The following is a 56,673-nucleotide window of genomic DNA, read 5'->3' on the forward strand; positions in this document are numbered from 1 at the left end:
CACTTAGAAGAGCTGATGCTAGAAAAGTTGATTACATGACAAGAGTAAATATCTTCTAATAAAAGACTTTATTAGGAAACTTCTTTAGATAATTTATTGATATGGGCAAGCATCATTTCACGAGTCTTGTCCATGAGCTCTCCAATATCATCCATTGTTAAACCCTGTGTCGAAATAGGCTCAAGTGCTTCAATGATAACCTTTCCAGGTTTGAGTTTTCTAAGATCAAATGACTTATCATATTCAGAAAATACAACAGGGTAAATTGGAAGTTGGCCTTGGATAGCAACAACGAATGGGCCTTTTTTAAATGGCAGTAATCCTCGTCCTTTTGAGCGAGTTCCTTCTGGCATAATCCAGACATTACAATTGTCTTCTTTAATTGTTCGAGCAACTTCGGCCATGGCCTTCCAGGCCTTAGTTCTATTTGTTCGATTAATCAGAATATTTCCAGCAAGGTAGTACATTTGACCAAAAATAGGGATCCAGACAAGAGACTGCTTCCCAAGAGAGACTGTTCTTTTTGGCAGGGCCGGCCCTACAAAGAAAATATCGAGATTTGATTGGTGATTAGAAATGATAACAGAATTTCTAATATCCTTGTGACTCTTCTTAACTCTTGCTTCAATTTTTATATTTAAAAAAAGGTGAGTTAGCCACGAGTAGTACTTAGCAATCATGTATGTGTTGCCACGATTTGCAGGACGAAACATGCATATTGGAATCCAAATTAGTGTTCCAATAACTAAGAATAATCCAGCAATGAATAGACGAAAATACATTAAAAGCATTTTTACTTTATAGCATAGGATTTATAGGTGTCAGACTATAAAATTAAAGTGTTTTTAACGCTATTTAAGAGTAACTGTTAAAATAGTGTAATTAAAATTACTGAGCCAATTGCCATTAAGATTCCAAGACCTTTTGGCACAGTAAGAGAGATATTCTCTACGAATACATCCCATAGAACACTTGTCACCATCTGTGCAGCGATTAGTCCGACAGTTGTTTTTACGGCACCAACTTCATAAATACCAAGCGGAAGACCCACAACAAATAAGAAGCCGAAGAACCCAGGAATGACATACCACCACTTAAATTGGAAGTCCTTTAAGCGAACGAATTCAGGAAAGAACTCTGGGTTATATTTAACAAAGAAGAAGAAACCAATACAAACAACTAGAGTAACAAAGTTACCAAGAAGGGCCATCCATGTAAGACCGATATCATTTGTCATTAATCGGTTTATGGCACCTTGAAGGATTCCGATACAACCAATAAATAGGGGAACAATTATGGCCAGGTTATTTGTCATTTATTTTTTCCTTTATTTCTTTAAAAGAGTTAGTCCTTTAAGGTAGTCGCCTTCAATAAAGCCTTTAAGTGACGGACAGTCACCAGTAAGTTTTAGTGATCCAGTGATACTAATCTTGCGGGTACCAATGTACTCTTTAATTTTATTTTCAAATTTCTTGCGTGTAATTGAATGTGTATTTAAAAAGATATGTGCTTTTCCACCTTTATTTAGAATCATATCAAATAGAGGAATCATATCTTTATATGCATCAATAGCTTTCGAAACTTTCTTTCCATCACTTGATGCACTTGGTGGATCGCAAATAATTAAATCAAACTTACGACCTTCTGCCTTAAACTTTTCTAGTGCCTTGATTGTTGGCATACAAAGTGATTCATGATTTTCACTCATTTTATTAAGAACAAGGTTCTCTTGTAGCCAATCAAGATACTTTTGAGAAAGATCCACACTTGTTACATCTGTTGCCCCCTGTTTCAGTCCAAACAGAGAATAAGCTCCAGTGTAGCTATATAGATTTAAAACACTCTTTCCTTCAAAGTCTTCTTTCACGCGGTCCCTAATTGCCGCCATATCTGTGTAGATTCCAATATCATAGAATTGGTTAAGCTTAATTTGATACTTAACTCCATATTCTTCAACGATAAAGTTATCTTCTTTTAGTTGCTTATTTGTCGCGCAATAAAATTCTTTCTTACGCTTTAGATTTCTTTTTTGAACCCAAAGAGTATCTTTAGGAAAAAAGTCTTTTACTATTTTTAGAACGTCATTTTCAAAGTGGTTCCAGAAGTTTGCATAAAATTGAATAAGAATTCTATCTTTTAAGCGAATAATAAAAAGACCTGGCAGATAATCAGACTCGCCAAAAGCAAGGTAGTAGTTTTCACGAGTATCAATATTCCCACGTGCTTCAAAACTTGCTTGCATGCGCTCTCTAAGTTCAAAGTAGAACTCTTTTGGGCCAATGTGAGATGAACCTTCACCAATACGCCAGATTCGTGCTAGCACACTATCGTGAGTCGGATCATTTAGCATAACAACAAACTTCGCATCGTCGTTCTTAACTTCATCAAGCTTTGCCGTAATAAAAGGAGAGCCCTTAGGAAACTTAAGAGAGTACTTATCTTTAGTAATCCAAGGATGACCTTTGAAGAGATATTTGATACTGGCAGGGTGTAGTTCTACCCTAGGTGTACGAATGCGTGGACGACCTGCGGTTTTCTTGTTCATTGTTACTTTTCTTTTTCTAACTTAATACGATATTGAAGGTTGTTCTCTAGTAAGAGAAGAAGTTTATTTGTTATCTCAAAAGGGTTTGAGAGTTCGAGAACACCAAATTCTTGTAAACGAAACTTTGTTTCAAGGTCCATGTCACGATATGGATCAAAATTTTGGCAAAAGAGTTTTAACTCTTCTAATAGTTCATCATTGAGATAGAAATCAGGGTGATTAATATCCTCTGATTGCTTATCAAAAGCGTGGTTTTCATTTCGAATGTGAAATAACTCTTCTTTATTTTCCATGGAGTATTGTTATTTCAGATACATAGCGTTACGTCAAGATAGGAGGTCTATTTTGGCAATAATATCTTTTTTATCAATCACTCTCTTAGCATTACTTATTCCTGCTGAAACCTTAATTGAAAGGTTTAACTCATTGAAATTTCGAATTCGATCTGAATATCAAAGAGGCAAGGACTTGTTAATAGAAGTATCCCTGCTCAATTTGATGGGGGACTTAACGCAACTTTCAAATTACAAGTTTTACGACTCATTAATTTGTGAGATTGCTCAGATTGCAAAAGAATTTGGCGCTGCAACAAGTCGAACTCTTGCAAAAATGCGCCACGCTCTCTCCAATGATCTTCAAATTGAGAAGAAGGCCGCAGGCACAATTAATGAAACACTCTTTCAATTTCTTATGGCAATGGGACTTACATTTGCCCTAAATATCTTTGCAACAAATATCCTTGGCCTCGCAACCGACTATACCTTCCTCTTTTTGGCCCTAATCTATAATCTTGTAGGTATTCTTAGTTTCATCATGCTTATTAAGAAACTAAAGCGAAAATTTCTGGCCCCTATTAGTAAGATTCTAAATTCATATCTCATATTTAAGCTTATGTACGATGTTGGAACTCCCATCAATCAACTCATTCATCGTTCATCAATCAACTCAATTGTAGATTTAGATCAGGCCCTGGCCAAGGATCTCTTTCGAAGGCTCGCTGCACTAATTGAAGTAAAGAAACACCAAGGTGTGGATATTTGTGAAGACCTTGAATCCATTGAGATTAATCTTTGGGATGATTACCGAAGTGAAAATGAAGTTTTTTTACAACGATTAAAAATCTTCAAATTTATATGGCTTGTAGTCTTCTTCTTTGTGCCTTATGTCGCAAACTTTTTTCGTCTAATAAGTCACCTAAATCTTTAAGTTTGCAGGCACTCTGTAATTGATATTCTATCGTTTTATAGGTACTTTATTTGAGTAATTTTAAAACAAATGGAGTCAATCGATGGCCTATCAAAATGATAAGCAAATTATTTATTCAATGAACCGTGTTGGAAAAGTTTATAAGCAAAAGCACGTTTTAAAAGACATCTCTCTTTCATATTTTTATGGAGCAAAGATTGGTGTTCTTGGTCTTAACGGTGCTGGTAAGTCGACACTTCTTAAGATTATGGCAGGTCTTGATCAAGACCATCTAGGTGAAACACACTTAGCTAAAAATTATTCGGTTGGTTACCTTGAGCAGGAACCAAAACTTGATCCTGAATTAACAGTTAGAGAAGTTGTTCAGCAAGGTTGCCAAGAGACAGTTGATCTTCTTGCTCAATTTGATGAAATCTCTGCAAAATTTGCAGAGCCAATGTCTGATGACGAAATGAATAATCTTCTTGATAAACAAGCTAAGCTTCAAGATAAACTTGATGCTGCAGATGCTTGGACTCTTGATAGTCAACTAGACCTTGCAATGGAAGCACTAAATTGTCCTCCATCTGAAGCAAAGTGTGGAAACCTATCTGGTGGGGAAAAGAGAAGGGTTGCACTATGCCGTCTTCTACTTCAAAAACCTGATATTCTTCTTCTAGATGAGCCGACAAACCACCTTGATGCTGAAACAGTATGGTGGCTTGAAAGACACCTACAACAATATAAAGGAACAGTAATTGCAGTAACACACGATCGTTACTTCCTAGACAATGTTGCTGGTTGGATTCTAGAGCTTGACCGTGGACAAGGGATTCCATTCGAAGGAAACTACACTGGTTGGCTAGAGACAAAAGCAAAGCGTCTAGCTCAAGAAGAAAAGACTGAGTCGAAAAGACAAAAAGCAATGAAAGAAGAGCTTGAGTGGATTCGCTCAAACCCTAAAGCACGTCAGGCGAAGTCAAAAGCTCGTATTAAGGATTACGAAGAAAGAGCAAAAATCTCTAGTGAAAAGAGAAATGAAACAAATGACCTTTTCATTCCTGCAGGTCCTCGTCTAGGAAATAAAGTTATCGAAGCTCACGGCGTTTCAAAAGCATTCGACGACAGACTTCTATATGAAAATCTTGAGTTCTCACTTCCTCCTGGTGGAATCGTTGGGATTATCGGTCCAAACGGTGCTGGTAAAACAACTCTATTCAAAATGATTACTGGTCAAGAGAAGCCAACTTCTGGAACTTTCGATGTAGGTGATACTGTTAAGCTTGCTTACGTTGACCAGGGACGTGATTTAGATCCTGAAAAAACAATCTATGATGTTGTTGCTGATGGAACTGAGTTTATCAATGTTGGTGGCCAAGAAGTTAACTCTCGTGCCTATATTGCAAAATTCAACTTCTCTGGAGAAGACCAGAAGAAGAAAGTTTCTGAGCTTTCAGGTGGTGAGAGAAATCGCGTACACCTTGCAAAAGTTTTAAAAGAAGGTGGAAATGTTCTTCTACTGGATGAGCCAACAAACGATCTTGATGTAAATACTCTACAAGCTCTTGAAAAAGCACTTGTTGATTATGCTGGTTGTGCTGTTATCATTTCCCACGACCGTTTCTTCTTAGACCGTTTAGCAACACATATCCTTGCATTCGAAGGCGAGGGGAAAGTTGTATGGTTTGAAGGAAACTTTAACGAGTACGAAGAAGATAAGAGAAGACGTCTAGGAGATGCAGCAATGAATCCTAAGCGCTACACTTATAAGAAACTTACTAGAGATTAGAAAAGAGATTATAAGCTTGAGAAGTGTATATAAATTTGGTGGCAGTTCGATAAAAAGCGCTGCTGCCATTAAGCAGATTGCAGATTTAATTTTAGCGTGTCCAAATGATGCTCTTGTTGTTTTATCTGCGACGTATAATTCAACTAATGAGCTGGAGTCTATATACTTTAGTGAAGACTCTAATTTATTAGTTGAAGACTTTTTCACAAAGCATAGAGTGATCATTGAAGAGTTAAACCTTCAAGTTGATCTCTCCAATTTTAAAGAAGAGTTGCTAAGCTATCTTACACTTCCCAAGTCTAGTTCGACTCTCGATTCTATCTACAGTATTGGAGAGCGTATCTCTACATCAATCCTTGCTAGTTATATTCAACAACAAGGAAGAGAACTTTTTCACGCAGATGCCCGTGACTATATTCTCACGAATCGCAATTTTAATGAGGCCAAGGTTCTCTTTAAGAATACAAAGGCAAATTGCAAAGATTTAAATAAGCACTCGCTAATTATCACACAAGGCTTTATCGCACGAACAACCGATGGCCAAACTTCAACTCTAGGCCGAGAGGGCTCAGATTATTCCGCTGCTATCTTTGCTTGGGCATTAGATGATGTACAAGAGCTTGTGATTTGGAAGGACGTTAAAGGTGTTTACGGCCATGATCCAAAGGTTCTTACAAATGCACCTTTAATTCACAACCTAAGCTACCGACAGACAAAACTTTTGACTAATAAAGGTGCTAAAATTCTTTTTCATCGAACGATGAACCCTTTAATCGAAGCAAATCTACCCCTTATTGTTAAAAGTGTATTCTACCCGAATGAAGCTGGAAGCTGTATTAGTGATGCTAAGGAAGATCATTTCTGTGCTATTTCAACAGAAAGAGATGAAGCCTCACGCAATTTTATTACGGTATTTGGCCTTCCTCTTGAAAATGCAAAGTTGTTGGAAAGGTCATTTGAAGTCGATGAAAATAACGATGATTACTTCACGCTAGAAGTTGATGGCCAAGATCTTCGTGAGTGGATAGACCTCTTTGGTGATCAGTTATTTTCTTAGCCTTTGAATAAAGTGTTGAGTAAATCGGACGATCTGCTTCACTACCGTGAACCTCTATAATTTCTTTTACTTCTTTATTTTCAACAAAGATCACGTTATCAACACTTTGACAGATCAGTCGTAAGATTTGATCGAAATCAATTCCGTTTTTACTCTCTGAGAAGATTGAAAATAATGTAGTAAGTCTGAGTAGTGTATCCTTGGCACTGTTAGCATGAATTGTACTCATCATACCTTTGTGCCCAGTATTCATTGCTAATAAAAATGGGATAACCTCACTTGATCTAATCTCTCCAAGAAGAATTCTCTTTGGAGACATCCTTAAAGCATAACTACAATAGTCTTTTAGACTCTTTCCCTCACTAGGATGTGATAAGAGGTGAGTTGAATTGGAAATATCTCCGTCGATCTCTGCAACATCTTCAATAATAACGTGATGTTCATTTTCAAAGCATAGCGCCTTACAAACTCTTAAAAAGCTAGTCTTTCCACTTGCCGTAGAGCCCGCAATAACAATATTCTTATAATCACTAACCAACTTTTCCACGATCTCATGTGTTTCTTTGTCTTTTGAAAAATCGGATATTTTGAAATTCTCTTTTGCATGAACTCTCAAAAATGCTTTTGCTTGTGCTTTAGGGGAAAGACATGGATGTGTGATACTCACTCGCAAGTCAATCTCATTTCCGTCAACTAATCGAGTATTCTTAAATGATGCAAATGGATTATTGAAGTTCCAATCAATTCCTAGTTTTTGAGTTAGAAAAACTAAGCTTAAGACAAAGTCTTCATTACTTAGAAATTCAACCTTTAAATTAAGATGATCCTTCTTTTGTACTTCGATATCACTAGGAGAGTGAATGATAAACTCATTGGCATCATACATTTTTAGAAGATCATCAATGTAACTTTGATGATAGACCTTGTTAAACCAGTCTTTGATTTCGTTTAGATTATCTAAGTCACTTTCTTGAAGATTATTTCTTTCGAGTGTTTCTAGAATAATTTCTTTAAAGTTCAGATGAATTGTTTTCTTTGCTTTCTCACTAAGTAGCATTTTAAATTCATTGAAAAAATACTGATTGATTTGTGACATTTTATTTCCTATTTAAGTTTCGCAATTGCAATGATTCTTTTATATGTTTTAAACTTTGTTGAAGATGAAAAGAGCTTTCCTAGAATAGGTACTTGGCCAAGGATAGGAAGTCTTCTTCCTGCGTTATCATCAGTTGTTAAGTCAATTTCAAACATTTGAATTGGAATTCCCTTTTCAATGAGAAAACTTGATTCTTGTGCACTCCCATTGATATACGTATCCCCATTCATTTGTCCCATTGGCCTAGTAAGTTTTGTAGCGTATTTCACTTTATAGCGATTATTTATTTTCTCTAAAAGTATCTCAATCTTAAGCCCTGCAAATCTCCACTGTGTATTATTTCCGTTGTTATTAGTCGTTGTCGTAAAGGGGATATCAGAGCCCATTTGCACTGTTGTTTTATTACTTGTACGAAGTAGAATTTTTTGTGTCGCAAGTGTTGAGACATTATAATCTGTATCTCTAAGTACAATACTTTGACTCTTTGCAAGTGCTGAAGCTCCTTCGTCAAGAAGGTCTGCAAGGCCTACGTCAACTTGATCTAGTCCGAAATTTATTTCTTTTCCGTCCATTCTTTCAATTTGGATGATTCTCATTTCTAGTTTATGGTTCAAAATATTCTCAAATCTTTGAGATAGAAAAAACTTAACCATAAGTTTATTTTGAAGTGGTTTAAGAAATTTTATATCTTTCAATATCTCTTCGTTGGTGAAACAGTGAATATCGATCTTGTTCTTTTGGCAGCGTATATCGTCATAGTAGTTTTGAAAAAAGTGGTGATGAATCTCTGCGATGATTTTCTTTGCTACTTGATCTTTTAGTTCACCTTTGAAGATAATACTCTTATTTTTACTCAACAGCGGTCGTAGGACTAGGTACTGATCAAGTGTTGTAATATCTTGGGTAATAATTAATTTATCTCCCTTGATTTCACCATTGATGTCGAAATGACGTAGATTATTTAGAGCTTCGAGCACCTTAAATTGACCAGACTTTGAAAGTACATAGAATTCGAAGGTCTTCTTGTTGCCAGAGTTTAACCATAGTGTGACAATTGAGTGACCTTGCATTTTACCTTTAATAATGAGTTTTGATTGGGCCTGTAGCGATTTGCTCGATAAAACTTCTTTATTAGATATACTGTAGTTTAAAACATTGTTTAATGAGATTTCAGTTACTTGGCCTATGCCTAGGGTAATTTGCTTCAGGCCTGTAGCGTAAATATTGAAATTTACGACTGATACTAGGCCAATGACTTTGACAAAAGGCAAGAAACTTAGTAAAAACCTATACTCGAAAACTGTTTTTAATTTAGATTTAAATATATTGAGGAGATTTATCATGGTATCAAGAACTCGTATTACAAGAAACAAGCGTAATGCTAAAAAAACAAAAATGGGTGCTAAAAGAAAAGCGCATAACAGAAACAAGGGAACTACTCCTAAGTTTAAAATTCATCTAGATTAATATTTAATTATTTTTCAGATATAGAAAGAGGGCCAAGACGTTGGCCCTTTTTTATTGTCCAAAGGTATTCTGAAGAACTCTTTTGTCTTGTCTAACAATAAATGGTTCAGCTTCCTCGCCTTTAAAACATACGTGAAGTAGGGCACTCTTATAGATGTCTTCACATGGATTCTTCTTTTTAATAAATCGGAAGTCTTCTTTTTTCACTCCATTTTTTGCCATTAACTCGTTTAAAACTTCAAACATGTGGTTCTTTTCAGAGTCATATGTATAAACAATTACTTCACGTGCTTGAATACTTGTAACTAGTAGGATTGTAATAAGGCTAAATTTCAATTTCATAAGCTCCTCCTTTGGATTTAGGTAGATCAGTAACTGGATAGGAATCTAGCTCTAAAGTCTTGTATGGAGCAATTCTATTCAAATCTGAAATAGAAATTTTTACGAGATAGATAGGTATCTCCTCATCGTTGAGTTTTTTTACGATCTTTGCCTTATTGGTGATGTGTGTTGCGCCTGCATATAGGGACACGTATTCTTCACTACCTACAAGATTAGTCATTTCATTGATTTTAAGTTTTAGAAGTCTTTCATCTTTAGCTACTGAAATATGCTTTTCTGGAACTTCCTGTACCGATGGCATTGAAAGAATGTATGTAAATATATTAGTTAGAACTAGCGCAACCCAGAATCTTAGATAAAGCGCCTTTTTCATCTTCTCTTCTTTTTCTTTGTTAAAAAGCAGAGGTGAGGAAGTTGGCTCATTATTTGATTGAGTTCCAGGTTTTGATGAAGTTTTGGATTTCTCGTTGTTTAGAATTTTCAATTTTTATCTCCAGGTTAATCATAAGAATTAATGTACTTACAAAAATTGAAGTCCATAATAGTCCTTCAATTGTTGAATACCCTTTGGTGCCATGTGCTTTGACGAGAGAGTGAAATCGTCTAAAAGTCTTCCCTCTTCTAGTTTGAATTTTAGGGTAATCACGAAAGAATGATTTTCTGATAGGTTGCTCCCAGTATAGTGAAAGGGCATAAAAGCCTTCCATTTCTTTTCAAAGACTGCTGATGTATCGAGTCTTCTCCTGATCTTCCAGAGCTTGCTTCCTAGCGGATCTGTTCTTAGAAGAGCTAAAATATTTGTTGCCTCACATTCATCTATCGTTAAGAGTTTGAAGCGTAGAAAGTATCGAAGAGCGCTTTGCATATACTGCAAGCCTTTTGCTCCATATTTCATGAATGGCTTAAGCCATGCGGCTAAAGGGAAGAACTGTGCATAAAAGATACTCTTAAGCCCTACGTTTATATAAGAAATTCTTTTATAAAATGACTTATATTCAACAATGACTTTTTTTGAGCAGATATATGACTTATTGTAATATTTTATAATTTGTAGCTCTTCATAAGAACGGGCCATATTAGAGAATATGATGGCAATAAAGGCCATAAAAAATAATATAGCGACTAAGGAAGTACTTCCTCTTTCATTTAAGTCCATTTGAAAATCCTAAGCTATGCTTCTCTCTTCGATACTTCAGGTATTTTCCATTTTTATTTTTTACAAACTTAATCCGTGTTTTTGAATCAAGCCACCTCTCAAGAGAGAGGAGACTTTTACAAGAGAATGTTTTTACTGATTTTTTATCATCATGTGATTTTATTAATGAATGTACATACGCTTGAAAAACAATACTATTTTTGCAACGATACTTTTCACTAACTGCACTGCTCACAAGAAAGACAAAAACAATTAGAGTAACGCTAAGAGCGTAAGATAGTATTTTCATGATTGTTTATTAATTTACTTTGATACTCTTTGTGATTTTATCGGATGCGTCTTCAAGTCTTTTTTGAACTCTAGTTCCGAGTGTTTTAACAGCAGTAATACAAATAATTCCAACTAGGCTTGTGATGATCATATATTCCATTACGCCTTGGCCTTTATTATTCTTTAAAATCTTCTTCATAATTTTTCTCCCTGTTAAACCTAGTTCATAAGATTTTTGGGTTTATAAAATAGAAAAAGTGCAGAGTCTTTAAGTTGAGTTAGAATGTCGGGATATATTTCACATATGAAATAAAGGATTATTTTTCCTAGTATTTTCAGCAAGTTGCTAATAATTGTGGAGAGATTAAAATATCCTTATGAACGATAAAAGTAACTTCTACGTATTTGAGAAAAAAGAAATCTTATTGGTTGTCATCTTTGTCATCCTGGTTGCCATTACTTCATTCTTCTTTGGCCTAAAGATTGGATCTAATTATGCTTTTGAAAAAGCTGGCCTTAGCAATAAGGAAGAGAAGGCGATTGTTGAGCCATTGGATGAAAAACAGAAGATTGAGCTAACATCTCCAGAAGAGGAGAAGGTTAAAGAAATAGTTCAAGATAAAGAGACCAAGAAAGTTTCTAAAGAAGAATTAAATAAGAGAATTGAAGAATCTTTAAAGCAGAAGATGGTTAATGAGTTTTCAAGTGAAAATAAAGATTTCAATGATGTTGGTGTTCAAGATACACAAGTACAAGAGGTTGTAGAAGAGAAGGTTGTAGAGCCTGTTCAGCAACCAGCTGTTGAAAGTGAGACTGTTCAAGAGTCAGCTTCTAAGACAGATGAATATACTGGAAAATACACAATTGTAGTTGGTTCATTTGAGTCAATTGATGACGCAAAGGAATTTGCAGAAGGTTTTCGAGTTCTTGGTTTTAGCCCAATTGTTAATGAAAAAGAAGTACCTGGTAAGGGAAATCGTTTTCGCGTAAGCCTTGGGGCATTTGAGAGAAGTATTGAAGCGAAGCAATATGTTAAGAAGCATCCTTCTCTTTTTGCAGGGCGTGATTATTTCTTTACAAAATTCGACTAACTCATCATTTAGAACATTTACATTTTTTATGATACGATGCCCTTATACAAATTAAGGGCATTTTTTTATGAATATTTACACACTAATTATGGCCGGTGGGAAGGGAACACGCCTTTGGCCTGAATCAACAGAATCAAAACCAAAACAGTATCTTTCACTGGTTGGAAATGAAACTTTACTTGCACAGACGCTTGAGCGTTTTGAGGAAAGTGTAGATTTGAAAAATCGCTTTATTATCACAACGCGTGATCAAGCTGAGCTAGCTATCTCTTGCTCAAAAAATCAAATTTTAGAAGAACATATAATCTATGAACCTGCGGGGCGAAATACTGCCCCTTGTATTCTCTTATCTCTTGCGGCCATTGAGGCAGCTGGGGCAAAAGATGAAGACATTATTGCAGTTATGCCTTCTGATCATGTGATCTTAAATAAGAGTGGCTTTAAATCCAGCTTTGATAAGGCCGTTAAACTATCAAGTGATACGCAAACAATTACAACAATCGGAATACCACCACATTTTCCTCACACTGGTTATGGCTATATTAAAACAAGTGAAGCTGTAGGTGATGGCTTTAAGGTTGATGAATTTGTTGAAAAACCAAATTTTGAAAAGGCTAAAGAGTATTTATCGACTGGAAAGTATGTTTGGAATGCGGGAATGTTTATGGCACCACTTGGTGTTTTTAAAGAAGAGTTCGCGGCCCACTCTGCTGAAATGTTTTCTTTCTATGAAGAATTAAAGGCATCTCTTGACGAGGAGGCCAAGCTTGAAGAAGTATATAATAAGATTCCAAAAGATTCGATTGACTATGCCATTATGGAAAAATCAAGCCGAATCAGTTTAGTAAAAGCTGAGTTTGATTGGAATGACCTTGGATCATGGGAAGCACTTGAACAAGTAGTTGACCGTGTCGAAGGAAACACTATAATTGATAGTAACGGAACTTTCTTAAAGGATGCGACAGGAAATATTATTTATGCTCCTAATAAGCATGTTTCTTTAATTAATGTTCAAGACTTAGTTGTGGTTTCAAATGATAGGGCCGTAATGATTGTGCCAAAAGATGATTCACAACGAGTAAAAGAAATTGTTCAACACTTAAAAGATAACAAACGCAAAGAATTATTATAGGAGAATTCATGGAAGTTGTTAAAAAAGTAGGCGAGTACACAATTGTAAAAAAAAGATCGGGACGTTTTGCTGTTAAAGCTGCAAATGGAAAGTTTGTAAACAAAGAAGAAAAAGTTAAAATTCTTCTAGATGCTGGTCTTATTACAGCTCCAGCTGTTAAGGTTGAAGAGCCTGCTGTAGAAGAAACTCAAGAAGAAGCAGTACAAGAATAGTATAAATAAAAAAGGCTCCTTATCGGAGCCTTTTTTATAAGTAATTTGGTCTTTGATCATACTCAATCGGATCTTCAATTCCTGCCTTCTGAAAGCCTCTAAGCCTTAGAGCGCATGAATCACAAACTCCGCAAGCTTTATCTCCTCGAGCATAACAAGAATAAGAAAACTTAAGTGGTGCACCTAGGTCGACCGCTTTTTGCACAATCTCATTCTTTGCCATATCAATTACAGGAGTGATGATCTCAATATCACCATCTTTAGTTCCTTGCTTGATTAGCTCGTTATATGCAGCGTAGTAGCTTGGGCGACAGTCTGGGTATCCAGATGAGTCTTCGTTAACTGCACCAATATAAATATTCTTTGCACCAACAACTTCTGACCAAGAAACGGCCATTGCAATGATGTGAGTATTTCTAAAAGGTACATAGCTATCAGGGATTTCTTCTGAATCACCTTTATATTGTTTTACATCAATTCCATCATCAGTTAGCGAGCTTCCACCAATCTGCTTTAGAAATGAGACATCAATTACTTTACGTAGAGATTTATCGACTCCGTAAAAGTCAGCGATTTTTTGGAAACAATCCAATTCACGTTCTTCTGTTTTTTGTCCGTAGTTAAGGTGAAGAAACGCAAGGTTTTCATGTTTCTCATTTGCAATTGCAGCACAAACTAACGAATCCATACCACCACTAACTAATACAACTGCAAGTTTATCACTTTTCAAAATATAACTCCTAATCTACTGACTTATAGTCCTTCGGCCGTTTCGTTAATAAATGCCAGAATTTCGTCAGTAACTTTTTTTGCCTTTGCTTTTTTCTCAGCTAGACTTCCTTCTTTTTCTTGAATCATAATATAGAACTTAATTTTCGGCTCAGTTCCTGAAGGACGAAGGTAGAGGCGGTTTCCATTTTTGAAGTGGTAACCAATTACGTTACTTACTGGATAATCCAGTTTCGACTCTTCATTAGACTCAAGGTTTTTCACAATACCTGTTTGATAATCTTCTATAGCTTGAATCTCTTGTCCGCACAAGCTTGTAGGAGCTAAGTCTCTAAAATGACTCATGATTCGTGTAATTTTTTCGGCCCCTTCTTTACCCTGATAAACAAGATTTAGGAGAGTTTCCTCACTAAAGCCAAATTCTTCGTAAATTTTATCGAGGGCCTGAATAAGGTTTAGCCCCTGTTTTTTGAAGTATAGAGTTACTTCAGACATAAAAGTAATTGAAGCAACACCATCTTTGTCGCGAACAAAATTATGCGGAAGATATCCAAAAGACTCTTCTGTTCCAAATAGGAAGTTTGCCGATGGATCTTCTTTTTCTATTTTATTCATTAGTCCACAAATCCACTTAAATCCTGTTAGTGTCGAGTAAGATTTTACTCCGTACTTATCAGCGATTAATTCTTGGAGTGGAGTTGTTACAACTGTTTTCACAAAATATGGGTTTGCTGGCATTGTGCCATTTTCTTTTAGATTGTGAAGCATGTAGTACAGCATTAGGATTCCGATTTGGTTTCCGTTGATATACTGAATCTCTCCTTCATGCTCAAAAGCAACTCCAAGTCTATCTGTGTCTGGATCAGAGCCAAATGCAATATCTGCACCAGTCTCTTTCATAAGATCGACTGCCATCTTCATTGCCGAAGCATTTTCTGGGTTAGGTGAGCTTACTGTTGGAAAAGCTGAGTCTGGTTGTGCTTGCTCTTTAACAACTTCAACATTAGTAAAGCCAAGCTGTGCCAGAGCTGTTGTACAAGGAATTAATCCTGTTCCGTGAATAGGTGTGTAAACGATCTTTAATTCGTTACCGAATTCTTTACACATTTCAGGGTTAACTGTTTTTGAGAGGATGTCGTTATAGAAGCTTTGTTCAACGTCTTCTCCAACCCATGTGATAAATCCTTCTGATTCAGCTTGAGAAAATTCCATGAATTTCACAGCATCGTATGAAGTAATATCATAGTAGCGATTGATAATATTTTTATCGTTTGGAGGAGTAACTTGCGCTCCATCATTCCAATAAACTTTGTAACCATTGTATTCTGGAGGGTTGTGAGAAGCTGTTACCATAACTCCTGCTTGACACTTATGGTATCTAACAGAGTATGAAAGCATTGGAACAGGATTTAGTCTTTTATAGATATAAGACTTAATTCCATTGGCCGCCATAACGCTACAAACTTCTTTGGCAAATTCAAAAGAGAATTTACGTGAGTCATAGCTTACAGCAATTGATGGATTTGTGATCCCAGTTTTAGAGCTGTGATCTAGTACTTCTCCAGCAAGGGCCTGCGTTGCACGGCGAACTGTATATTTATTAATACGATTATTTCCGGCACCAAGAATTGAGCGAAGCCCACCTGTTCCGAATTCGATATCTTTATAAAATCTTTCTTCGATCTCTTTCATATCATCAGCGTCAATTAGCTTTTGAATCTCTTGACGTGATTCCTCATCAAAGTATGAGTTATTTGCCCATTGAGCTGCTTTTTCAAGGCTCGTTGTCATTTCAGTATTCTCCTGTGAAATTTATATTTGAGTATCTTGTGCTATATTCTCAAATCTAGTAGACTTAGGCAAAATATAATCAATGAAATATTGTGTTGTGTGTTAATAAAATCAAGGAGTTAACATGGCAAATAAAGAAATGAAACATAAAGAAAATGTTGCTGGAAAGTGGTATTGCACAGATCCAGATGATGATAACGGCGAAGGATGCATTGCATGTAACGTATGTTACACAGGTGCTCCAGACTTTTTTGCTGAAGATGAAGATGGAAATGCATACGTTGTTAAGCAACCATCAACACCTGAAGAAGAAGAGCTATGCCAAGAGCAAATGGATGCTTGTCCAGTTGCTTCAATTGGTAATGATGGCTAATTAATTTAATTAGAATTTCATATCAAAAGAAATATAGGCAGAGGTGCGGTTGTAATCGATACCTCTGTCTTGCGTTGAGTGATTTAACTCCATAGTCACAGTAGCATTCTCAAATACCCCAAATGACCTTTTTGCACTGAAGTCAACTTCACCTTGAGCATTGATAACAGTTCCAGTTTTAATTATCGTTTTTCCTTGGAATCTGAAATCATTTGCAATCGTTGCCGTCTGATTAGTGTCGTAACTCATATCAGTTTCAATATCAAAATTTCTAAACTCTGGAGAAGCAACAGTTACTCCTGCTAGAAGGTAGCCGTCAGCTTTGGCCAAGGCCCTTGCTGTCGACTTCCCTTGATGTTTTAAGTCTAGGTTGATTTGTTGGCTATCTGAAGAGATATCGGCATTTCCATCAATTGTAATATCATCACTGTAGCGATTAGAAAGATTAAGGTTTAATTGCTGCTTGTTAGGCTTGATATTAATTTCACCGTTTAGCGTTGTGTCTTCAGTTAGCTTACTGTTGAGGTTAACGTTTATTCTTTGCTTTTGGTCATTAATCTCGACCTTGCTTGTAAGTTTAGTTTCTTCTCCAAGCTTACTCTCTGTCTCCATCTCAATTAATGTTAATGAAGTAGGAACATAATAACTCTGCTCAAGTAGCAGTGCTTTATTAATCTTAACTTTTCCAATGAAGGTATCGTATTCTTGATCCTTAACTAGACTCATTTCAGAATCATAATTTGTCTCAAGAGTTACACCTTCAGGAATATTTCTTTCAACATCTGTAGGCTTTGTTGGATCAACAAAAGTGTCATGTGGGTAGTAGATTTGAAAGTATGGTTCTTGATCTTTTATAAAGACTACTTTGATAAAAATATCTTCGCCAACTTCGTCTTGAGATCGAAACCAAGTTATTCTAGTTAGTGTTCCTGAACGAGGAGCAATTGATAGGGAAGAGAATTCACTAAGAGCAATATCTGAAGTAAAAACTAGTTCGAAGTCATCAAAATCTCTTGTGTTATAGCGCTCTTTTCCGCTGTCAAAATCACTTTTAAGACAGCTAATTTCTCCAACCTTATCAACAGTTTCGATATAAGTTGCGATGGCCTTAAGTTTTAGTGCTTTTTGTTTGACCTTAATACTCGGTTCTTGAGAATTTTCATTGGCCTTGGCCACGATATCTGAAATATTAGAAGCGAGCTCGGCGATATCTCTACACTCGATACACAACTCTGAGGCCCCACTGTTATGCCTCGGAATATCGTCAGAAACAGCATCTTCATGCCTAACTGGAATATATTTAGGTGACTTTGATTTTGAAATTCTTACGATATCTTTGACAAGATCCTTGGCCTTGATTTGCTTGCCATTAACTTCTATCTCTTCCTTAAAAAAACTAGGCTCTATGGCCAAAGCATTGACTACGACAGAGAAAGTGAGAATAGAGATAGCAAATCTATATAAAAACACAAATTCTTATCGGTGGCAGTTTAGAAAAAGTTTACGAAAATGGTAAATTATTTTAAGTGTCTTAAAATTTCAGTACTTGCGCACCTTTGCCGACAGGAATAAAATAAGGTAGATCACATTTACAAAGGAAGTTTCATGAATCCAACAAATCTACAGCTCGTAGGGACGATTCTATTTGCATGTGCAATTTTGCACACATTCTTAGTTTCTAAAATTCAACATTTAGCTCACAAGTATCCAGAAGGATCAATGATGGAGAACCTTCTTCACTTCTTAGGTGAAGTAGAAGCGGTATTCGGAATGTGGGCAGCTGCATTTATTGTGTACTATAGTGCTACACAAGGATTTGCAGTTTATGATAGCGCACACCAAGTTGTTGGTGGAGCACTTAAATATCTTGAGAAAGATGTTAACTACACAGAGGCCGCATTCGTATTCGTTATTATGTGTATGGCGGGGACGAGACCAATTATTATGCTTGCAGAAAAAATCATTGGGATGATTGCAAAACTTATCCCAATGCCTGGTAAAATGGCATTCTACGTTTCAGCTCTTATTATCGGGCCGATTCTAGGATCTTTCATTACTGAACCTGCTGCAATGACAGTTACTGCTCTTATCCTTTTAGACTACTTCTTCTCAGACGAGAAAATGAGTTTAAAATTTAAGTATGCAACGATTGGCCTACTTTTTGTAAACGTTTCAATCGGTGGAACTCTTTCTCACTTTGCTGCACCTCCTGTTCTAATGGTTGCTTCAAAATGGCACTGGGGATTTGTTCACATGATTACAAACTTTGGTTACAAAGCAACAATTTCGATCATTATTGGAACTCTTATAATTGCTTTCATGTTTAAAGATGAACTACAAGGTAAACTTGAAATTAAACAAAAGCATGAGAATTGGATGGCACCAACTTGGTGGATGACTTTAATTCATATCATCTTCATGGGATTAGTTGTTTTCTCTGCTCACCATATGGTTTTCTTCCTAGGTTTATTCCTATTCTTCCTAGGTTTCACAACTGTTACAAAAGAGTACCAAGACGAAATCAAGTTAAAAGAATCACTTCTTGTAGGTTTCTTCTTAGCTGGTCTTGTTACACTTGGTGGACAACAAGGTTGGTGGCTACAACCAATTCTATCTAAACTTGGTGACTTTGTTCTTTTCGTAGGTGCAACTTCACTTACTGCTATTACTGATAACGCTGCTCTTACATATCTAGGAACACTTGTTGATCTAACTGATTCTGCAAAGTATAACCTAGTTGCAGGTGCTGTTGCCGGTGGTGGTTTAACTGTTATTGCTAACGCTCCAAACCCAGCTGGTTTTGGTATCCTTAAAGGTACTTTTGGAAAAGATGGGATTAACCCAGGTAAGCTTCTTCTTGGAGCACTTTTCCCAACAATCCTTGCAATGGTTATGTTTCAAATTCTTCCAAATTTAGCGAAGTAGAAATACAAAGGGCCTCATCTGAGGCCCTTTTTATAGATCAACTACCCAGTTAAATGGGTCTTCAATTGTTTTTTCTTGGATACCTAGAAGTGTTTCACGAAGCTCTTTTGACACTGGTCCAAACTCTTCTTGAATATTATAAAATTCACCAGACTCTTCATGTAAAGAGCAGATTGGGGTGATGATTGCGGCCGTTCCGCAAGAGAAGCACTCAGTACATTTCTTAGACTTAATATCTTCAATTAATTCATCAATGCTAATCTTTCTCTCGACAACTTTGTAACCCTTGTGACGTGCAATATCGATGAGTGAACGACGAGTAATTCCATCTAGGATTGTCTCAGTCAATTCTGGAGTGTGAATTTCACCATCAATTACAGCAAAGAAATTCATTCCACTTAATTCTTCAATCGATTTACGATCAGTTGCTGATAACCATAGTGTTTGGTGTAGTCCAAGTTTTAGTGTTCTTACACCTGCGTTAAGAGCACCGGCGTAGTTACCACCAGTCTTTGCCGTTCCCATTCCTCCTTGGCACGCACGAATCATATTTCTTTCAATTAAAAGCTTATAGCTTCCTCCTGAAAAGTAAGACTCAACAGGTGAGGCGATTACCATGAAAAGAAATTCTTCACTTGGCTTAATTCCTAGATTGTTTTCTGTGGCAATCATGAATGGCCTAATATAAAGAGATTCACCACCACGTTTCGGAATATAGTTTTCACCCATCTTTGTGACTGTATTTACAGCTGCAGTAAAGATATCTTTTGGTACTTCTGGCATGGCCATACGTCTTGCTGAGTGATTAAAGCGTTTGAAGTTTTCTAGTGGCCTAAAAAGGTTTGGGCCATTGCCCTTAAAATTATAGGCCTTCATTCCTTCAAAAATTTCTTGTCCATAGTGAAGAACTTTACAAGTTGGATCGAGTTCTAATTTACCATAAGGCTTGATCTCAAGCTCTCCCCATTCTCCACGTTTATACTCACAAGTCGCCATAATCGGTAGTAGGACCTTTCCAAATCCCACGTGATCAGGCATTGAAAAATTCTCAATTGCTTTCTTTGCGCTATCTAAAATAATCATTCGAATTCCTTACTCTTATTTGCAGTGGTAACCAAGTCCGTAAACTTTCCAAGTGTTTCCTTCGTTTACAGATTCTTTGATCCAGATAGTGTCTCCACCCTCATCAGCAACTAAGTTGACGGCATGGTTAACAGCAAGATCCTTGATACCATTTTCATTTTCACCAACGACATTTGTAAAAGGCTTACAGCTTTTATGACGTGGCTTTTGATATGTTACTTTTACTTTCTCTCCAGCTGGAGTTAGTTTTGTTTTTGAAACAGCACAACTAGATAGAATTAATATCATAATAATATTTTTCATTATTCCTCCATGATTTTTAGTTATACTAGCAAAATTGCAACGATGTTGCTTAGGTTTGTGCGTCAATTTTATCTTTTGACGAGTTTGGTGAATTAGAATATTATTTTTCTACTTTAAGACACTTGTAGGACTATAGCTCAGTTGGTTAGAGCGCTACCTTGACATGGTAGAGGTCTGCAGTTCGAATCTGCATAGTCCTACCATCTTTGATTCTTTCAATTACATTGCTTGATGATTTAGTTTGCTGATACCGATATCAACTCAGCGCCAAAACATGCCTTTGGGCATCTTTTGATCGCAGGTTGTAAAGTTCGAATCTGCATAGTCCTACCATCTTTGATACTTTCAATTACATTGCTTGATGATTTAGTTTGCTGATACCGATATCAACTCAGCGCCAAAACATGCCTTTGGGCATCTTTTGATCGCAGGTTGTAAAGTTCGAATCTGCATAGTCCTACCATCTTTTTCTCAATCTATTTATTGATTCGCTTCTCTTAAAGGCCTTCTCTTAGGCTTAGACTCTGTTTTTTCAATTGTATCCTGATTGCTCGTTGATGCGTTAACGAATGTCATTGTAAACGTTGATCCAATACCATCAATATTATTAAAGGCCTTTATATTTCCTCCGTAGAATTTCATATATTTTTTTACAACTGGAAGGCCAAAACCTGACCCTTCTTCGCCATGAGTTCCTTCGCGGTGAGTTTCATTAGTGAATGAGAAGAGGCTTTTTATCATTGACTCTGGGATTCCTATTCCTTGGTCTGTTATATCCACACGGATAACTGAGTTTTGATGAGTTACCCTGACAACAACTTCAGATCCTTCTGGTGAAAACTTTGATGCATTAGTTAGAAGGTTACTAAAGACGCTGTGGCATAGTGACGAAGGCTCTGCCATGGCCTGGATACTGTGGTCATCAAATTCAACACGGATATGTTGACTCTTTTTTTCTAATCTTTTTCGGATAAGCTGAATTGAATTTTCAATAGATTCTTTTAATGGAACAGGTTCTAACTTTATATTTGATTTGCCTGACTCAATGGATTGTATTTTTCGAATATGTTGAATCAGTTCTGCCATATTTTCGATAACTCCGCTGACACGTCCTAGGTTTTGCAAGATTCCGTCTTTGTCTTTCATGGCAAGTAGGGAAGAGTCGCTTAGTAGAGAAAGGAGAGTTGTTGAGTTCGATAGATCGTGAAATAAAACGGAGAGTAAATGTTGTTTTTCTTCGAGCCTTCGCGAAAGGTCGCGACCTTCAACTTCAAGCTGTTTAATCTTAATGGCCTGATGAGTAATAACCATAATAGAACAGAGAATTAATATCATCAGCAGACTTACGAGATAGATCACTTTCTTTCCTTAAAAAACGTTTTTCTTAAAACTTCGTATTTTATGAAACCAATTAATTTTGTAGGATTTTAGCTAGCTTTATTCTCATAACCAAGTTTGAGAAGGTAAATTTAACTTAAATTAAGAATGTTTTTTCACATTTCACTGGGCCTTCCTTTAAACAGAAACGTGACTGATGATTGGAATTCAAGTAGACTTGCTGGAATGAAAGACTATCTTAATAAAAAGTTAACATCGCTGGTAATGACGCAGTTTGTTCACTACTGGTACTACTATATTGGGGCATTCATTTGTCTCTATCTAACTCACAAGATTCAAAGTGAACTTCCTTTTATTGCAAAAGATTTAGCGGAGAAAATTTCAAAAGGAATTTCTATTCCAGTGGGACATCTTTTCTTATTGGCCTTAGGAATTATTGTTTTTAGAACATCTTCGCGACTTCTCTTTTTCTATCCGGCCCGTGTCTTACAAAAGATCTTACGCTTTGATCTCATGAAGAAATTAGAAAAAGTAAGTCCTTCTCGTTATAAAGAATACCCGAAAGGTCAAATCTTTCAAATTATTGGTGGAGATCTTGAGCACGTAAGAGCATTAATTGGTTTCGCTCTTTTACAAATTGCTAATATCATCATTGCTCTTTCGATCCTTGTTCCAAAGCTATTAAGTTTCAATAAAGAGCTGTTTATTGCGCTACTACCGATGCTTGTGGCGTTTGTTCTCTTCAGTGCAATTGTTTCAACGAACCGTAAATTCTATCGCCAAACACAAGACCTTCAGGGTGATGTTCAAAATATCATTATTGAAACTTACGCAGGTAAAAAGACAATTAAAAACTTCCATGCGGAAAAAGCATTTATTGATCTCTTTGCTAAGAAGTCAATGGAAGAGCTTGAGAATTTTTATGAGGCAGGCAAGCGTGTTGGCATCTCTATCCCACTTATGCCAACTGGAGTTGGTCTTTCATTAATTTGGGGTGCCTATATCATTTTTACGCAACAGCTTGGTGCATCTTCACTGATTTTATTCTCAGGTTTTGTTTATCTATTTTTAGAACCAATTATGTTCCTCGCTTGGATTGGAGTTGTCTTCACTCGCTCTGCTGGAGCGTGGGCAAGAGTAAGAGAGCTTGTTGCTGTACTTGATAAAGAGAGTGAACTTGAGACAATGCTTAAAAGAGAATTTTCTTTTAAAGAAAAAGAAGAGTCTTTTGAATTACAGCTTCCATTTTGGGACAACGATATCAATTTAAAAATTTGGAAAAATACAAAGAATGCAATTGTCGGAAAAACTGGATGTGGAAAGTCTGAGTTACTCGTTAAAATTTCTGAGGTTTTAAAGATCCAAGAAAGAAGTACGAGTTATGTCGCTCAAGATCCGTATCTTTATAATGGAACAATTCTAGAAAACTTATCCCTGGGTAGAGACTTCAATGAAGAACAACTAGCGAAAGCTTATGATCTACTGAAGATCTTTGGACTCGATTACTTAGCTTCAGATCGCAAGAGTTTGTTTAACCTTGTTGTTGGAGAAAACGGAAAGAGATTATCTGGTGGACAAATCAAGCGAGTCTCTTTGATTAAGTCATTACTTTTTGAAAGTGAGTTTATTATTTGGGATGACCCTTTCTCATCAGTTGATGTCGTGCTTGAAAGAGAAATTTTGAATCAGCTCAATGCTATGAATATTTTTGAAGGTCGCACGCTCATTATGTCGACACACAGGTACACGACAGCGGTTCAATGTGATCACTTAAGTTTAATCTGTGAAAGTGAAGGCTTAAGAGAAGAGTCAAGTGTTATCGATTTTACACAAAAACAAGAAGGAGGAATTTATGAGCACTTTAGAAAACAACTCATCTAAATTCCTAGTATATAAAGGAAGTGGTAAGTATTTATTAAGCATGGTTGTATGTCTTATTATCTCAAGTGCTCTTGGTGCAGCACTACCACAATTAATCGCAAAACTTACTGCAAATTATGAAGTCGAAGAGGTTTATCGTCAGACTCTTGGAATTATGACATTTATCTTTTTGGCAACGGCCTTAAACCGTGCTGTTTATAACCTGATTATTAATCGTTATGTTGTAGGCCTTGTTCAATTCGTCCGCACTCATTGCTATGGTAAGTGGCTTTCAAGTGTGGAGCTTCAAACATCGAAAGAAAACCGCAATGATCGCTACCCTCAAGGAGAGGTCTTAGCGCGTATTATGAGCGATACGGAAAGCTTAAGGGAGCTTGTTACTTCTGGAACTTTTGGAATTGTCATTGATATCTTCTTCGTAGTTGCTTCTCTGATCAGTTTTGTAAGCTTAAATGCAATTGCCGGAGTGTATCTTGCAGTAATCCAATTTGGAGCCTGCTTTATTTTAATTTGGTGTTCTAAGTATATGCGTGCAGTTTTCTTAAGCGTGAGAAATTCACGTGCAAAACTTTACCGCGTTGTTGCGGATCTTATTGGCGGTGTTCGTGAGAATTACTACAACCCTGCAGATCAGTATACATCGAAGAAATCCTTATTTGTCTTTGATGAATTTCTTAAAAAGATCCTATCTTCAAACGTTTGGGACGCATCATACTACTCATTTGCCGAGTCTCTTTTTCCAGTCTTCTTAGCTTGCGCAATCTTTATCATTCCAAATAGTGGTATTACTCAAGTCGCATTGATCTTTGCTCTAATTGATTTAATTCAGCGCTCGATTAATCCTATTAAAGATGTCTCTTCGAAAGTTGCAAATATTCAAAGAGCAGCAACAGGAGTAGGGCGTATTAATGAATTTCTTGTTGATTTAGACAAGGAGAAGTCTTCAGATATCAATACAAAAAGACGCCAGTATGATGTTGAAAAGATGCATATTGAAATCCAAAAATTTACGTATCCAGCTAAAGGTGAGAATTCAACCCCCTTTACTTTAGAAGATATCTCTTTTGATTGTCGCCAAGGTGATCTTATTGGGATTGTCGGATTATCTGGAAGTGGAAAATCGACTCTCTTAAATATCATGGCCGCTAATATTATTCCTGATGAAGGGAAGGTATTTGTTGAAAATCATAGCGGAGTTAAGAAAGAGTATAATTTTGATTATATTGATGACTTCAACGAGTATCGTGAATTGATTGGGATTGTTTCGCAAGATTCGCATATCTTTTCAGAAACAGTTGAATTTAATATTACGATGGGGCAAGCAGGTTTTGGAAGTTTTGATGCTTTCTGGAGTGAAGTTTGTGAACAGATTTCTTATCTATCGAGATGGGGAATAAAGCCTGATACAGTCCTTGATCAAAATGAAATCTCACTTGGTCAAAAGCAGCTTATATCGGCGATTCGCTCTTGTTACTTAAAGAAGCCTATTGTTCTATTCGACGAAATTTCTTCTTCATTAGATAGTGATCTTGAAGAAGCTCTACGTAAAATGATTCTCTTTGTTCAAAAGCAGGCCGTTACAATTATCGTGGCCCATCGAGTTGAAACAATACTTGATGCCCAACAGATTCTTGTTATGGAAGGTGGAAAAATTATTGCAAAAGGTGTGCATGAAGAATTGAAAAATAGTTCGCCGCAATATGATCTCTTTGTGAAGCAATTATCGAATTGACAAAAAAATGACGTGAACACTAATGCATTATTTCTCTTTTTTACATATAATTAGTTTAAATTGATGTAAGGAGATCATTATGTTTAAAAAATCCAAGCTAGCACTTGGCCTAGTTGCTATTTCTGCAATTGGACTAGTTGCATGTACGAGCGAAGTAAATTCAAAACCAAATTTCTTATTTAAAAAGGCACCAAATGCCACTGCAGTGATTAAGTTCAATGGCAAAGAAGTTAGTCATGATGAGCTTTTTAAAGGCTCAGAAGCAGAGTTATATGAAGCCCAATTAAAAGTATATGAACTAAAACTAGGTAAAGTTAAGGCCTATCTTTTAGAGAATTTTAAAAATGAAGACCCTGCAAGAAGTTCAATGACAATGGAGCAATTCATTGATGTTGTTATTGCTAAGGACGTAAAAGTATCTGATAAAGAAATTAACGAGTTTGCAAAAGAAAGAAATATTCCTGATGTAAATCCTCAGTTAAAAGCTAGAATTGTAGACTTCTTAAGAAACTCGAAAAAGCGTGAAGCTATCGAAGCATACTTAACTAAGAAAACGAAGAATAGCCCAGTTGAAATTTACTTAGAAAGACCTAAAAGACCACGTTTTGAAATTCCTGTGACAGGAAAAGAGCCAATGTTTGGTGGAAAGGATGCGGCCGTAGTTATTACTGAATATTCGGATTTCCAGTGTCCTTACTGTGCTAAGGGTGTTGAGATCATGAATCAGATCAAGAAGACTTACGGTAATAAGGTTAAAATTGTATTCAAGAACTTCCCATTAAGCTTTCATAAAGATGCAGCCAAAGCTGCTGAAGCGGCACTATGTGCAAATGAGCAAGCTGGTGATAAATTTTGGAAACTACACGATTCAATGTTTGCAGATCAGTCAGGACTTTCTGTTGATGGACTTAAGTCTAAAGCAAAGACAGTTGGTTTAGATCAAAAGAAATTTGATGAGTGTCTTGATTCTGGACGTATGAAAGCAGAAGTTGATGCTACAGTTAAAGAAGGGATTGACGTTGGTGTACAATCAACTCCAACTTTTTATGTGAACGGTATGCTAATTAATGGTGCACAACCATTTGAAGTATTTAAAGAGCTTATTGATTCAGAATTAGGTAAATAATTCGCATAATACATTATAAAAATAGTCGGAAAGACAGATAATTAAGAGGCCGGGGCATTTATTCCCGGCCTTTTTATATTGTGCATAATTGATAGAATAGAGGGGGTATATAATATCTTATTGCATCTAAATCGGAAAAAATATGGACGTTAGAGATTATTCAAAGAGACTTTCACAACACCGCGAGAACTTTCAGCAGACAATTGATGAGCAGAGAAAGAATTATAAACGTGAAGTAGGTGAGTTAAAAGACACTCAAGAATATCGCTTAAATAAGCAGCGTCAAGCCTATGATAACTCACTTAATAAAGTTGAAGAAAGGCAAGATCGATTCAGAGAAACGGCCACGGAAGATACAAAAAGAAAAATTGAAGAACAACAAAAAAATTATCTAAGTAAGTTAGATGGAAATAAGCGTGAGTTCGAACGCGATCGTAAGGATATTAAGGATCAATTCGATACACGTTTTAAAAATATTCGCGAAGCCTATGAGTCAAAAACATTGGCAGAAAATTCGAATATGGATCATCGTCTCTCATCACAACAAAGAAGATTCGATTCAACTATGGGCAAGATGAATGACCACTTCAATGAGACAATTGATAAGGTTTACCGTGACGCTCGTGATACGGCACACGATCATGAGTTAGAAACAAAGCAAGATCGCCGTCAGTTGATATCAAATTATGAAAATGAAATCAGGGATCAATTAAAAGAAAGTGGTGAGAAACGCGCACGTCTTTATGAAAGATTTAATGATGATGTTGATAGCTTAAGAAAGAATCATAAGGGTCGAGAAGAGTCTCTTAAAGACTATCAAGAGCAGCGCATTTCAGATATGACTGCTCAAAAAGATAAGCAACTTGCTGAAAACCAAAAAAGTTTCAAGAGTTCTATTGAAGAGATCAATGATCGAAACTCAAGAAAAAGACAGGTGGAGCAAAGAGATTCTTCGCAAAATGCAAAGGATCTTGAGAATCGTCATGCGAAGGAATTATATCGAGCAAGACGAGAGATGAATCAGAAGTTATCTGGTGGAAGTCGTGAAGATGTCTTCAACGATAAGTTAGAGCAAACGGAAAGGGGATATGAGACACGTATTAAAAATATTCGTGATCAAATTGATACGGATCGCTTTAATGCTGATATCCAAGAAAGACGTCGCTCACAATCAACAAAAGAAGCACTTCGTTCTCAAAAACAAAAATCATCTGAGTATATTGCTGATCTTGAAAAAGATATGGCCAAGTTTAAGAGTGATACTCTAAGTGATATTAATATTGAGCTTAATAAAGATGTTGAAGAGCTACAAGGTAACTTCAAGCGCCAAGTAAAAGAAAAAGAGCTAGAAGCTTATAATGATAAAGAGCAATCAAAGAAAATTCTTGAAAGACAAAGAGCACAGTTTGGCGAGACAGTTCAAAAAATGAGTGATCGAAATACGGAAGCTGTTTCTCAGATGCAGGCAGACTTTGCGGATGAATCAAAGAAATTTATTCAAGATACTCATATGAAGCATTCTCAAGAGATGCAAGAAGCAAAAGAACACTTTATTGAAAGTAAGGATAAGCTTGCTAAGTCACTAACACAGAAGATCGAACAATTAGAAGAAACAAACGATAAGTTAATCTCTTCTTATGAATCAAAGTTAAACAGACTTAAGAAAGCAAATGCAAAAGAGATTGAAAGAATTCGATTAACTCAAAGTCTAGAGTCTAATCAACTAAAAGAAGAAACGAGAAATGCAATAGCATTGAAAGATCGTGAAAATCACAGTAACCTAGCTAACTTGAGAGGTGAGTTCGATAAGAGGCTATCTCAGGTTAAACAAAGAGCAGACATTCAAGTTAAAAGAATGGTAGAGTATTATGAAGATATGATTGCTCGAGAAAGAGATGAGTCACAGAGAAAGTATGTTTCCAAAGTTACTGAACTTGAGAATCAATACAATACTCTTTATGAGAACTCAAAACTTGAAAGATCAAATCTAATTAATCAGTATGAAAACCGTATGGAAGAAATTCGTGCGGCAAATGCTGAAGCTTTAGAAGAGAGATCGAGTGAAATTCGTGGCGGTATGTTTACGGATCAACAAGAGTCTCGTAAAGCTTAATTATTAAAAAAAGAAAAAGCTTATAAAAATTCAGGGAGAGATAATGGGAATGGGCAAAGTCCGTCGTGCTAAAATTGTTGCGACATTAGGGCCGTCATCAAATACTGTAGAAATGATTGAGAAATTAATCATTGCAGGAGTAAATGTAACAAGAGTAAATATGAGTCACGGTACTCATGAAGCTCATGCCCAGCTTATTTCAAATATTCGTCAGGCTTCAAAAAATATTGGAAGAGAAGTAGCTGTTCTTATTGACCTTCAAGGTCCAAAGATTCGTACAGATAAACTACCTAATGGATTACAACTTAAAAACGGTGAAACTTGGGTTATTGGACCATCTTCTAAACAAGCGGACTATCCTGAATATAAAGACTGCTATATCCCTACTATCTATGAAAAACTTGTTGATGATTGTCACGATGGTGCAAGAATTCTATTTGATGATGGAAAGCTAATTGCGAAAGCGATAACACGAGATCGTGATGTTTATAAAATTGAAGTTATCGTTGGGGGAGAGCTAAAGTCTAATAAAGGGATTAATCTTCCTGATTGTGAAGTATCTGCTCCTGCATTTACTGACAAAGATGAAGCAGACTTAATGTTTGCTCTAAAACATAATATTGATTATATCGCTCTATCTTTTGTACGTAAGAAAGAAGATATTATGACGGTAAAGGCCTTACTTCATAAATTAAAAGTTAGAGTGCCAATTATTTCTAAGATCGAAAAACCTCAAGCATTAGATAATATTGAAGAAATCCTAGATGTTACTGATGTTATTATGGTAGCTCGTGGAGATATGGGTGTTGAAGTTGGAAACCATTTAGTTCCTTCAATCCAAAAAGAGCTCATTCAAAAATGTAATGACCGCATGATTCCAGTTATTACTGCAACACAGATGCTTGAGAGTATGACTGATGCTCCAACTCCGACTAGAGCAGAGGCAAGTGATGTTGCAAACGCTATCTGGGATGGAACTGATGCTGTAATGCTATCTGGAGAATCTGCATCGGGGATGTATCCTGTTGAAGCCGTGCAGATGATGAATGATATTATTTTTGAAGCGGAGAAGACTCCTAAAGAGCGTCCGCTGTTAAGAAATATTGACTTGTCTTCAGTGAACTCATCTGTAATGGTTGCCGCTTCAATGATTGCAGAAAAAGTTGAAGCAAAGAGAATTCTGGCCGTAACAGAAGGTGGAAATTCTTGTCGTAAGGTTTCGATGTTTAGGCCGCAAACTCCTGTTGCTGGTGTAACTCATAACCTTCGTACAGCAAGACGTATTTGCTTATACTGGGGAGTTTACCCATATCTTGTTGATGAAGAGGTACAAGATACTGGCTCATACGTTAAGTATGTTGTTAACCAGGCAAAAGAGAGAATGGGTCTTTATAATGGTGACAAAGTTGTTGTGACGCTAGGTGATGGGAAGATCTTCTCGAAAGGATATTCTAACTCTGTTAAGGTTGAGATTATCAAAGAAGCTCCTCACGAAGATGCTAATAAAGATACTTTTGAAGTTGCAGAAGATAAAAAAAAAAGAATCCTGCTAGATCATAATATCTGCTCTACTTGTCAGAATTGTGTTTCAATTTGCCCTCATGAGATTTGGGTTGCAGATAAGAAGACAAAACTGACAAAGCTTAATAAGGATCAAATTGGACACTGTACGCTTGATTACGAATGTATTCGAGTCTGTCCAACTGGTGCAATTGAGATTATCGACAAGTCATGATCAAAAAAGACGACATTCAAAATATTTTAAGAACTCTAGATCTTGAAGTTTGGGGTGTCGTCACAGAATCTAAACCTAAATCATTAGAACGTTTCAAAGCTTGGATTAAAGATGGACTTCATGGCGCTCTTGGCTACCTCGCCGATGAACGCGCTATCAAAAGAGAAGATCTTAAAAATTATTATCCTGATATTAAGTCAACACTAGTTATCGCTTTTGATTATTCTCACATAGCTCGTAGTGCAAAGAAGTTTTATGAGAGTGGTGAGAGCAACGGGCTTAAAATAGCTAATTATGTAGTAGGCTTCAAGGGGCGCGATTATCACTATGAAGTGAGAGATAAGCTTCAAGCAATCGGAGAAGAACTGCAGAAGCTAGATCCTGAGCTAGATTTTAAGTTCTCTCTTGATACCCAACCAATTCTAGAGCGCGACTTTGCCTATCAGTCAGGGCTAGGTTGGTATGGAAAGAATTCCATGCTAATCAATCGCCATATTGGGAGTTACTTTATCATTGGCTCCCTTCTTTTAAATAAAGAGGTAGAAGCGCCTAGTGACAAGTTTGAAACAGATCACTGTGGCCAATGTACTCGTTGTGGTGATGCATGCCCAACGGGTGCAATTGATATCGATAAAAGAACGATTATTGCTGATAAGTGTATTTCAACTTTCACTATTGAACATTTTAAAGAAGTCTTTCCTCCAAGTGGGATCGAAAATGCAAATGGTGAAATCTTCGGTTGTGATATTTGTCAGGATGTATGTCCATGGAATAGGCGACTGGAAAGAAAGCTTGAGGCCGACTCAACTGCCTTCAAAGAAAATGGGAAACAATTCATCGACTTCTTTTTAATGAGACCCCTAGAAGATATCTTCTGCGATCTGGAAGAAATGAGTAATCGTGAATACCGTCGTATCTTCAAAGGTACTCCACTTGAACGTACTGGAAGAGTGGGAATGCTTAAGAACCTAAGGCTTTATTTGAAGCTAAAGTAGCCCAATCCTCTTTGCATGCTTCTTGATAAAACTTCCGGCCATATCTGGAAGATGGTGGCCAAGCTTACCTGGCTTCTCCATTGTCACAGTATTGCCAAGGTTCTCTAAAATCTTTGCAAAGTTTTCCATTCCTTCTTTTCCAACAACCACATCATCTTCCCCTGAGATCAGATGCACTTTGTGTCCTGTTAGAGTTAGGTGAAACTTTTGATCTTTGATCCAAGGAAACATAATTTCTGGTGCTAAGTGTTTTGAGACAAGTTCCGCTCGTGCTTTAACTGTCGCTTGGTAAAATGGCGTATCAAAAACGTGTGTGACACCTTCTGGTGGGACACCAAAGCCAACGCCACAGTGGTGTACGTCAAAGCCTTCAAAATAGTTCTTTTGAACCGCAAGAATCGAAGTCAGGGCACCTAGAGAGTGACCTCCAACGAGAAGTTTATTTTGTTGAGAAGGGTAAGCTTCTTTTAATTTATTTAGTGCATGGATAAATAACATCGGCGCGTCATTTTTGAAGTCCTCAAAAGATGCCACGTCATGAAATGAGCCAGTAAAATGACCTGGTTGGTCAAAGATTACTGTTGGGATTCCGTCATCACAAAGTTTTTGTGCCCATGAGAAAATACTGATCTTGTGAGATGTGTAACCATGAGTAAAAATGGCGTATCCCGTATCTTTTAGCTTCTCACTAGGAGGTCTAAAGAGTAGGGCATTAACCGTTGTTGATCCTTGAGTTAAAATAATTTTATCGATGCTTAAAAACTTTTCATTCATAGCAAACATAATAATTAAAGATATCTCAAATTAAAATTAAAAAACTTTTTAATTTTCTATTGACGAAAGAAACATAAACCATTAATTTAATGGAACCAAATCATTTATGCCCTGATAGCTCAGTTGGTAGAGCAAAGGACTGAAAATCCTTGTGTCCGTGGTTCGAATCCGCGTCGGGGCACCATAAAAAAGCTACTTCTTTGAAGTAGCTTTTTTTTTGCCTTTTTTTCACCTTATCGTACTAAAATAAGTTCATGCAAAAAGTTTTTACCGTTTTTGAAGAGCACGGCTTGGGCCTGGAAAGGGATAACAAAGTTCGTTTTGTTGATCATAATAATAAATGGCGTGATGTCTTCAAGTTTGAATCTAAACGAATCGCTGATTCATTAAATATTAATTCGTTAAAATTACACCACTGCGGAAGCACTGCAATTCCAAATATTGTCGCAAAACCAATAATCGATATCGTTGGTGAGACTTCTTGTTTAGAGGAGTTAGACAAAAAGAAAGAGTTACTTGAGAAGCTCGGTTACGAATATAAAGGTGAATATGGGATCGAAGGTAGGAGATATTCTGTTCTCTATAACTTCGAAAAGACAAAAGGCTTTTGTCATCTTCACATCTTTGAATCAGGTAGTAAGGAACTTAAAGACCATATTATTTTTAAAGATTATCTTATTTCCAATCCAAGTGCAGCATTGAGATATGAAGAGCTTAAAAAATCTTTGGATATACCAAGAAGTGAATACTCAAATGCAAAAACAGAGATTATCTCAGAGCTATTAGAAGAGGCATATAAAGAAAGGAGTTCACTTTATGAGGACAAAAGAATTATATAACCCATTGGTGGGTTTTCTTATTGGCGAGTGGGATAATATTAGCTTTGAAATTTCAAATGGAAAAGAAGTCAAAAGAGAAGTTTATCCTGAAACGATGGTTGGTAAGAGTGAGCATGTCATTACTATCACGGCGCATGGGTTTAGAGACGGAAAAGATTTAACTAAGGATATGTGCCTAGAAGTTAAAGGTGAAAAAGTTATCATGTCACAAGGGCCTTTCAGAGCAGAGGGGATTGTTAAGGGGAATGTATATTATCTAGAGGGGAAGCATGAGGAGATGATTTTTAAGTTTAGGCTTTATACTATGGGAGATAAGTATGTTTTTCATAGAGAAACATGGAAAAATGGAAATATTCAACAAATGGATATGTCTTATCTTGTAAGAAAGAAGTAGTATGAAGTTTTTTTACCTTGCGGATGAGTATATTAAATCTCAAATGGAATAAAAATTAATCAAAGGCTCTATTTATAGAATATGCATTCTAGGTGTCTTTTCTTTACACGTGGCCAATAAAAAAGCACCTAGAATGAAAACTCCGAACTTTTGTTCTGACTTATTTTATTCGTTAGTTTTGTTTACTTGCTGTTTTTCTCCTTTTTTCAGTCTGTTTTAAATCTCCATGTAAGTACTTCGCTGCTTTTCTTAGAAAGCCTGGCATTTTATCTTCACCGTAAGGTGCAACATAACCATTGGTAGAGAAGTAGACTCCTACAAAGTCTCTTTTTGGATCGATATAAATACCTTGGCCAATATTTCCGTGCTTCCAAAGCGCCCCATCAGCGAAGACCCCATCAAATTGATAAGAGTTTCTTACTGGAGATTCTCCAAACTCTTCTATTTGTCCTTTGTACTTTGCACCTCTTTTGTAGGCATTATCACTTCCCGCTGTTTGCAGCCTTCTAAGAACTCTCTTTGAAACAACTGGAGAGACAGCAGCTTTCTTCCAACTAGGAGTAAAGAGCATTCCATATCTTGCAAAATCTTCAATTGTACTTGAAATTAGACCGTGAGCAATTGAGGTCCCGTCGGGGGTAAGGTGATGCTGCATTGGAAGTCTTGCAGTCATCTTACCCCATACTCGTTCTTCAAAAACTTTTGCCCAAGTTTTATTTTCAATTCTCTCTGCTATGACAACAAAGACTTGAGTTACAGCTGATGAGTAGCGGAATACTTCTCCGGGGTTTTCACCTTCAATTTTTTCAGCAGTTTTTAAGACTTCAAGCCAATTGTCTACATTTCCTGTCGATGGATTTTTTGCTCCAAATTCTGCACTAAAGAATTTAACAATAATCGATTTCGGGTCAACAATTGCTTGGAGAGTTTCTTCAAGCTTTAAGCCAGTGGCCATGTTAGCTGCATCAATCATTGATATATTGTCCCAATTAGTTCCCTTAAATTCAGGAAGATAATATGAAACACTTTTTCTCATATCAATCTTTCCCTCTGCTTCAAGTTGAGCAATGACAAGTCCTACTGTTGTTTTTCCTGGAGACATCCAAACGTGGTAGTCTTCTCGGTTCATTCCTGGGAGGGCCTCGTAGACAATTCTACCTTTGTGCACCATCACAACTCCTTGTACTCTGTGATTTGGATGGGAGACATATTGGTCAAGACTCAATTCACCATCTTTCGTTGTAAAGAATACATTCTTTCCAATTCTTTTGTTTATCTTCTTAGATAAGGCCTTGTACTTGTCATTAGGCTTTGAGGTTGCTGTAGGCATTAATTCACTAAGATTTTGGTTATAGTATAAAGCGTGATCTCCTCCCATTTGATAGTGGAAGTTCTCAAAGCTTTGTTGCGCCTTCTTACTAAATTCTAAAGAGAAGGGTTTCTTTGCCACACTAACTGGTAACGTTGTCGATGCTCCTGGGACTTTTAAATACTTTTTAAGAGGATTCTCTTTCTCTGCAAATGTGAGAAAAGAAAAAAATGAAAAAGCTCCTAACAAAAGTGAATATTTAATATTCATTACTGACTCCTAGATTTATTATTTTTCAACTACAGAAGCACGACTTCTTGTATTTCGATCTTCAAGCATATTCTTAATTATTTCACCATTTTTCATAATCACAGCAAAACTAGTTTCTGGTGTTGCAATTAAATCAATATTTTTAAGAGGATCGCCGTTAACTAAAATTAAATCAGCATAGGCACCAACTCTCACAACTCCTAGTTCTCCATCCGGATATGGATCACGTTTGCCACTAAGTTTAAGTAGTTGAGCATTATCATGAGTAAGAATTCTTAGAACTTCATGTGGCTTAAACCATCTTTTCATTTTTGCTGCCATTTTTCCTTGCTTAGCTGCAAGTGCTGGATCAAATAGGGTATCAGTTCCCCAAGCAATCTTAACTCGATGTTTTTTTGCCGCTCTCATGACTTTATCTGTTCCGTTTGTCACTTCTACAAATTTGGCCTGGCTAACTGGATCTGGAAATGGAATGGCATCTTCATCGTTAAGAATTGGCTGAATACTTAACCAAACTCCTTTTTTGGCCATCTTTTTGAGTGTCTTATCACTCAGTAGGAACCCATGTTCGACACTTTTAACTCCTGCATTTATAGCTTGCTCTATTGCCTTATCTGAAAATGCATGGACTGTTACATATGTATTCCAATTATTGGCCTCTTCAACAATTGCTTTCATTTCATCGTATGAATATTGAGTAACATCAAGAGGATCATAGAGTGATGAAACGCCACCGCCGGCCATGACCTTTAGTTGACTTGCACCCATTCTAAATGCTTCTCTGGCACCTTTTCTTACTTGAGGAACACCGTCTGCAATAATTGTCATACCAACTCTTTGGAAATAGTCGAGGTCTTGATTATTTGATGTCGGAACTACGGTTGCAGGTCGAAAGTCACCATGTCCAGAGGTTTGTGAAAGATAAGGGCCAGATGGATAAATTCTTGGTCCTTTAACCATTCCATTATCTGTTGCCTTCTTTAGTCCAAATACATTGCCGCCAACGTCTCTTACACTCGTAAAACCACGAAGTAATGTATCCTCGTTTGTTTTAACTGCATTGATTGATATATATTGTAAATCTGCTGAGAGAAGTTGAGCTTGTGGCATTGTTGCTAATGTTGAGTGCCAGTGGTTATCAATCATTCCTGGCATTAAAACTCTTCCTTTACCACTGATAACTGTAGCATCTGCCGAAGCTTTTACATTTCTTCCAATTCTTTTAATCTTATTATTTTCAATTAAAACATTTGTTGTCCCTGAAAGCTTAGTGCTTGTTCCATTAAAGACTTTTACCCCTTCAAAAAGTACAGAAGAGGAAGCGTAAATTAAAGATTGGCCAAAAAATAATAAAAGCCCGAGTGTAATCCTATTCATTTTGATCTCCTATATGCTTGTGTTTATATGTGCTATAAGTCGAATTATCGAACTTTGGATAGAGTTCTCAATTAAAGTAATGTTGAAGAATACCTAGGTGTATTTGTAGTTTAATATTTCATTAAATTATTTACTTTTATTAATTCCTCTTAGATCATTTTTGGTTTTTATAATGAGAATCATGAAAAATACGATAATCAAAATAATAATTTGTACTTTGACTCTTTCTATCTATGCTGAAAGTTTAGAATTTGACTCCATATACAGTGTTGAAGGGATTCTCAAGGACAATGAAAAGCAACAAAGAGATAGCGTCTTAAAGTGGCTTGTTAGTTCAAAGAAGAGTCTTAAAGAAAATTACGGTCTTTCTTTGGGTGTGGATAATTTTACGCATTATCTCGATTCAAACTCTGATCAAGACCCATCAGATGCTGCAAGTAACGTCTTTCGTCTCTATGGTACGTGGACGTTAATAGGTAAGGGAACACCCAATGATGGTGCACTGATATTTAAAGTCGAAAGCCGTGATGCAATTGGAAATAATCTATCGACACAGGCGCTAGGGCCAACTCTTGGGTACGCAGGAACTTTCGCTTCAACTTATAGTGATAAAGGCTGGGTTTATACGAATTTTTATTGGAAGCAACATTTTGCGGATGGGAAAGGAGGAGTTGTTTTTGGACAGGTTGATGTCTATGACTACGTCAATGTTAATAGTATTGGAAGTCCTTGGACTGGATTTACAAACTTAGCGTTTCAGCACCAGCCGACTTTTCCTGGCCCTCCTCAAGGTTTAGGTGCTGCTGCCTCATATCACTTTAATTCTAATTGGTCTGTGCTTGCAGGTTTTGTTAATGCAAATAACGATCCCCATAAACCGATTGAAAGTGCTAAAAAACTCTTTGATGAAGGAGAAACATTTAAGCATATCGCAGTTGGATGGTTACCGAAGTGGGCAGCTCGATTTGATAGGTCTCTGCAGTTTACATTCTGGCAAGTTGATAAAAGAGAAAAGGCTGGAGTGGAGTCAGGTTCTGGTTTTTCATTCCTAATGAGTACTATTAGAGGTAAATGGACACCATTTCTTCGTGCTGGTTATGCTGATGGTGGAGGGGCCATGCTAGATCGTGATATTAGTGTTGGTACGGGGCTTAAGTTAAGAGATGAAAAGGATTTAGCTGGTCTTGGTATCGGTTGGGGGCGAGCTCCCTATAATGATAGGGATCAATATACTTTAGAAGCATTTTATCGCTATGGAGTTAAGAGCTTTATGCAATTGTCGCCTTCAATTCAATATATTTCAAAGCCTGCTAATGATTTATCAACCGATGATATCTTTGTCATTGGTGCACGTTTAAGAGTTTTCTTTTAATAAGTTTTTTTACAACATAACAAGGAAGTTTAAATGAAAAGAGTATTTTTACTTATTGTTCTTTTATCAATAGTTTCTACAACCCACGCTCAGGGCAAGTTTAAAAAAGACGAGTATCAGGCACCAGTTCTAGCATCAACAGAAGATATCTCTAAAGAGTTATCAAACCCAAATACGCCTCTCGCTTCTTTAACATTTAAAACATCATATACAGCTTTTGAAGGAGATCTTACTGGAGCTGATGATCAGGATTCATTGACAACTCTCTTTCAACCAGTCTTTCCTTTTCCAATTGATCATGCAACCAAGACAAATTTATTCATTAGACCTGCTATTCCAATTGTATGGAAAACACCAACTCTTGGTAGTAATGGTTTTAGGGATGTTAATGGGATAGGAGACATTGGTTTTGATATTGCTTTAGGTAGAACTTATCAAAACGGTACTGTTCTAGTTGGTGGTATGCAAGGACTAATTCCTTTAAAGAATCACCTATCTGTTAATCAATGGCGATTTGGACCTGAGTTTCTCTATGCTTATTTATCTAAGAAGTGGTATGCAGCAATCTTTCCATCTCATCTGTGGGATACATCAGGAAACGAGCAGTACTCAAACACACAAATTGAAATATTTGCTGGCCTTTATTTTGAGAACGCATGGACATTAATAACGAATCCAAAACTTAGTTATAACTGGGTGACTGATCAGACAACAATTCCACTAAATCTAACGGTCAGAAAGGTGACAAAACTAGGTTCTACTCCTCTAAAGCTTGAGTTAGGTTTTGATTACTATGTTGAAAAGGATGATGCCTTTGGACAGGACTGGGCCATTAATTTAAGTATTACACCTGTTATTGATAATTTTATCTACAACTTATTTAAATAGAAGTATTACTTCAGGTGCTTTTCCTTTAAGCAAGGTCAATGAAAAGCACCTGAAGCGGAAGATTAGGCCAATGTTATTTTAATCTTCTTCATTCGGCCTTCACCAATTGAGACTGTTTTAACTTCTTTATGCTTATCAAGGTGTTGATGAACAAGTCTGCGATCTGATGCGTTTAATGCTTTTAGTGTTACTGGCTCGCGAGAGTCTAGAACTTTAGCTGTCTCACGCTCAACCATCTTAATAAGACTGTCTTCCTGACTCTTTACACCCTTACACTTGAAATTTAGTCTAACTTCTCTAGGAACTTCAACACTGTTGTAAAGGTGAAGTCTTGTTAGGTGCTCAAGAGCTTGGAGTAGTTCATTATTATCTCTTGTTAACATTTTCTCATCTGCTCCAGAAAAGAAGATCTTAATATCCTTTCCATTAAATGAGAACTTTGCAAATAGCTTCAAGTTTGCCTTTTTAATAAGATTAATTAGAAATGGCATCACGATTTTTTTATACGTTGGCCTAAGGCTATAAGTGAACTTTGTAAGCCTCTTTCCAAATAAGAAGAACTTCTTGCGTCCCTGTGTCGATTCATCAAGGCTTAGTTGTGAATCATACTTTATCTTGAAGAATGCAAGAGCGGCTGCCTTCGCACTTTCTTGAGAGTCTGCTTGAATCGTAAACGTTGGTGTATTTGGTTTCTTTTCTATTTTCTTAATAGGTTTTGTTACTGGTGCATCAGTTCTTTGAACTGTCTTTTTAACTCTTTCTTGAGTTTTCTTTTGAGTTCTTTGGCGCTGAGGTTTCTTGCGCTGATCTTTTTGCTCTTGTGTTAATGGTTTGCCAGTTGTTCTATCGACAACTTTAAAAGTTTTGCGGTCAATGAATGGCTTCTTTGAAAGATTTTTCGATATATCTTCTGGGCCAACGTCTAACTTTGGAATTTTATCACCAATAAAATCTTGAATAGGATCTAGATATTCACAGTCATCAAATGAACAAAAGCTTATTGCTTCTCCTTCGCAGCCTGCTCGACCTGTTCGACCAATTCGGTGAACATAGTTTGCAGCATCTTGTGGAAGATCGTAATTGATAACAAGATTAACATCTTTTATGTCGAGACCTCTTGCTGCAACATCTGTACAAACAAGGATTGTCGTCTCTTTCGATTTAAAGTCTTTGATAAGCTTTGTTCTCTTAACTTGAGAAAGGCCACCTGAAATTGCCTTTGCTTTGAAATCCATTGCGATCAGCCATTCAGCAACTAAGTGTGTTTGAAATTTAGTATTACAGAAGACTAGGGCGTATGCATCTTCGTGATTTCGTATGAGGTTGACAAGAAGTCCCATCTTCTCATTTTCATTAATCATCGCTAGCTTATGATCGATGTGATCAACAACCATATTGTCTTCATTTAGCTTGATCTCAATTGGAGTTGAGTTGAACTTGTAGGCCGTATTTAGAACTGCCATATTAGTCGTGGCCGATACCATGATTAATTGTCTATCATCTGGCATTTGGCCAAGTGTGTATTCAATATCTCTTTGGAAGCCCATGTCAAATAATCGATCAGCTTCATCAAATACGATTCCGTAAGTGCGATCAATGAGGACGGCTTTTTGCTTAAGTAGGTCTACTAAACGTCCTGGGGTTGCAATAATGATATGAGCACCCTTCTTTATTTGCTCTTTTTGCTTTTCGAGGCTTTCACCACCAATAACGCAAACTGTTTTAATTCCAGAGTCACTACCTAGATCTTTAAAGACCTTTGCAGTTTGTTGCGCTAGCTCTCTTGTCGGAGAAAGGACAACGTAATGAACCTCATCAACTTCCACGAGGTCATCATGAATGATATGTTCGATGATCGGGATTGCAAATGACGCAGTCTTTCCAGAGCCTGTTTCAGCAAGAGCAAGTATGTCTTTACCTTCTAAAATTGGATCTATTGTTAGTTCTTGGATGGCGCTTGCTGTTGTGAATCCACATTTTTTGATGGATTCAAGGAGGCCTGCGCTTAAATTAAAGTCTTCAAATGGTATATTATTTGTCATAGCAATCAATATACGTTAAACGACGCACTAATCTAAGTAATTTCTTTAATTTAATCATATTTACTGCGTTTAAGTGCATTTTTGCCTTTTTATAGCGAATTATATCTAACTATAATTACTTATGAAAAAAATTCTCTTTTTAGGACTTGGACATTTAGGACAGCACTTTCTTTCGCAAAATAAAATACACGAAGTAATTGGGACAAGAAGAAAGTCAGATGAATTAGAAACTAACCTCATCGAATTCTCTTTAGGTGAGAGCTGGAAAGCTTCAAAGGACTTTGATGTTATTATCATTTCATTTCCACCTGTCGAAGAATACTCTCTTAAACTTCAAAAACTATTAGATGATTTAGGGCCTTTAAATAAAGTTATTTTTATTAGTTCGACTTCGGTTTTCGGCACAGGCCAGATAAATGAAGATAGTATGAAAGTTGGTCATACAAGTAATGCTAAAGAGCTTATTGAGTGCGAAAAATTGATATCACAGTTGGATGATTATGTAATTGTCAGGCCAGGTGGCCTTATTGATAGTAAACGCCATCCAAAATTCTTTTCTAAGAAAATGTCAAAGCTATCAAAGTCAAAAACTAATGTTAATCTAGTTCATACAAGTGATGTTGCTGCATTTTTACACTACGCAATTGGTCACAATATTATTAATGAAGATTTTAATCTGGTTTGCGATGATCATCCTACTAAAGAGGAATTCTATCGTAGCTTTAATTCGGCGATATCTTTTGATTCAGAAAATTCAGAACTTCGAATAATTGATAATTCTAAGAGTAAAAATACTGGTTTTACTTATCATTATAGTAATCTTTCTTGGTCTAAACTATAATAATTAAAATTTTTTAGATATTGTGAGGCCACAATGAATATTAGAACGCCTAGTCTGTCAGACGTTGATAAGTTATTTCAAATCGAATTAGAAAACTATGGTGAGCAAGAGGCGACTGAGAAAGAAACTTTTCAGGCCCTAGTTGAATTTCCAGAAGACTATATCGGCTATGACCTTAAGGTACTAGTAGATGCAGAGGTAATCGGATTTTATTGTACCGTGGAAGAGGACGGAAATATCGAGCTAGTTGATATTGCAGTCTCAAAAGATTTTCAAGGAAGGGGTCATGGCTCAACGTTACTTGAAGAATGTTTAAAAAATCATGCTCAAATGCCTTTGTCTTTGACTGTTAGAGAAGATAATTATTCGGCAATTGCTTTATATAAGAAATTTGGTTTTAAACAAACTGAAATCGAGAAAGATTACTACGATGATTGTAATGGCCTGCGATTTGAGAAAACAGATTTATAAATAGGAATAATATGAGTAAGAAAGTAAAAATTTTTGTAGCTGAACAATATGATCCATATTTTAATCTCGCGACAGAGAATTGGATTTTTAACGATATGGACACGGATTCTCATGTTCTCTTTCTTTGGCAAAATGATGAAACTGTTGTCATTGGAAAGCACCAAAACCCGTGGACAGAGTGTATTACAAGTAAGATGGAAGAAGACGGGGTGAAACTTGCTAGACGCCAAAGTGGTGGCGGGGCGGTTTTTCATGATCTTGGAAATACTAATTTCACTTTCATGTCATCTAAAGAGTCATACGATAAGGACGCCAATAATAAGATCATTACAAATGCTTTAAAAACGTTTGGGGTTGAAGCCTTTGCTAATGGAAGAAATGATATTGAAGTGAAAATTGCACAAGAAGAAGGATCAAGAAAAATTTCTGGTTCGGCCTTTAAGGTAAAGAGAGATCGAAGCTTTCATCATGGAACACTTCTCATTAATGCTGATCTAAGTAAACTTGCTAACTACTTAAACCCTAATAAGAAAAAACTAGAGTCAAAGGGGATCAAGTCAGCACGTGCACGTGTGATGAACCTTTCAGAACTTAACTCTGAAATCAATCATGAGAGTCTTTCAAAGGCCATTGTTGAAGAGTTTTGTCGTTTCTACGATGCCCAAACACAGGTAGAGGTTTTAAACTACGACTTCTTAAAGTCTGTTCCTAAAGTTAATGAATACTATGAGGAATTAAAGGATTGGAATTGGCTTTACGGGAAAACGCCGAAGTTTAATCATCAATTTGATGAACGCTTTGACTGGGGTGGTGTTGAAGTTCATATAAATTCAAATAAAGGAATAATGGAAGAGGTGACAATCTTTAGTGACTGCTTACACCCACCTTTAATTGAGTCTTTTGCTGAAAAACTAAAAGGCATTGCTTATGATGTTAATGCTGTTCAAGATACCTTGAATAAACTTAAAGAGGACTTTCAAGATCATCATAGTGAAGTGGATGATTTTTCCAACTGGCTTGTCACAAATATCAAATAAATTTGTATGGAGTATTAATAATTGAAAGACATATATATTTTAAAAGATAATTTAAAGACATGCTTTAGGGTAAGTGGAGCAGAATCTGGGAAACCTGTCCTTTATATAAATGGTGCAGGGATGAGTGGAAGTTTAAATTTCTATCAAGAAGACCTTTTGGATAATAATATCAAGCTTTATTCGATTGATAGGCCAGGCTTTGGTCTGTCGGACTTCAATGAAGATAAGTCTTTTTCTAGTATCACTGAATCAGTAGAATTGTTATTAAGAGAGCTTAAGTTAGATCAGATTGACGCTATCGCATTCTCTCAAGGTGCGCCTTTTTTGTACCATATGTGCTTGCATGGGATTGTTAAAAAGGCCGTCATAGTTTCTGGTCAAGATGATCTACATTATAAAAGTACTTATGAGTTACTTGATGAGAATACGAAAGGTTTTGTTAACTCTGTAAGTAGTGGCCAATTAACATGCGATGAATTTCAAAAAACTTTCAATCTGGATGGTTTTATAGAGTTCGTTATTGGAACATCTTCTGAAGTCGATAAGAAGGTCTATACGCAAGATTCATATAAGAAGATGTATGGCGAATGTCTTCAAGAAGGGATTGGAAGTTCATTTGAGTCTTATTATCAAGACCTATTTATGTGCTTATCTCCTTGGGGCTTCAATCTTGAAGAAGTTACAACAGACGTATTCCATCTATATGGGAAACATGATTATAGCCCAGTTCATTCACCAGATTTTGGAGAGACTCTTACTCAAAGAAATTCTAATTTTACAGCTGAAGTAATTGATAGTGTTGGTGGAGCCTTGATTTGGACTCATGGCAGTTATATTTTGAAAGGGTTATGCTACAATTAGGTCATGAAATATCTCGTTACTTTAGCGACTCTTATTCTTAGTCTAAGTTGCCAATCGAATTCTGAAGAATACTACGATCAGTACATAAAAAAGTGCAATGGTAATAGTTGTTGTGAAAGCTCTATACGAAATGCCAAGTCATCTGAATCTATCATTCTTGAAGATGGTAAAAGTTGTCCCGATGGATATCGTGTTGAGATGCAAAAGTGTATTGGTAGCAAACGTTGGTGTGTCGTAAAAAAATGAAGAATAAAAAGGGCCAACTTAATTGGCCCTATATATTCTTAGTAAGCAAGAATTAGTGATTCAACAGGGTCAATACATGACTCGAGAATAGTCATATAAAGATATTCTTCTTTGTCATTATCGTATTCAGCAAGAGTTTGATTATTAAGTCCGTACATAGTACATGAGATATTTACAAATGCTCTGCCTTGTCTAACAAGTTGGAAATTTTCAAATTTAAGTGATGAGTTTAAATGACGATAATCTTTAGTCTTTCCATCTAGTGCTTTTAGAAGATCTGCATCAAAAGAATCAGCTGAATCTTTCCAAGTATAGGCCTCGTATGAAATTGTACACTGATCACCGCTGCAGTTCATCCCTTGTGTATACCAATTTATATCGCCACCACAGTATGTATCCATACAAATATCACCCATGTAGTCATTGATATCTTTTGCTTCTGATTTGGATAGAAAATCAGACTGAGCTGAGACAGCTGTTGATAGTGAAATTAAAACTAGAAAAGATAGAAGACCTTTCATTTATTACTCCCTGCGAAATTTTTGTTTTTTGTTTAAATAGCGAAAGTGACATGATGTGCAAAGATACTAGATAATATTTACTTACAAGGGCCTAGAGGGTTTTGATTGTAAAGTATTGAAATTTAACAATCTAAATGTGTACGTTTTAAAATTTTATGATATATTCTGCGTCCTTATGAATCATTATGAGTATAAAGAATATTCGCAAATCTCTGATGAGGTCTTCGAAATCGTTTCCCAGACGAATTCACAGATCTTTAGTACGCCGTATTGTGTCGACAGAATGTACTCAAAAACAAAAGACTGCACTAAGTTTCTTGCACAATTTTACTTTGATGGCAGCCAGCCAATCGCCTTTAAAGTTGGCTATGATTGTGGTGATTATTTCTACAGCTGGGTAGGTGGTGTTGTGCCATTTTATCGTGGTCAAAAATTAGCGACAAAATTGATGGAGAGGCAACATGAGTGGGCCAAAGAGCAAGGCTTCACAAAGGTTCGTACTCACACTGATGCTCGCTATCCAGAAATGATTGAACTCAATGAAAAGTTTGGTTTTAGATTAGTTGATACGAGAATCAAGGAAAATCAAATAGAGCAGTTAATTCTTGAAAAAAATCTTTAATAGAATGGGTCTTTGATATAAGTTTCTAAAATTCTTTTCTTTTTAAGTTTTGTCGCATCACTATCTGGTAAATACTCTAGTAGACTAAGAATATTTGTAATTCCTGTAAGCGTTTTTGTGACACCATTCATAACTCTATCTCTGCCAGTAGAGACACCATACCTTTGACGATAAAAGAAATAGCGATCTTTTAAGAGTTGCGACTGACCAAGTTCTGTGGCTGATGTTGTTAGGTTGAATTTAAAGACAGCATTAAATTTTGTTAGCTTTTGAAGTTTCAAATCTTTTTGATCTATATTCTTTAGTGATTTTCTTAGCACTTTAGCAATATAGGCCCTCAAGAATCTCGAACCAACTGAAATTTTAGTTCGCTTCTCCTCATATTGTGCGTTCTTATCCAGATAGAATGTGACTTGAAAATGTCCTTGGGCCTCAATTTCAACGAGTTCTTCTGGGTACGTTAAGTTTTGTTCAATTTTTGAAAATATTTGATTTGCTTTTGCTATTCCAATATTCGAGTTCGTTGAAATCTTGGCATCGTCTATGTTTAGGTGTTTTGGATTAATGGAGAAGTCTGAAAGCTTTAATCCCTTTGCTCTATAGTTTTTTGAGAAATTCTTTTGTATAGAGCTCTTTTTTTGTTTTAAGGATTTTACTTTCATTTTGATTGGTTCTCTTTGTGTAATTTTTTTGATTTGATCATTCTTTGAATATGAAAAGAGCAAGAGAGTATGAAGTAAGAAAGAGATGGTTAAGCTTAATTTAAATTTTTTCATTACATCTATTGTATTTTTCAAATGAAAATTCTGTGGTTAGTACCTTGTCAATTTTGTGTGAATTTTAATTATTTGGTGACCACTTATTTTTCTTGTATAATTTAAAAAGTAATAAAAGAAAGGATACTTATGCATTTGGATTTTGAGCCGAGCGCGCCGGCGCTTACTGATATAGATTTTAGTAAATTTTTAGAAGTTGATATGAGAATAGGGGAGATTCTTGAGATTGAAGATTTTCCAGAAGCAAGAAAGCCTAGCTATAAACTCAAAATTGATTTTGGCCCAGGTGTAGGTGTTAAAAAATCAAGTGCTCAAATTACTGTCCACTATAAGAAGGAAGAGCTGATTGGAAAGAAGGTCTTGGCCGTTGTTAATTTTCCTCCAAGGCAAATTGGAAAGTTCATGTCGGAAGTTCTTGTTATGGGATTCTCAGATTCAAATAACGATATTGTCCTATTTAACCTGGATAAAGATGTGCCAAATGGAGCACGTCTACATTAGTCCAAGGGAGAGTTTAAATGAGTAATTTACATAAAGGTTCATGCTTATGTGGCACCATTGAATTTGAAGCGGAAGGGGCTTTTGATAATTTCTTTCTATGCCATTGTAAGTACTGTCAAAAAGATACGGGATCTGCACATGCTGCAAATCTTTTTGCAGGTAATTTGAAGTTTAACTGGCTTAGTGGGGAAGATAATATTCAATCTTACCAATTACCTGAGACTAGACACTCTAAATCTTTTTGTAAGACTTGTGGCTCGGCCGTTCCAGGAGTTTTTAGCGAAGGGAAGCTTGTGGTCATTCCGGCCGGATGCCTAGATACTCTTGTTGATATTAAACCTAGAGCACATCTTTTTATTAAAAGTAAGGCAAATTGGGATGATAACTTAGAGAGCATTTTAAAATTAGAAGGTCTACCTAGTTAGGCAGACCTTCAGTATATTTATTTTTTCAATTCAAATCGATCAAGATTCATCACTTTATTCCAGGCCGTAACAAAGTCATTTACAAATTTTTCTTTTGAATCATTTTGAGCGTATACTTCTGAAATTGCTCTAAGCTCTGAGTTAGAACCAAAGATTAAGTCAGCACGAGTTGCTGTCCAAGTTGATTTTCCAGAAGAAAGTTCGATAGCTTCAAAAATTTCATTATTACTATCTTTTGCTTTCCATTCATACTTCATATCAAGAAGATTTGTGAAGAAGTCATTAGAAAGGACACCAACTTTATTAGTGAATACACCATGCTTTGAATTGTCATGGTTTGCTCCAAGTACACGAAGCCCACCAATTAGAACTGTCATTTCTGGAGCAGTTAAAGTTAATAGTTGCGCCTTATCAAGTAGAAGCTCTTCTGTTGCTACTGTGAACTTTGTTTTTAAGTAGTTTCTAAAACCATCTGCTTCTGGTTCAAGAACTGCAAATGATTCAACATCAGTATTTTCTTGTGTTGTATCCATACGTCCTGGTGTAAATGGAACTTCCATTTTTACTCCTGCGGCAGCTGCAGCTTTTTCAACACCTGCACAACCTGCTAGAACGATAACATCTGCAAGGGAAACGGTTTTATCAAAATCTTTTTGAATTTTTTCTAGTGTTGCTAGAACTTCACTTAACTCGCTTGGCATATTTACTGCCCAATCTTTTTGAGGAGCAAGGCGAATACGTGCACCGTTGGCACCACCACGCATATCTGAACCTCTAAAGCTTGAAGCTGATGCCCAAGCCGTTCTTACCATTTGAGAGATCGTAAGAGGTGAGTTTAGAATTTGATTTTTTAATTCAGCGATATCAATCTCATTAATAAGCTCATGGTTAACAGCTGGAATTGGGTCTTGCCAAATCAGGCTTTCACTTGGTACTTCTGGCCCAAGGTAGCGAGCTTTAGGTCCCATATCTCTGTGTGTAAGCTTAAACCATGCTTTTGCAAAATTTTCTCTAAACTCTTCAGGGTTTTCCATATAGCGTCTAGCAATTTTTTCGTAAGCAGGATCAAATCGTAAAGAAAGATCAGCTGTTGTCATCATTGGTCTGTGTTTTTTTGAAGGATCATGTGCATCTACTACCATATCTTCATCAGCAACATCTTTTGCAAGCCACTGCCATGCACCTGCAGGGGACTTAACTTTTTCCCATTCGTATTTGAATAGAGTTGTCAGATAGCCATGATCCCATTTTGTCGGATTTGGCTTCCATGCACCTTCGATACCACTTGTAATCGTGTCACCACCTTTTCCTGTACCAAAGTTATTTTTCCATCCAAGTCCCATTTGCTCTATTGGAGCGGCTTCTGGTTCTCGTCCAAGGTTTGAGTCTGGAGCTGCCCCGTGACACTTTCCAAAAGTGTGCCCGCCAGCAACAAGTGCAACTGTTTCTTCATCATTCATCGCCATACGAGCAAATGTTTCACGTACATCAATTCCTGATGCAACAGGATCTGGGTTGGCGTTTGGTCCCTCTGGATTTACATAAATAAGGCCCATTTGAACTGCTGCGAGAGGCTTTTCAAGTTCACGCTCCCCTGTGTATCTCTTGTCACCAAGCCACTGTGCTTCTGTTCCCCAGTAAACATCTTCTTCTGGTTGATAGATATCCTCGCGTCCTCCAGCAAAGCCGTATGTTTTAAATCCCATTGACTCTAGAGCGCAGTTACCTGCAAGTACAAATAGATCTGCCCATGAAATTTTATTTCCGTACTTTTGTTTCACTGGCCATAGAAGTCTTCTGGCCTTATCTAGATTTCCATTGTCTGGCCAACTATTTAGTGGTGCAAATCGTTGGTTACCTGTATTGGCCCCTCCACGTCCGTCAGATGTTCTATATGTACCGGCAGCGTGCCAGGCCATGCGGATGAATAGAGGACCGTAGTGTCCGTAATCTGCAGGCCACCATGGTTGTGAGTCTGTCATTAATGCAAAGATATCTTTTTTAAGTGCACTCAGATCAAGTGAGCTAAATTCTTTTGTGTAATCAAAATCTTTTCCCATTGGATTTGCGAGTTCAGAATGTTGTCTTAAAATGTTAAGTCTTAGGCGCTCTGGCCACCAATCGTTATTATTAGTTCCCCACATAATTAATGCTCCTTTGATGAGTAAATAATTTTTTCTTAAATTATATATGAAAAATGCTTATTAATGTCTTTAATTTTTATTTATGTTTTTGAATTTGATTTTTGCCAGAACGTCTTTGAAGTTCTTATAATTAAACTTCAATTACAAAAGGTTTTTATATGCGATGCGTATTAATGCTATTAGCAATTTTCTTGATGAATTTATCCTACGCTTCGGCCAACTCTAATAAAAGGTTAGATGGACTTCTTTGTGCTGTTGAATCAGCAACATATTATAAGAGAGTTCTTGAGTCACAAAACTTAGAAGTAGATAAGTATAGACACTGTAGTGTTTCATGTATTGTTGGTATCGAATGTGGTGTTAGCTCTTCTGCTGTCATTGGTGTTGCAAAAGAGATTTATGATCTCTTTGGTGGTGGCCATGCTGAATGGGCAGATCTTTTGGCCAATATACATGGGCTTCACTTAAGTCAACGAGCTGATATTCAAAATTTTGAAGATTGCTCTGCCTCTTGTAAACGCATTTACTAAAAGGATAAGAAAGGTGGGTAGGAAATTAATTTCTCTAAAGTGTGAGTGTGGCTCAGTTGAAGGTGAGTTAACAATAAATAAAAGCTTAAATAATCATGTCGTTTGCTGTTGTGATGACTGCCAGACGTATGCACAGTATTTAGGTCGAAAAGATCTTCTTGATAAGTTTAATGGTACGGAACTTTTTCAAACTGCGCCTCGCTATATAAAAATCACGAAAGGCCAAGAACATCTTTCGTGTTTAAGGTTATCTCCAAAAGGCCTCTACCGCTGGTATGCAGGATGTTGTAATTTTCCAATGGTTAATACTCTAGGTGCAAAAATTCCATTTAATGGACTTGTTTGTGCATTTGTTACAGGCGATAAGTCAGCGTTAGGGGATATCCAGTCTTATAATATGATGAAGTTTTCTTCTTTTAAATCTAGTGAGTGGCCAAAAAATGGCTTCGAAAAATTTTCAAAACTTGCGGGACTTTTTATTTTAAAACTTCTTTCTTTGGGCACAATTCTTAGATTAACAAAGCCTAATTCTTTCTTTGATCTTGATTCTGGTCTGCCAAAAGTAGAACCACAGATACTATCAAAAGAAGAAAGAGATTATACAAGAAGTAAAATTCTACACATTGATAAGTAATGAAGCTGAAACAAAAGTTAATCTTACTTATTTTGATATTAAGTTTTCAAAAAACTTACGCCAATGAATGCGGCAGCTTTCTTTCTGATTTTACGGCACCTATTTGTACGGATGCTAAGTACATCTTTTGGACCGGGACAGGGATTACACTCGGACTTCGTTTGCTAAAAGAATATAAAGGAATTGATGAGATTCAAGAACGTGCTGCTCAGAAAAACCACCTTAAAGATCTTGGTCAATTTGGTGGAGATATTGGTTATGGTGTTCTAAATGGTGCCTATATTATTGGACAATATTTTTGGGGCGGAAGGCTTGGTAAAGAGCGTGCTTCACATATGTTACAAGCGACTGCCTACACAGTTGGAACAACAGTTGCTTTAAAGACTGCCGTTCATGAAACAAGACCTGGATATCCCGACGAAAATGACTCGTTTCCTTCTGGTCATGCTTCTGCTTCATTTGCATTTGCTTCTGTTGTAACTGCACAACATGGCTGGGGCTGGGGTTCTGCAGCACACTTGGCCGCTATTTTTATTTCTTTTAGTCGCTTAAATGATAGTTGGCACTATCTACATGATGTTACTGCTGGAATGACTATAGGCTTAAGTTATGGATGGGGAATTTATTTTAATCATGTGGAGTATAATAAGCCTTACTGGTTAACTGTGCTTCCTACAGCGAAGCTCGATGGCCTTGCATTTAGTTTTTCACAAAGTTTTTAAAAATAAAAAAGGGCACTTAATAAGTGCCCTTGTATTTTATCTATGTAAATTAATTCTAGAAGTCAGTAATTCTTGAAACTAAATCTGGAGCGTCGATAAAAGGATTTCTATTTCCTTGAATGTCTTCAATTCTATCATTTCTTACACGCTCATCTTCATCAACAGGATCTAGCTCATGCCATTGGCGAAGAGTTTCTTCCATTTCCGTGCTGATTTTACGGTCGTAACGAATAGAAAAGTAGAACATTGCTCTTGCAACATTACCTTTGTGGTAAGTTGGTGGCTCGTATGTATTTCCATCAAATTTAGATGCTGGACAGTAGTCTAGTCTTGAGTTCTTTGCGTCTACTTTTCCAAAGTTATAATTACCACGCGTACTATTTGCTCTGTTTTGAGAAGGGTATAGGTGGTGAAGATCACCTACTTGATATTTTGCCAGAGCACCACGATCAAATTTAGATTGTGGCCAAGTGTGCTCACAATTTACTACCTCGTGGTTAGGGATTGTGCCCTTAGCGATTTTTCCAATTCTTGGAGTTGAGTTTGTATATACTTCGTCACAGTATACATCGCGAATATATAAGCTATTTCCATTGTCTCTTTCTAGGTGAAGATTTCCAAAAAGGTGCTTTCTTGCAACTTTATAAGAGTTCTTCGTGTGACCTTTTGTCGTTAGTCTTTCAAGTTCATAGCGAATACCATCAGAAGATCCTGAGCTTGCTAGGATTTCTTTGGCCTTTTCGAGGTTGCTTGATGAGTATGCGCATAAGCAAAGTGCGGATACAATTAAAAGTTTAAACATTCAATTCTCCAAGTGTTCATTATTGTGTGTGTATAAATGTTATAAGGCAGTAGTATTAAGTTGTCTAATATTTAAAATTAGTCATATCTAATAGGTTTTTTGTTTTTATGTAATATCCAGTGGTTTGCGAAGCATCATGAAAAACTCTTATTCCAGCAATCGAATCTATTCATTTTTTTTATTAAATTGAATTAACTAAAGTCTTCTTACTCAAAATGATTTGGGGTTGGATTAAGGAGAGTATTATGAAAAAGTTAATTTTAGGTCTTGCAGTTGTTCTGAGTTTTTCTAAAGCTGTTTACGCAGAGGTTGTTGTTATTCCACAAAGTTCGATAAATTTATATGTTGGTTCTTTCTCTAATATGGAAGCTGAATTGAAGGATAAGATTTTTGAAGCGGCCATTGAAAAGTGTGGAGACTTAGAAAACGCACGTATTGGTAAAACTGAAATTCAATTAACATTAGGTAATGTTTTCAAATTTCCAGTTCAGTCAAAAGCTTTAGAGGGCTTAATTGAGGGCTCATACCCACAAGTAAGTGCTGTTACGAATATATCTTGTCGTAGGTAAAGTTTGGTTAAAAATAATGGCGTATATCAGGTCATAATCTTAAGTTAAGTTCGCAGTAAACATAGACGATTTGTTTACTGTGAAACTTGGCCTGTCAAAAATCTCATTAATAATTCTTGTCTTGGGAATCTCTTTCCTTGCGCTCTTATATCATCAAAGAGAAGTGCTTCTTCGTGACAAGTATCAAGAAGAGTTTACTAGTGGTGCTCAAAAGATTATTTCAAGTATACAGGCCAATCGAATTGTTCGTGGTGAAGCCTTGGTTGGGATCTCACATTTCTTTGCTTCGTCATTAAATGTAAATAAATGGGAGTTCAATAACTTCACAAAATCAACTTTAAATAAATTAAATATCTCGGCCATTTGTTATAGCGGTGAAAATGGAACAACTTACGAAACTTTGCAGTCTAAGGGAAAGACTTGTGGCAAGTTTGGCAAGAATAATAAGGTGATTTTTGATACTGCAACATCCGATATTATCTTACAAGAATTTGTAAGCTCTGTTGATGGAACTAAGGGGAGGGCCTATATGATCTTTTCGTTCTCCTCTTTATTACCTTCAAATGTCAATCGAGGAGACTTGTCAGATTATCGAGTGAATCTAGATGTCGGTTATGGTGAAGGTGATAAGAATTACAATTTTTATCGTCAAGAGGAGCCATTTGCTACAGATGGTAATACAAATTATTACTTAACTGTATCTAGTCCAAAAACTTTATCAACACTTACGGTTTCATTTGATTACATTATTAACCTTGTTCTCTTTTTATTCATCATTATCCTAACTGTTTACATTATTGAAACAGGAAGAAAGCGAGAGTATCTGATTTCAAAAAAAGTAAAGAGACAAGAAGAAGCAATAAAAAAGCAGTATGAAGAATTAGGAAGACAAAAGAAGTTGGCAAGCCAAAATGAAAGGTTGGCCTCGATTGGAATTCTTGCTGCAGGAATTGGGCATGAAATAAATAATCCATTAACAATTATCTTAGGTCATTTAAAGTCTTTGAAAAAAAGAGTTACTAATAGTCATAAAGAAGAAATTATTGAAAAGATTGAAAAGTCAGAGTCAGCTGCACTTCGAATAGAAAAAATTGTATCAGGCTTAAGAAAGTTTTCACGGCAGACTCAAGATGATGAGCCAACAGATTTTAGTGTGCAAAATGTTTTTAAAGATACTGTCTCAATGCTTAAAGACTTCTATGATAAAGATAATGTACATCTAAATCTCTATATGCATGTGAGTGATGAAGCATTGATAAAGGGTGAGAGAGGAAAATTTCAACAAGTTTTAATCAATTTAATTTCAAATGCTCGAGATGCAGTTGAAGGGAAGGAAAATGGAAAGATCAATGTCATTGTAAAAGAAAATAATGATCGAATTATTTTTAAAGTCGAAGATAATGGCCATGGAATTAGTGAAGAAGAACGTGAGAGAGTATTTGATCTGTTTTATACCACCAAGGATGTTGGTAAAGGTACAGGAATGGGACTTTCCATTGCTCATGGATTTATTAAAGATGATTTTAACGGAAAGATTGCATTGAAAAGTGTTGTTGGTATTGGAACAGTATTTAAAGTTTCACTCCCGATACATTATGGAAGAGAAGAACTACCATCACAGGAGAATAAAGTGGTTAGTTTAAGTGATTTTAAGATGAAGTTTCGTGCAATTGTAGTTGATGATGAAGAAGGTATTAGAGATCTACTTCAGGAGATTCTACAGGATGCAGGAATTACTGTATCGCTAGCAGAAAATGGTAAGGTTGCTTATGAAATGTACCTCCAAAGGCCAGAGGACTATGACCTAATTATAACTGATATGAAAATGCCTGTTATGAGTGGCCCAAAATTAATTAAAAGTATCAGAAACAATAAACAATTAAAGCAGCCGAGAATTTTAATTTCAACAGGCTGTGTGAGTATAAACTTTGAAGGCGAAGATCGCGAAGTTGCTGAAATGGTTGACGGATTTTTGTATAAGCCGTTCTCCGAAGAAGATATAGTTCAAGAAATCACAAAGGCCATGAATGTTGTTGTTGAAAAGAAGATCGCTTAACAATTAAGAATGTAATAGTAAATTGTTTGGTTTTTGTTAAGTATGTTAAGTTTTGAATAAGTAATTGCCGGGCCCTTTCGCCCGTCGTAGAAGTGCATTAGAATAGAATGGTAGCAACGTTTAGGCGTTGATTCAGTTTAAGAAAATTAGGAGTGTAAGATGAAGCGTTTATTTATTCTTGCTATTTTCTTAACTTCGCCACTTTCTTTTGCAGCTAATGAGAGAAAAATTAACAGCTCTGAAACTTACAATGCGCCAAAGAGTAAAGTGAATGAATTAAGCAATTATGCAAATGGAAAAAAGAGAAGTCATCAAAGAAAGAACTACAAGAGAAGTTATGATGACATCCAGGATTACCGCGAGGTACTCCAATCAGAAACAAGAGAACGTTAAAAAAAAAGGCTACATAAAGTAGCCTTTTTTATTATAGTAGTGATAGTTCAAAGCTTACGACATCGCATCTCTCGTCAATTACCGTCTCAAGCTTATATGCACCTGAGTAAGTATTGAAGTAAGCCGAATAAAGATCTAGTCCTTCTTCGTTTAGTCCGTCAAAAGAGATATTAGTTTGATATTCGTTATAAACTTCGTCGTAAGAAACTGCTAGCTCTTGAGCTAGGATATCCATTGACTGAAGTTCAGCTTCTAAGCGACATGAAGCGTATGTGCTTGATAATGCAATAATAGAAACAAGTACTAGTTGAATAAATGATTTCATAAGGGCTCCTCATATTGATTTAAAGAGCTTATATGAATTTTGTTTTGATAGGTCAATTAGCATTGAGTATATATGAAAAAATTAATCTAATCTTGTTATAAATTACGGATTCCCCATAATATCTTTTACCTGAGATTGGATATTCTTAAATTGCTTGGAATTAAAATCAATATTTTGGGCAGCACTATCTACTGTTAGCTCTGTGTTTGTATTTGTCGTTTGCTGTGAGGCAAGCTTTCTTCCTAATTCACTTAGTTGGTTCCATTCTTGATCTGGCATTGCTACCAGTTTTGACTTTGCTTGCTCAGCTTCATCTTTACCAATGATTCCTCTGGCAACCATTTGGTCAATCATTGAGACTGTTGCATTGCGATCTATTTGCTGAGCATAGACAAATGTCGATAGTTTAAGTGATAAAATAAGTATCAATGGCCTTAAATAATTCATATTTGTCTCTCTCTATTCATATACCAAATTCATGCAGAGATTATAAATGAGAAACAGATTTGACCAAAAACTAACGAAATTTTAGTACTTTATATAGATAAGTCTTGGTAAAGTAGACCAATATTTGACAACTAATTTTGGAGGTTAAAATGAAGTTTCTCCACACAATGGTTAGAGTAACTAGCCTAGACGAAAGTATGGACTTCTATTGTAATAAACTTGGACTTAAAGAGGTTCACCGTATCGAGAGTGAAGCGGGTCGATTTTCACTTGTCTATTTAAGTGCACCTGAAGATGAAGAAAAAGCATTAAAGGAGCAAGCTCCACTAATCGAGCTTACTTATAATTGGCCTGATGAAAATGGTAATACTGAAAAGCTACCTACGAGTAGTCGAAATTGGGGCCATTTAGCGTTTCGTGTTGATGACATTTATGAAACTTGTCAGAAACTAATGGATCAAGGGGTGACAATTAATCGTCCACCTAGAGATGGATATATGGCATTCTTAAAATCGCCAGATGATATCTCAATAGAGTTACTTCAAAAAGGTGAGCCATTGGCCCCATCTGCACCATGGAAAGATATGGAGAATATCGGATCTTGGTAAAATTCATATTAATGGACGCTGCTGTGTTTCTAACCTAGAATAGAAATATGGCAGCAGACATTGGTAATGATACCCGAAATATAAAATACTACTTTTCTTTTATCGCTCTTGGCGTCCTGACTGGAATTGCTTCGTCTGTCTTTTTACACCTTTTAAAAATCGTTACATCTTTAAGGTTTCGTTATAGTTACCTTATTTATTTTCTTCCAATTGCAATGGTTGCTGTAAATTTCTGTTATAAGAAATTTTCTCCAATAAGTGAGAAGGGAAATAATCTTATTATTGATGAAATTCACAATCCAAAAAGGGATATTCCCCTTATCATGATTCCCCTGATTTTATTTTCGACGCTACTCTCTCATTTATTTGGTGCAAGTGTTGGCCGAGAGGGAAGTGCTGTTCAGATGGGGG

The 56,673-nt window shown here is 36.3% G+C and carries 61 protein-coding genes, 2 tRNA genes and 1 pseudogene (2 of these 64 running past the window's edge); 38 read left to right on the forward strand and 26 right to left on the reverse strand.

Annotated elements, in window-relative coordinates:
- On the forward strand, positions 1-59 hold the end of the coding sequence (locus tag ACMAWV_RS14565; RefSeq protein WP_103218028.1) for a hypothetical protein. Its footprint begins 463 nt before the window's first position; the window shows 59 of its 522 coding nt (coding positions 464-522); its start codon lies beyond the left edge, outside the window; its stop codon occupies positions 57-59.
- A gap of 12 nt (positions 60-71) precedes the next feature.
- Here ACMAWV_RS14565 and ACMAWV_RS14570 read toward each other — a convergent pair whose 3' ends face one another.
- From ACMAWV_RS14570 to ACMAWV_RS14585, 4 genes are all read right to left on the reverse strand, one after another.
- On the reverse strand, positions 72-791 hold the full coding sequence (locus tag ACMAWV_RS14570; RefSeq protein WP_103218027.1) for a 1-acylglycerol-3-phosphate O-acyltransferase: 720 nt from the start codon (positions 789-791) through the stop codon (positions 72-74).
- Between the two features lie 77 nt (positions 792-868).
- Positions 869-1,315: a DMT family transporter gene (locus tag ACMAWV_RS14575; protein WP_103218026.1), complete on the reverse strand. Its 447-nt coding sequence runs from the start codon at positions 1,313-1,315 to the stop codon at positions 869-871.
- 12 nt (positions 1,316-1,327) lie between these two features.
- The gene (locus tag ACMAWV_RS14580) at positions 1,328-2,545 is read right to left on the reverse strand and encodes a class I SAM-dependent rRNA methyltransferase (protein ID WP_412470115.1); all 1,218 of its coding nucleotides are present in this window, start codon (positions 2,543-2,545) and stop codon (positions 1,328-1,330) included.
- A gap of 2 nt (positions 2,546-2,547) precedes the next feature.
- Entirely contained in the window at positions 2,548-2,838 is a 291-nt protein-coding gene (locus tag ACMAWV_RS14585; protein WP_103218024.1) for a hypothetical protein, read from the reverse strand.
- A gap of 52 nt (positions 2,839-2,890) precedes the next feature.
- Here ACMAWV_RS14585 and ACMAWV_RS14590 point away from each other — a divergent pair, with 52 nt between their 5' ends.
- From ACMAWV_RS14590 to ACMAWV_RS14600, 3 genes are all read left to right on the forward strand, one after another.
- Entirely contained in the window at positions 2,891-3,751 is an 861-nt protein-coding gene (locus ACMAWV_RS14590; protein WP_412470114.1) for a hypothetical protein, read from the forward strand.
- 82 nt (positions 3,752-3,833) lie between these two features.
- Positions 3,834-5,519 (forward strand): energy-dependent translational throttle protein EttA, encoded by a 1,686-nt coding sequence (ettA, locus tag ACMAWV_RS14595; protein WP_103218022.1) that lies wholly within the window; start codon positions 3,834-3,836, stop codon positions 5,517-5,519.
- Positions 5,520-5,535: 16 nt separating this feature from the next.
- On the forward strand, positions 5,536-6,576 hold the full coding sequence (locus ACMAWV_RS14600; protein ID WP_412470113.1) for an aspartate kinase: 1,041 nt from the start codon (positions 5,536-5,538) through the stop codon (positions 6,574-6,576).
- On the opposite strand, the gene ACMAWV_RS14605 is transcribed toward ACMAWV_RS14600, so the two are convergent.
- From ACMAWV_RS14605 to ACMAWV_RS14630, 6 genes are all read right to left on the reverse strand, one after another.
- Positions 6,506-7,672: an ATPase, T2SS/T4P/T4SS family gene (locus tag ACMAWV_RS14605; RefSeq protein ID WP_412463159.1), complete on the reverse strand. Its 1,167-nt coding sequence runs from the start codon at positions 7,670-7,672 to the stop codon at positions 6,506-6,508. The genes ACMAWV_RS14600 and ACMAWV_RS14605 overlap by 71 nt on opposite strands.
- Positions 7,673-7,680: 8 nt before the next feature.
- Entirely contained in the window at positions 7,681-8,943 is a 1,263-nt protein-coding gene (locus tag ACMAWV_RS14610; RefSeq protein WP_158246868.1) for a hypothetical protein, read from the reverse strand.
- Positions 8,944-9,190: 247 nt separating this feature from the next.
- Positions 9,191-9,481, reverse strand: coding sequence for a hypothetical protein (locus ACMAWV_RS14615; RefSeq protein WP_103218018.1), 291 nt, complete (start codon positions 9,479-9,481; stop codon positions 9,191-9,193).
- Complete coding sequence (locus tag ACMAWV_RS14620) at positions 9,465-9,965, reverse strand: hypothetical protein (RefSeq protein WP_103218017.1); 501 nt, start codon at positions 9,963-9,965, stop codon at positions 9,465-9,467. The genes ACMAWV_RS14615 and ACMAWV_RS14620 overlap by 17 nt, the downstream gene beginning before the upstream one ends.
- Before the next feature lie 36 nt (positions 9,966-10,001).
- Positions 10,002-10,586, reverse strand: coding sequence for a hypothetical protein (locus ACMAWV_RS14625; RefSeq protein ID WP_393099611.1), 585 nt, complete (start codon positions 10,584-10,586; stop codon positions 10,002-10,004).
- A gap of 349 nt (positions 10,587-10,935) precedes the next feature.
- Positions 10,936-11,106: a Flp family type IVb pilin gene (locus tag ACMAWV_RS14630; protein ID WP_021268293.1), complete on the reverse strand. Its 171-nt coding sequence runs from the start codon at positions 11,104-11,106 to the stop codon at positions 10,936-10,938.
- A gap of 178 nt (positions 11,107-11,284) precedes the next feature.
- Here ACMAWV_RS14630 and ACMAWV_RS14635 point away from each other — a divergent pair, with 178 nt between their 5' ends.
- The 3 genes from ACMAWV_RS14635 to ACMAWV_RS14645 all read left to right on the forward strand — a co-directional run bounded on the left by ACMAWV_RS14635 (position 11,285) and on the right by ACMAWV_RS14645 (position 13,342).
- Positions 11,285-11,998 carry an SPOR domain-containing protein gene (locus ACMAWV_RS14635; protein ID WP_412463158.1) on the forward strand — a complete coding sequence of 238 codons (714 nt, stop codon included), beginning with the start codon at positions 11,285-11,287 and terminating at the stop codon, positions 11,996-11,998.
- Positions 11,999-12,065: 67 nt separating this feature from the next.
- Positions 12,066-13,130 (forward strand): mannose-1-phosphate guanylyltransferase, encoded by a 1,065-nt coding sequence (locus ACMAWV_RS14640; protein WP_103218013.1) that lies wholly within the window; start codon positions 12,066-12,068, stop codon positions 13,128-13,130.
- An 8-nt stretch (positions 13,131-13,138) separates the two neighbouring features.
- On the forward strand, positions 13,139-13,342 hold the full coding sequence (locus tag ACMAWV_RS14645) for a hypothetical protein (protein WP_103218012.1): 204 nt from the start codon (positions 13,139-13,141) through the stop codon (positions 13,340-13,342).
- 34 nt (positions 13,343-13,376) lie between these two features.
- Here the strand turns inward: ACMAWV_RS14645 and queC are convergent, their stop codons facing one another.
- Together queC and ACMAWV_RS14655 are read right to left on the reverse strand one after the other, a co-directional pair.
- Positions 13,377-14,072, reverse strand: a complete 696-nt coding sequence (gene queC, locus ACMAWV_RS14650; protein WP_103218011.1) for a 7-cyano-7-deazaguanine synthase QueC — start codon at positions 14,070-14,072, stop codon at positions 13,377-13,379.
- Positions 14,073-14,095: 23 nt separating this feature from the next.
- Positions 14,096-15,862, reverse strand: coding sequence for a phospho-sugar mutase (locus tag ACMAWV_RS14655; RefSeq protein WP_412470112.1), 1,767 nt, complete (start codon positions 15,860-15,862; stop codon positions 14,096-14,098).
- A 124-nt stretch (positions 15,863-15,986) separates the two neighbouring features.
- Here ACMAWV_RS14655 and ACMAWV_RS14660 point away from each other — a divergent pair, with 124 nt between their 5' ends.
- Positions 15,987-16,235: a ferredoxin gene (locus ACMAWV_RS14660; protein ID WP_103218009.1), complete on the forward strand. Its 249-nt coding sequence runs from the start codon at positions 15,987-15,989 to the stop codon at positions 16,233-16,235.
- Positions 16,236-16,244: 9 nt separating this feature from the next.
- Here the strand turns inward: ACMAWV_RS14660 and ACMAWV_RS14665 are convergent, their stop codons facing one another.
- Entirely contained in the window at positions 16,245-17,705 is a 1,461-nt protein-coding gene (locus ACMAWV_RS14665; protein WP_412470111.1) for a hypothetical protein, read from the reverse strand.
- A 135-nt stretch (positions 17,706-17,840) separates the two neighbouring features.
- Here ACMAWV_RS14665 and ACMAWV_RS14670 point away from each other — a divergent pair, with 135 nt between their 5' ends.
- Positions 17,841-19,160, forward strand: coding sequence for a putative Na+/H+ antiporter (locus ACMAWV_RS14670; protein ID WP_103218007.1), 1,320 nt, complete (start codon positions 17,841-17,843; stop codon positions 19,158-19,160).
- A 30-nt stretch (positions 19,161-19,190) separates the two neighbouring features.
- On the opposite strand, the gene ACMAWV_RS14675 is transcribed toward ACMAWV_RS14670, so the two are convergent.
- Positions 19,191-20,243, reverse strand: a complete 1,053-nt coding sequence (locus tag ACMAWV_RS14675) for a branched-chain amino acid aminotransferase (RefSeq protein WP_103218006.1) — start codon at positions 20,241-20,243, stop codon at positions 19,191-19,193.
- A gap of 15 nt (positions 20,244-20,258) precedes the next feature.
- Complete coding sequence (locus ACMAWV_RS14680) at positions 20,259-20,546, reverse strand: hypothetical protein (RefSeq protein WP_103218005.1); 288 nt, start codon at positions 20,544-20,546, stop codon at positions 20,259-20,261.
- Positions 20,547-20,672: 126 nt separating this feature from the next.
- On the opposite strand from ACMAWV_RS14680, the gene ACMAWV_RS14685 reads away from it, so the two are divergent.
- Positions 20,673-20,749, forward strand: a tRNA-Val gene (locus ACMAWV_RS14685).
- Between the two features lie 277 nt (positions 20,750-21,026).
- Here the strand turns inward: ACMAWV_RS14685 and ACMAWV_RS14690 are convergent.
- A complete protein-coding gene (locus ACMAWV_RS14690; protein ID WP_412470110.1) occupies positions 21,027-21,905 on the reverse strand; it encodes a sensor histidine kinase in 879 nt (292 codons plus the stop codon).
- Positions 21,906-22,073: 168 nt separating this feature from the next.
- On the opposite strand from ACMAWV_RS14690, the gene ACMAWV_RS14695 reads away from it, so the two are divergent.
- The 7 genes and pseudogenes from ACMAWV_RS14695 to queG all read left to right on the forward strand — a co-directional run bounded on the left by ACMAWV_RS14695 (position 22,074) and on the right by queG (position 31,466).
- Entirely contained in the window at positions 22,074-23,765 is a 1,692-nt protein-coding gene (locus ACMAWV_RS14695; RefSeq protein WP_412463154.1) for an ABC transporter transmembrane domain-containing protein, read from the forward strand.
- A gap of 40 nt (positions 23,766-23,805) precedes the next feature.
- Positions 23,806-24,522: pseudogene (locus tag ACMAWV_RS14700) on the forward strand (ABC transporter transmembrane domain-containing protein); the annotation flags it as partial.
- A gap of 228 nt (positions 24,523-24,750) precedes the next feature.
- Complete coding sequence (locus ACMAWV_RS14705) at positions 24,751-25,497, forward strand: ATP-binding cassette domain-containing protein (protein ID WP_370446912.1); 747 nt, start codon at positions 24,751-24,753, stop codon at positions 25,495-25,497.
- Positions 25,498-25,576: 79 nt separating this feature from the next.
- Positions 25,577-26,623 (forward strand): DsbA family protein, encoded by a 1,047-nt coding sequence (locus ACMAWV_RS14710; RefSeq protein ID WP_103218001.1) that lies wholly within the window; start codon positions 25,577-25,579, stop codon positions 26,621-26,623.
- 142 nt (positions 26,624-26,765) lie between these two features.
- Positions 26,766-28,736, forward strand: a complete 1,971-nt coding sequence (locus ACMAWV_RS14715) for a hypothetical protein (protein WP_412470108.1) — start codon at positions 26,766-26,768, stop codon at positions 28,734-28,736.
- 43 nt (positions 28,737-28,779) lie between these two features.
- A complete protein-coding gene (gene pyk, locus ACMAWV_RS14720) occupies positions 28,780-30,471 on the forward strand; it encodes a pyruvate kinase (protein ID WP_103217999.1) in 1,692 nt (563 codons plus the stop codon).
- Positions 30,468-31,466 carry a tRNA epoxyqueuosine(34) reductase QueG gene (gene queG, locus ACMAWV_RS14725; protein ID WP_412470107.1) on the forward strand — a complete coding sequence of 333 codons (999 nt, stop codon included), beginning with the start codon at positions 30,468-30,470 and terminating at the stop codon, positions 31,464-31,466. The genes pyk and queG overlap by 4 nt, the downstream gene beginning before the upstream one ends.
- On the opposite strand, the gene ACMAWV_RS14730 is transcribed toward queG, so the two are convergent.
- Positions 31,458-32,240: an alpha/beta hydrolase gene (locus tag ACMAWV_RS14730; RefSeq protein WP_412470106.1), complete on the reverse strand. Its 783-nt coding sequence runs from the start codon at positions 32,238-32,240 to the stop codon at positions 31,458-31,460. The genes queG and ACMAWV_RS14730 overlap by 9 nt on opposite strands.
- A gap of 108 nt (positions 32,241-32,348) precedes the next feature.
- Here ACMAWV_RS14730 and ACMAWV_RS14735 point away from each other — a divergent pair.
- From ACMAWV_RS14735 to ACMAWV_RS14745, 3 genes are all read left to right on the forward strand, one after another.
- Positions 32,349-32,424 (forward strand) — tRNA-Phe (locus ACMAWV_RS14735).
- Positions 32,425-32,494: 70 nt separating this feature from the next.
- A complete protein-coding gene (locus tag ACMAWV_RS14740) occupies positions 32,495-33,079 on the forward strand; it encodes a GrpB family protein (RefSeq protein WP_412470105.1) in 585 nt (194 codons plus the stop codon).
- A complete protein-coding gene (locus ACMAWV_RS14745) occupies positions 33,057-33,473 on the forward strand; it encodes a hypothetical protein (RefSeq protein WP_392992458.1) in 417 nt (138 codons plus the stop codon). The genes ACMAWV_RS14740 and ACMAWV_RS14745 overlap by 23 nt, the downstream gene beginning before the upstream one ends.
- Positions 33,474-33,645: 172 nt before the next feature.
- Here ACMAWV_RS14745 and ACMAWV_RS14750 read toward each other — a convergent pair whose 3' ends face one another.
- Positions 33,646-35,052, reverse strand: coding sequence for a serine hydrolase domain-containing protein (locus ACMAWV_RS14750; RefSeq protein WP_412470104.1), 1,407 nt, complete (start codon positions 35,050-35,052; stop codon positions 33,646-33,648).
- An 18-nt stretch (positions 35,053-35,070) separates the two neighbouring features.
- Positions 35,071-36,429, reverse strand: a complete 1,359-nt coding sequence (locus ACMAWV_RS14755) for an amidohydrolase family protein (protein ID WP_412470103.1) — start codon at positions 36,427-36,429, stop codon at positions 35,071-35,073.
- Between the two features lie 181 nt (positions 36,430-36,610).
- Here ACMAWV_RS14755 and ACMAWV_RS14760 point away from each other — a divergent pair, with 181 nt between their 5' ends.
- Positions 36,611-37,801 (forward strand): carbohydrate porin, encoded by a 1,191-nt coding sequence (locus tag ACMAWV_RS14760; protein WP_412470102.1) that lies wholly within the window; start codon positions 36,611-36,613, stop codon positions 37,799-37,801.
- A gap of 33 nt (positions 37,802-37,834) precedes the next feature.
- The gene (locus ACMAWV_RS14765) at positions 37,835-38,689 is read left to right on the forward strand and encodes a hypothetical protein (RefSeq protein ID WP_412470101.1); all 855 of its coding nucleotides are present in this window, start codon (positions 37,835-37,837) and stop codon (positions 38,687-38,689) included.
- 62 nt (positions 38,690-38,751) lie between these two features.
- Here the strand turns inward: ACMAWV_RS14765 and ACMAWV_RS14770 are convergent, their stop codons facing one another.
- Positions 38,752-40,731: a DEAD/DEAH box helicase gene (locus ACMAWV_RS14770; protein ID WP_412470100.1), complete on the reverse strand. Its 1,980-nt coding sequence runs from the start codon at positions 40,729-40,731 to the stop codon at positions 38,752-38,754.
- 121 nt (positions 40,732-40,852) lie between these two features.
- Here ACMAWV_RS14770 and ACMAWV_RS14775 point away from each other — a divergent pair, with 121 nt between their 5' ends.
- From ACMAWV_RS14775 to ACMAWV_RS14795, 5 genes are read left to right on the forward strand one after another with little or no spacing between them, the layout of a single operon-like run.
- Positions 40,853-41,572, forward strand: coding sequence for a hypothetical protein (locus ACMAWV_RS14775; RefSeq protein WP_412470099.1), 720 nt, complete (start codon positions 40,853-40,855; stop codon positions 41,570-41,572).
- Between the two features lie 33 nt (positions 41,573-41,605).
- Positions 41,606-42,043 carry a GNAT family N-acetyltransferase gene (locus ACMAWV_RS14780; RefSeq protein ID WP_412463142.1) on the forward strand — a complete coding sequence of 146 codons (438 nt, stop codon included), beginning with the start codon at positions 41,606-41,608 and terminating at the stop codon, positions 42,041-42,043.
- Between the two features lie 11 nt (positions 42,044-42,054).
- Positions 42,055-43,080: a lipoate--protein ligase gene (locus tag ACMAWV_RS14785; protein WP_412463141.1), complete on the forward strand. Its 1,026-nt coding sequence runs from the start codon at positions 42,055-42,057 to the stop codon at positions 43,078-43,080.
- Positions 43,081-43,101: 21 nt separating this feature from the next.
- Positions 43,102-43,941 (forward strand): alpha/beta hydrolase, encoded by an 840-nt coding sequence (locus ACMAWV_RS14790; RefSeq protein ID WP_412463140.1) that lies wholly within the window; start codon positions 43,102-43,104, stop codon positions 43,939-43,941.
- Positions 43,942-43,944: 3 nt separating this feature from the next.
- Positions 43,945-44,187, forward strand: coding sequence for a hypothetical protein (locus ACMAWV_RS14795; protein WP_412470098.1), 243 nt, complete (start codon positions 43,945-43,947; stop codon positions 44,185-44,187).
- Positions 44,188-44,225: 38 nt separating this feature from the next.
- Here the strand turns inward: ACMAWV_RS14795 and ACMAWV_RS14800 are convergent, their stop codons facing one another.
- Positions 44,226-44,708 carry a hypothetical protein gene (locus tag ACMAWV_RS14800; protein ID WP_412470097.1) on the reverse strand — a complete coding sequence of 161 codons (483 nt, stop codon included), beginning with the start codon at positions 44,706-44,708 and terminating at the stop codon, positions 44,226-44,228.
- 175 nt (positions 44,709-44,883) lie between these two features.
- Here ACMAWV_RS14800 and ACMAWV_RS14805 point away from each other — a divergent pair, with 175 nt between their 5' ends.
- The gene (locus ACMAWV_RS14805) at positions 44,884-45,330 is read left to right on the forward strand and encodes a GNAT family N-acetyltransferase (protein ID WP_393092226.1); all 447 of its coding nucleotides are present in this window, start codon (positions 44,884-44,886) and stop codon (positions 45,328-45,330) included.
- Here ACMAWV_RS14805 and ACMAWV_RS14810 read toward each other — a convergent pair.
- Complete coding sequence (locus ACMAWV_RS14810) at positions 45,327-46,106, reverse strand: hypothetical protein (protein WP_412470096.1); 780 nt, start codon at positions 46,104-46,106, stop codon at positions 45,327-45,329. The genes ACMAWV_RS14805 and ACMAWV_RS14810 overlap by 4 nt on opposite strands.
- A gap of 129 nt (positions 46,107-46,235) precedes the next feature.
- Between ACMAWV_RS14810 and ACMAWV_RS14815 the strand changes: the two genes are divergently transcribed.
- A complete protein-coding gene (locus ACMAWV_RS14815; protein WP_103219105.1) occupies positions 46,236-46,607 on the forward strand; it encodes a tRNA-binding protein in 372 nt (123 codons plus the stop codon).
- A gap of 17 nt (positions 46,608-46,624) precedes the next feature.
- Positions 46,625-47,032: a GFA family protein gene (locus ACMAWV_RS14820; RefSeq protein WP_103219106.1), complete on the forward strand. Its 408-nt coding sequence runs from the start codon at positions 46,625-46,627 to the stop codon at positions 47,030-47,032.
- A gap of 17 nt (positions 47,033-47,049) precedes the next feature.
- Here the strand turns inward: ACMAWV_RS14820 and katG are convergent, their stop codons facing one another.
- Positions 47,050-49,176: a catalase/peroxidase HPI gene (katG, locus tag ACMAWV_RS14825; RefSeq protein WP_412470095.1), complete on the reverse strand. Its 2,127-nt coding sequence runs from the start codon at positions 49,174-49,176 to the stop codon at positions 47,050-47,052.
- Positions 49,177-49,367: 191 nt separating this feature from the next.
- On the opposite strand from katG, the gene ACMAWV_RS14830 reads away from it, so the two are divergent.
- The 3 genes from ACMAWV_RS14830 to ACMAWV_RS14840 are packed head-to-tail and all read left to right on the forward strand — an operon-like array spanning position 49,368 to position 51,062.
- On the forward strand, positions 49,368-49,706 hold the full coding sequence (locus tag ACMAWV_RS14830; protein WP_412471093.1) for a hypothetical protein: 339 nt from the start codon (positions 49,368-49,370) through the stop codon (positions 49,704-49,706).
- A 13-nt stretch (positions 49,707-49,719) separates the two neighbouring features.
- Complete coding sequence (locus tag ACMAWV_RS14835) at positions 49,720-50,340, forward strand: DUF6151 family protein (RefSeq protein ID WP_103219109.1); 621 nt, start codon at positions 49,720-49,722, stop codon at positions 50,338-50,340.
- Positions 50,340-51,062 carry a phosphatase PAP2 family protein gene (locus tag ACMAWV_RS14840; RefSeq protein WP_103219110.1) on the forward strand — a complete coding sequence of 241 codons (723 nt, stop codon included), beginning with the start codon at positions 50,340-50,342 and terminating at the stop codon, positions 51,060-51,062. Before ACMAWV_RS14835 ends, ACMAWV_RS14840 begins: the two co-directional genes overlap by 1 nt.
- Positions 51,063-51,117: 55 nt before the next feature.
- Here ACMAWV_RS14840 and ACMAWV_RS14845 read toward each other — a convergent pair whose 3' ends face one another.
- Entirely contained in the window at positions 51,118-51,864 is a 747-nt protein-coding gene (locus tag ACMAWV_RS14845; RefSeq protein WP_103219111.1) for an endonuclease I family protein, read from the reverse strand.
- Positions 51,865-52,109: 245 nt separating this feature from the next.
- Between ACMAWV_RS14845 and ACMAWV_RS14850 the strand changes: the two genes are divergently transcribed.
- The 3 genes from ACMAWV_RS14850 (at position 52,110) to ACMAWV_RS14860 (ending at position 54,882) form a co-directional block, all read left to right on the forward strand.
- Complete coding sequence (locus tag ACMAWV_RS14850; protein WP_412463134.1) at positions 52,110-52,433, forward strand: hypothetical protein; 324 nt, start codon at positions 52,110-52,112, stop codon at positions 52,431-52,433.
- Between the two features lie 79 nt (positions 52,434-52,512).
- The gene (locus tag ACMAWV_RS14855; RefSeq protein ID WP_412475815.1) at positions 52,513-54,489 is read left to right on the forward strand and encodes an ATP-binding protein; all 1,977 of its coding nucleotides are present in this window, start codon (positions 52,513-52,515) and stop codon (positions 54,487-54,489) included.
- 159 nt (positions 54,490-54,648) lie between these two features.
- The gene (locus ACMAWV_RS14860; protein WP_103219114.1) at positions 54,649-54,882 is read left to right on the forward strand and encodes a hypothetical protein; all 234 of its coding nucleotides are present in this window, start codon (positions 54,649-54,651) and stop codon (positions 54,880-54,882) included.
- Positions 54,883-54,913: 31 nt separating this feature from the next.
- Here the strand turns inward: ACMAWV_RS14860 and ACMAWV_RS14865 are convergent, their stop codons facing one another.
- Both ACMAWV_RS14865 and ACMAWV_RS14870 read right to left on the reverse strand, forming a co-directional pair.
- Complete coding sequence (locus tag ACMAWV_RS14865) at positions 54,914-55,207, reverse strand: hypothetical protein (RefSeq protein ID WP_392992422.1); 294 nt, start codon at positions 55,205-55,207, stop codon at positions 54,914-54,916.
- Positions 55,208-55,309: 102 nt separating this feature from the next.
- Positions 55,310-55,654, reverse strand: a complete 345-nt coding sequence (locus ACMAWV_RS14870) for a hypothetical protein (protein WP_103219116.1) — start codon at positions 55,652-55,654, stop codon at positions 55,310-55,312.
- Positions 55,655-55,803: 149 nt separating this feature from the next.
- Here ACMAWV_RS14870 and ACMAWV_RS14875 point away from each other — a divergent pair, with 149 nt between their 5' ends.
- Positions 55,804-56,262, forward strand: coding sequence for a VOC family protein (locus ACMAWV_RS14875; RefSeq protein WP_103219117.1), 459 nt, complete (start codon positions 55,804-55,806; stop codon positions 56,260-56,262).
- Between the two features lie 47 nt (positions 56,263-56,309).
- On the forward strand, positions 56,310-56,673 hold the beginning of the coding sequence (locus ACMAWV_RS14880) for a chloride channel protein (RefSeq protein WP_412470093.1). Its footprint extends 851 nt past the window's final position; 364 of the gene's 1,215 nt are visible here — the first part of the coding sequence; the start codon lies at positions 56,310-56,312; its stop codon lies beyond the right edge, outside the window.

Source organism: Halobacteriovorax sp. RT-1-1 (genome assembly GCF_047085455.1).
In the GTDB taxonomy this organism is placed as follows: domain Bacteria; phylum Bdellovibrionota; class Bacteriovoracia; order Bacteriovoracales; family Bacteriovoracaceae; genus Halobacteriovorax_A.

Coding starts and splice junctions, on each gene's coding strand:
- ACMAWV_RS14570 (WP_103218027.1), bottom strand. CDS start 791: ATGCTTTTAATGTATTTTCGTCTATTCATTGCTGGATTATTCTTAGTT.
- ACMAWV_RS14575 (WP_103218026.1), bottom strand. CDS start 1,315: ATGACAAATAACCTGGCCATAATTGTTCCCCTATTTATTGGTTGTATC.
- ACMAWV_RS14580 (WP_412470115.1), bottom strand. CDS start 2,545: ATGAACAAGAAAACCGCAGGTCGTCCACGCATTCGTACACCTAGGGTA.
- ACMAWV_RS14585 (WP_103218024.1), bottom strand. CDS start 2,838: ATGGAAAATAAAGAAGAGTTATTTCACATTCGAAATGAAAACCACGCT.
- ettA (WP_103218022.1), top strand. CDS start 3,834: ATGGCCTATCAAAATGATAAGCAAATTATTTATTCAATGAACCGTGTT.
- ACMAWV_RS14605 (WP_412463159.1), bottom strand. CDS start 7,672: ATGTCACAAATCAATCAGTATTTTTTCAATGAATTTAAAATGCTACTT.
- ACMAWV_RS14615 (WP_103218018.1), bottom strand. CDS start 9,481: ATGAAATTGAAATTTAGCCTTATTACAATCCTACTAGTTACAAGTATT.
- ACMAWV_RS14625 (WP_393099611.1), bottom strand. CDS start 10,586: ATGGCCTTTATTGCCATCATATTCTCTAATATGGCCCGTTCTTATGAA.
- ACMAWV_RS14630 (WP_021268293.1), bottom strand. CDS start 11,106: ATGAAGAAGATTTTAAAGAATAATAAAGGCCAAGGCGTAATGGAATAT.
- ACMAWV_RS14635 (WP_412463158.1), top strand. CDS start 11,285: ATGAACGATAAAAGTAACTTCTACGTATTTGAGAAAAAAGAAATCTTA.
- ACMAWV_RS14640 (WP_103218013.1), top strand. CDS start 12,066: ATGAATATTTACACACTAATTATGGCCGGTGGGAAGGGAACACGCCTT.
- ACMAWV_RS14645 (WP_103218012.1), top strand. CDS start 13,139: ATGGAAGTTGTTAAAAAAGTAGGCGAGTACACAATTGTAAAAAAAAGA.
- ACMAWV_RS14655 (WP_412470112.1), bottom strand. CDS start 15,862: ATGACAACGAGCCTTGAAAAAGCAGCTCAATGGGCAAATAACTCATAC.
- ACMAWV_RS14660 (WP_103218009.1), top strand. CDS start 15,987: ATGGCAAATAAAGAAATGAAACATAAAGAAAATGTTGCTGGAAAGTGG.
- ACMAWV_RS14670 (WP_103218007.1), top strand. CDS start 17,841: ATGAATCCAACAAATCTACAGCTCGTAGGGACGATTCTATTTGCATGT.
- ACMAWV_RS14675 (WP_103218006.1), bottom strand. CDS start 20,243: ATGATTATTTTAGATAGCGCAAAGAAAGCAATTGAGAATTTTTCAATG.
- ACMAWV_RS14680 (WP_103218005.1), bottom strand. CDS start 20,546: ATGAAAAATATTATTATGATATTAATTCTATCTAGTTGTGCTGTTTCA.
- ACMAWV_RS14705 (WP_370446912.1), top strand. CDS start 24,751: ATGCATATTGAAATCCAAAAATTTACGTATCCAGCTAAAGGTGAGAAT.
- ACMAWV_RS14710 (WP_103218001.1), top strand. CDS start 25,577: ATGTTTAAAAAATCCAAGCTAGCACTTGGCCTAGTTGCTATTTCTGCA.
- ACMAWV_RS14715 (WP_412470108.1), top strand. CDS start 26,766: ATGGACGTTAGAGATTATTCAAAGAGACTTTCACAACACCGCGAGAAC.
- pyk (WP_103217999.1), top strand. CDS start 28,780: ATGGGAATGGGCAAAGTCCGTCGTGCTAAAATTGTTGCGACATTAGGG.
- queG (WP_412470107.1), top strand. CDS start 30,468: ATGATCAAAAAAGACGACATTCAAAATATTTTAAGAACTCTAGATCTT.
- ACMAWV_RS14730 (WP_412470106.1), bottom strand. CDS start 32,240: ATGAATGAAAAGTTTTTAAGCATCGATAAAATTATTTTAACTCAAGGA.
- ACMAWV_RS14740 (WP_412470105.1), top strand. CDS start 32,495: ATGCAAAAAGTTTTTACCGTTTTTGAAGAGCACGGCTTGGGCCTGGAA.
- ACMAWV_RS14745 (WP_392992458.1), top strand. CDS start 33,057: ATGAGGACAAAAGAATTATATAACCCATTGGTGGGTTTTCTTATTGGC.
- ACMAWV_RS14750 (WP_412470104.1), bottom strand. CDS start 35,052: ATGAATATTAAATATTCACTTTTGTTAGGAGCTTTTTCATTTTTTTCT.
- ACMAWV_RS14755 (WP_412470103.1), bottom strand. CDS start 36,429: ATGAATAGGATTACACTCGGGCTTTTATTATTTTTTGGCCAATCTTTA.
- ACMAWV_RS14760 (WP_412470102.1), top strand. CDS start 36,611: ATGAAAAATACGATAATCAAAATAATAATTTGTACTTTGACTCTTTCT.
- ACMAWV_RS14765 (WP_412470101.1), top strand. CDS start 37,835: ATGAAAAGAGTATTTTTACTTATTGTTCTTTTATCAATAGTTTCTACA.
- ACMAWV_RS14770 (WP_412470100.1), bottom strand. CDS start 40,731: ATGACAAATAATATACCATTTGAAGACTTTAATTTAAGCGCAGGCCTC.
- ACMAWV_RS14775 (WP_412470099.1), top strand. CDS start 40,853: ATGAAAAAAATTCTCTTTTTAGGACTTGGACATTTAGGACAGCACTTT.
- ACMAWV_RS14780 (WP_412463142.1), top strand. CDS start 41,606: ATGAATATTAGAACGCCTAGTCTGTCAGACGTTGATAAGTTATTTCAA.
- ACMAWV_RS14785 (WP_412463141.1), top strand. CDS start 42,055: ATGAGTAAGAAAGTAAAAATTTTTGTAGCTGAACAATATGATCCATAT.
- ACMAWV_RS14795 (WP_412470098.1), top strand. CDS start 43,945: ATGAAATATCTCGTTACTTTAGCGACTCTTATTCTTAGTCTAAGTTGC.
- ACMAWV_RS14800 (WP_412470097.1), bottom strand. CDS start 44,708: ATGAAAGGTCTTCTATCTTTTCTAGTTTTAATTTCACTATCAACAGCT.
- ACMAWV_RS14805 (WP_393092226.1), top strand. CDS start 44,884: ATGAATCATTATGAGTATAAAGAATATTCGCAAATCTCTGATGAGGTC.
- ACMAWV_RS14810 (WP_412470096.1), bottom strand. CDS start 46,106: ATGAAAAAATTTAAATTAAGCTTAACCATCTCTTTCTTACTTCATACT.
- ACMAWV_RS14815 (WP_103219105.1), top strand. CDS start 46,236: ATGCATTTGGATTTTGAGCCGAGCGCGCCGGCGCTTACTGATATAGAT.
- ACMAWV_RS14820 (WP_103219106.1), top strand. CDS start 46,625: ATGAGTAATTTACATAAAGGTTCATGCTTATGTGGCACCATTGAATTT.
- katG (WP_412470095.1), bottom strand. CDS start 49,176: ATGTGGGGAACTAATAATAACGATTGGTGGCCAGAGCGCCTAAGACTT.
- ACMAWV_RS14840 (WP_103219110.1), top strand. CDS start 50,340: ATGAAGCTGAAACAAAAGTTAATCTTACTTATTTTGATATTAAGTTTT.
- ACMAWV_RS14845 (WP_103219111.1), bottom strand. CDS start 51,864: ATGTTTAAACTTTTAATTGTATCCGCACTTTGCTTATGCGCATACTCA.
- ACMAWV_RS14850 (WP_412463134.1), top strand. CDS start 52,110: ATGAAAAAGTTAATTTTAGGTCTTGCAGTTGTTCTGAGTTTTTCTAAA.
- ACMAWV_RS14860 (WP_103219114.1), top strand. CDS start 54,649: ATGAAGCGTTTATTTATTCTTGCTATTTTCTTAACTTCGCCACTTTCT.
- ACMAWV_RS14865 (WP_392992422.1), bottom strand. CDS start 55,207: ATGAAATCATTTATTCAACTAGTACTTGTTTCTATTATTGCATTATCA.
- ACMAWV_RS14870 (WP_103219116.1), bottom strand. CDS start 55,654: ATGAATTATTTAAGGCCATTGATACTTATTTTATCACTTAAACTATCG.
- ACMAWV_RS14875 (WP_103219117.1), top strand. CDS start 55,804: ATGAAGTTTCTCCACACAATGGTTAGAGTAACTAGCCTAGACGAAAGT.